General features: G+C 70.9%; 50 protein-coding genes and 1 pseudogene (2 of these 51 only partly in view). 25 read left to right on the plus strand and 26 right to left on the minus strand.

Annotation, left to right across the window (positions count from 1 at the left end; translation table 11 throughout):
- From AC07FY_RS11835 to AC07FY_RS11845, 3 genes are all read right to left on the minus strand, one after another.
- A protein-coding gene (locus tag AC07FY_RS11835) for an alanine racemase (protein ID WP_479004118.1) crosses the window boundary here: on the minus strand, positions 1-797 show its 5' portion. 235 nt of this gene lie to the left of the window's left edge; only the first 797 of its 1,032 coding nucleotides appear in the window; the start codon lies at positions 795-797; its stop codon lies beyond the left edge, outside the window.
- A gap of 61 nt (positions 798-858) precedes the next feature.
- Positions 859-1,977, minus strand: a complete 1,119-nt coding sequence (locus AC07FY_RS11840; RefSeq protein ID WP_479004121.1) for a lipid II:glycine glycyltransferase FemX — start codon at positions 1,975-1,977, stop codon at positions 859-861.
- A gap of 133 nt (positions 1,978-2,110) precedes the next feature.
- On the minus strand, positions 2,111-2,434 hold the full coding sequence (locus tag AC07FY_RS11845; RefSeq protein WP_479004123.1) for a hypothetical protein: 324 nt from the start codon (positions 2,432-2,434) through the stop codon (positions 2,111-2,113).
- Between the two features lie 250 nt (positions 2,435-2,684).
- On the opposite strand from AC07FY_RS11845, the gene rpsF reads away from it, so the two are divergent.
- From rpsF to rplI, 4 genes are all read left to right on the plus strand, one after another.
- The gene (gene rpsF, locus AC07FY_RS11850) at positions 2,685-2,975 is read left to right on the plus strand and encodes a 30S ribosomal protein S6 (RefSeq protein ID WP_004950685.1); all 291 of its coding nucleotides are present in this window, start codon (positions 2,685-2,687) and stop codon (positions 2,973-2,975) included.
- A gap of 73 nt (positions 2,976-3,048) precedes the next feature.
- Positions 3,049-3,645, plus strand: a complete 597-nt coding sequence (locus AC07FY_RS11855; protein WP_479004126.1) for a single-stranded DNA-binding protein — start codon at positions 3,049-3,051, stop codon at positions 3,643-3,645.
- Positions 3,646-3,688: 43 nt separating this feature from the next.
- A complete protein-coding gene (gene rpsR, locus AC07FY_RS11860) occupies positions 3,689-3,925 on the plus strand; it encodes a 30S ribosomal protein S18 (protein WP_005315025.1) in 237 nt (78 codons plus the stop codon).
- Positions 3,926-3,943: 18 nt separating this feature from the next.
- Positions 3,944-4,390 (plus strand): 50S ribosomal protein L9, encoded by a 447-nt coding sequence (gene rplI, locus AC07FY_RS11865; RefSeq protein ID WP_384370696.1) that lies wholly within the window; start codon positions 3,944-3,946, stop codon positions 4,388-4,390.
- A gap of 166 nt (positions 4,391-4,556) precedes the next feature.
- On the opposite strand, the gene AC07FY_RS11870 is transcribed toward rplI, so the two are convergent.
- Positions 4,557-5,894, minus strand: coding sequence for an MATE family efflux transporter (locus tag AC07FY_RS11870; protein ID WP_479004130.1), 1,338 nt, complete (start codon positions 5,892-5,894; stop codon positions 4,557-4,559).
- Between the two features lie 451 nt (positions 5,895-6,345).
- Between AC07FY_RS11870 and dnaB the strand changes: the two genes are divergently transcribed.
- Together dnaB and AC07FY_RS11880 are read left to right on the plus strand one after the other, a co-directional pair.
- A complete protein-coding gene (gene dnaB, locus AC07FY_RS11875; protein ID WP_479004551.1) occupies positions 6,346-7,815 on the plus strand; it encodes a replicative DNA helicase in 1,470 nt (489 codons plus the stop codon).
- A gap of 9 nt (positions 7,816-7,824) precedes the next feature.
- Entirely contained in the window at positions 7,825-9,210 is a 1,386-nt protein-coding gene (locus tag AC07FY_RS11880; RefSeq protein ID WP_479004133.1) for a serine hydrolase domain-containing protein, read from the plus strand.
- Between the two features lie 9 nt (positions 9,211-9,219).
- Here the strand turns inward: AC07FY_RS11880 and AC07FY_RS11885 are convergent, their stop codons facing one another.
- The 3 genes from AC07FY_RS11885 to AC07FY_RS11895 are packed head-to-tail and all read right to left on the minus strand — an operon-like array spanning position 9,220 to position 11,828.
- Positions 9,220-10,395 carry a winged helix DNA-binding domain-containing protein gene (locus tag AC07FY_RS11885; RefSeq protein ID WP_479004136.1) on the minus strand — a complete coding sequence of 392 codons (1,176 nt, stop codon included), beginning with the start codon at positions 10,393-10,395 and terminating at the stop codon, positions 9,220-9,222.
- A gap of 56 nt (positions 10,396-10,451) precedes the next feature.
- Positions 10,452-10,925 (minus strand): N-acetyltransferase family protein, encoded by a 474-nt coding sequence (locus tag AC07FY_RS11890; protein WP_479004138.1) that lies wholly within the window; start codon positions 10,923-10,925, stop codon positions 10,452-10,454.
- 15 nt (positions 10,926-10,940) lie between these two features.
- Positions 10,941-11,828: a GNAT family N-acetyltransferase gene (locus AC07FY_RS11895; protein WP_479004141.1), complete on the minus strand. Its 888-nt coding sequence runs from the start codon at positions 11,826-11,828 to the stop codon at positions 10,941-10,943.
- 178 nt (positions 11,829-12,006) lie between these two features.
- On the opposite strand from AC07FY_RS11895, the gene AC07FY_RS11900 reads away from it, so the two are divergent.
- Entirely contained in the window at positions 12,007-12,657 is a 651-nt protein-coding gene (locus AC07FY_RS11900; protein WP_479004144.1) for an HAD family hydrolase, read from the plus strand.
- Between the two features lie 142 nt (positions 12,658-12,799).
- Positions 12,800-13,987 carry a globin domain-containing protein gene (locus AC07FY_RS11905; protein ID WP_479004146.1) on the plus strand — a complete coding sequence of 396 codons (1,188 nt, stop codon included), beginning with the start codon at positions 12,800-12,802 and terminating at the stop codon, positions 13,985-13,987.
- Positions 13,988-14,023: 36 nt separating this feature from the next.
- On the opposite strand, the gene AC07FY_RS11910 is transcribed toward AC07FY_RS11905, so the two are convergent.
- The 4 genes from AC07FY_RS11910 to AC07FY_RS11925 form a co-directional block, all read right to left on the minus strand.
- Positions 14,024-14,503: an NUDIX domain-containing protein gene (locus AC07FY_RS11910; RefSeq protein ID WP_479004149.1), complete on the minus strand. Its 480-nt coding sequence runs from the start codon at positions 14,501-14,503 to the stop codon at positions 14,024-14,026.
- A gap of 59 nt (positions 14,504-14,562) precedes the next feature.
- Positions 14,563-15,468 carry a LysR family transcriptional regulator gene (locus AC07FY_RS11915; protein ID WP_479004151.1) on the minus strand — a complete coding sequence of 302 codons (906 nt, stop codon included), beginning with the start codon at positions 15,466-15,468 and terminating at the stop codon, positions 14,563-14,565.
- 176 nt (positions 15,469-15,644) lie between these two features.
- Positions 15,645-16,805, minus strand: coding sequence for a cystathionine gamma-lyase (locus tag AC07FY_RS11920; protein ID WP_479004154.1), 1,161 nt, complete (start codon positions 16,803-16,805; stop codon positions 15,645-15,647).
- Between the two features lie 39 nt (positions 16,806-16,844).
- The gene (locus AC07FY_RS11925; protein WP_479004157.1) at positions 16,845-17,225 is read right to left on the minus strand and encodes a phage holin family protein; all 381 of its coding nucleotides are present in this window, start codon (positions 17,223-17,225) and stop codon (positions 16,845-16,847) included.
- Positions 17,226-17,314: 89 nt separating this feature from the next.
- Here AC07FY_RS11925 and AC07FY_RS11930 point away from each other — a divergent pair, with 89 nt between their 5' ends.
- From AC07FY_RS11930 to AC07FY_RS11945, 4 genes are all read left to right on the plus strand, one after another.
- A complete protein-coding gene (locus tag AC07FY_RS11930) occupies positions 17,315-17,632 on the plus strand; it encodes a cupin domain-containing protein (protein ID WP_479004160.1) in 318 nt (105 codons plus the stop codon).
- Between the two features lie 172 nt (positions 17,633-17,804).
- The gene (locus AC07FY_RS11935) at positions 17,805-18,035 is read left to right on the plus strand and encodes a DUF5326 family protein (RefSeq protein WP_479004163.1); all 231 of its coding nucleotides are present in this window, start codon (positions 17,805-17,807) and stop codon (positions 18,033-18,035) included.
- 266 nt (positions 18,036-18,301) lie between these two features.
- Positions 18,302-19,048, plus strand: coding sequence for an IclR family transcriptional regulator (locus tag AC07FY_RS11940; protein WP_479004166.1), 747 nt, complete (start codon positions 18,302-18,304; stop codon positions 19,046-19,048).
- Positions 19,049-19,144: 96 nt separating this feature from the next.
- Positions 19,145-19,594, plus strand: coding sequence for an SsgA family sporulation/cell division regulator (locus tag AC07FY_RS11945; RefSeq protein WP_479004169.1), 450 nt, complete (start codon positions 19,145-19,147; stop codon positions 19,592-19,594).
- 88 nt (positions 19,595-19,682) lie between these two features.
- Here the strand turns inward: AC07FY_RS11945 and AC07FY_RS11950 are convergent, their stop codons facing one another.
- A complete protein-coding gene (locus AC07FY_RS11950; RefSeq protein ID WP_479004172.1) occupies positions 19,683-21,074 on the minus strand; it encodes a YibE/F family protein in 1,392 nt (463 codons plus the stop codon).
- 211 nt (positions 21,075-21,285) lie between these two features.
- Here AC07FY_RS11950 and thiC point away from each other — a divergent pair, with 211 nt between their 5' ends.
- Entirely contained in the window at positions 21,286-23,073 is a 1,788-nt protein-coding gene (gene thiC, locus AC07FY_RS11955; protein WP_479004175.1) for a phosphomethylpyrimidine synthase ThiC, read from the plus strand.
- Positions 23,074-23,217: 144 nt separating this feature from the next.
- Here thiC and AC07FY_RS11960 read toward each other — a convergent pair whose 3' ends face one another.
- The 3 genes from AC07FY_RS11960 to AC07FY_RS11970 form a co-directional block, all read right to left on the minus strand.
- Positions 23,218-24,024 carry a hypothetical protein gene (locus AC07FY_RS11960; protein ID WP_479004177.1) on the minus strand — a complete coding sequence of 269 codons (807 nt, stop codon included), beginning with the start codon at positions 24,022-24,024 and terminating at the stop codon, positions 23,218-23,220.
- 149 nt (positions 24,025-24,173) lie between these two features.
- Positions 24,174-25,442 (minus strand): metallophosphoesterase, encoded by a 1,269-nt coding sequence (locus AC07FY_RS11965; RefSeq protein WP_479004180.1) that lies wholly within the window; start codon positions 25,440-25,442, stop codon positions 24,174-24,176.
- A 231-nt stretch (positions 25,443-25,673) separates the two neighbouring features.
- The gene (locus tag AC07FY_RS11970) at positions 25,674-26,789 is read right to left on the minus strand and encodes a LacI family DNA-binding transcriptional regulator (RefSeq protein ID WP_479004183.1); all 1,116 of its coding nucleotides are present in this window, start codon (positions 26,787-26,789) and stop codon (positions 25,674-25,676) included.
- A 361-nt stretch (positions 26,790-27,150) separates the two neighbouring features.
- On the opposite strand from AC07FY_RS11970, the gene hisC reads away from it, so the two are divergent.
- Positions 27,151-28,230 (plus strand): histidinol-phosphate transaminase, encoded by a 1,080-nt coding sequence (hisC, locus tag AC07FY_RS11975; RefSeq protein WP_479004185.1) that lies wholly within the window; start codon positions 27,151-27,153, stop codon positions 28,228-28,230.
- A gap of 33 nt (positions 28,231-28,263) precedes the next feature.
- On the opposite strand, the gene AC07FY_RS11980 is transcribed toward hisC, so the two are convergent.
- Entirely contained in the window at positions 28,264-28,632 is a 369-nt protein-coding gene (locus tag AC07FY_RS11980) for a cyclophilin-like fold protein (protein ID WP_479004188.1), read from the minus strand.
- A gap of 195 nt (positions 28,633-28,827) precedes the next feature.
- Between AC07FY_RS11980 and AC07FY_RS11985 the strand changes: the two genes are divergently transcribed.
- The 4 genes from AC07FY_RS11985 to AC07FY_RS12000 all read left to right on the plus strand — a co-directional run bounded on the left by AC07FY_RS11985 (position 28,828) and on the right by AC07FY_RS12000 (position 36,752).
- Positions 28,828-30,333: a cytochrome ubiquinol oxidase subunit I gene (locus AC07FY_RS11985; protein ID WP_479004191.1), complete on the plus strand. Its 1,506-nt coding sequence runs from the start codon at positions 28,828-28,830 to the stop codon at positions 30,331-30,333.
- A gap of 18 nt (positions 30,334-30,351) precedes the next feature.
- Entirely contained in the window at positions 30,352-31,353 is a 1,002-nt protein-coding gene (gene cydB, locus AC07FY_RS11990) for a cytochrome d ubiquinol oxidase subunit II (protein WP_479004194.1), read from the plus strand.
- 72 nt (positions 31,354-31,425) lie between these two features.
- Positions 31,426-34,992 (plus strand): thiol reductant ABC exporter subunit CydD, encoded by a 3,567-nt coding sequence (cydD, locus tag AC07FY_RS11995; protein WP_479004197.1) that lies wholly within the window; start codon positions 31,426-31,428, stop codon positions 34,990-34,992.
- A gap of 14 nt (positions 34,993-35,006) precedes the next feature.
- On the plus strand, positions 35,007-36,752 hold the full coding sequence (locus AC07FY_RS12000; RefSeq protein ID WP_479004200.1) for a GAF domain-containing sensor histidine kinase: 1,746 nt from the start codon (positions 35,007-35,009) through the stop codon (positions 36,750-36,752).
- A gap of 79 nt (positions 36,753-36,831) precedes the next feature.
- Here the strand turns inward: AC07FY_RS12000 and AC07FY_RS12005 are convergent, their stop codons facing one another.
- The gene (locus AC07FY_RS12005) at positions 36,832-37,719 is read right to left on the minus strand and encodes a Cof-type HAD-IIB family hydrolase (protein WP_479004203.1); all 888 of its coding nucleotides are present in this window, start codon (positions 37,717-37,719) and stop codon (positions 36,832-36,834) included.
- Between the two features lie 123 nt (positions 37,720-37,842).
- Here AC07FY_RS12005 and AC07FY_RS12010 point away from each other — a divergent pair, with 123 nt between their 5' ends.
- Positions 37,843-38,748: an LLM class flavin-dependent oxidoreductase gene (locus tag AC07FY_RS12010; protein WP_479004206.1), complete on the plus strand. Its 906-nt coding sequence runs from the start codon at positions 37,843-37,845 to the stop codon at positions 38,746-38,748.
- A 108-nt stretch (positions 38,749-38,856) separates the two neighbouring features.
- Here AC07FY_RS12010 and AC07FY_RS12015 read toward each other — a convergent pair whose 3' ends face one another.
- The 3 genes from AC07FY_RS12015 to AC07FY_RS12025 form a co-directional block, all read right to left on the minus strand.
- Entirely contained in the window at positions 38,857-41,856 is a 3,000-nt protein-coding gene (locus AC07FY_RS12015) for a tetratricopeptide repeat protein (RefSeq protein ID WP_479004209.1), read from the minus strand.
- Positions 41,853-43,685 (minus strand): HSP90 family protein, encoded by a 1,833-nt coding sequence (locus AC07FY_RS12020; protein WP_479004211.1) that lies wholly within the window; start codon positions 43,683-43,685, stop codon positions 41,853-41,855. The genes AC07FY_RS12015 and AC07FY_RS12020 overlap by 4 nt, the downstream gene beginning before the upstream one ends.
- A 215-nt stretch (positions 43,686-43,900) precedes the next feature.
- Positions 43,901-44,440: an RNA 2'-phosphotransferase gene (locus AC07FY_RS12025; protein ID WP_479004214.1), complete on the minus strand. Its 540-nt coding sequence runs from the start codon at positions 44,438-44,440 to the stop codon at positions 43,901-43,903.
- 133 nt (positions 44,441-44,573) lie between these two features.
- Here AC07FY_RS12025 and AC07FY_RS12030 point away from each other — a divergent pair, with 133 nt between their 5' ends.
- Positions 44,574-45,350: an aquaporin gene (locus tag AC07FY_RS12030; RefSeq protein WP_479004217.1), complete on the plus strand. Its 777-nt coding sequence runs from the start codon at positions 44,574-44,576 to the stop codon at positions 45,348-45,350.
- Positions 45,351-45,442: 92 nt separating this feature from the next.
- Here AC07FY_RS12030 and AC07FY_RS12035 read toward each other — a convergent pair whose 3' ends face one another.
- The 3 genes from AC07FY_RS12035 to AC07FY_RS12045 all read right to left on the minus strand — a co-directional run bounded on the left by AC07FY_RS12035 (position 45,443) and on the right by AC07FY_RS12045 (position 49,203).
- The gene (locus AC07FY_RS12035) at positions 45,443-46,363 is read right to left on the minus strand and encodes a MerR family transcriptional regulator (protein ID WP_479004220.1); all 921 of its coding nucleotides are present in this window, start codon (positions 46,361-46,363) and stop codon (positions 45,443-45,445) included.
- Positions 46,364-46,579: 216 nt separating this feature from the next.
- On the minus strand, positions 46,580-48,379 hold the full coding sequence (locus AC07FY_RS12040; RefSeq protein ID WP_479004223.1) for an SDR family oxidoreductase: 1,800 nt from the start codon (positions 48,377-48,379) through the stop codon (positions 46,580-46,582).
- A complete protein-coding gene (locus AC07FY_RS12045; RefSeq protein ID WP_479004225.1) occupies positions 48,376-49,203 on the minus strand; it encodes a M24 family metallopeptidase in 828 nt (275 codons plus the stop codon). Before AC07FY_RS12045 ends, AC07FY_RS12040 begins: the two co-directional genes overlap by 4 nt.
- A 216-nt stretch (positions 49,204-49,419) precedes the next feature.
- Here AC07FY_RS12045 and AC07FY_RS12050 point away from each other — a divergent pair, with 216 nt between their 5' ends.
- From AC07FY_RS12050 to AC07FY_RS12070, 5 genes and pseudogenes are all read left to right on the plus strand, one after another.
- Positions 49,420-50,409 (plus strand): ABC transporter ATP-binding protein, encoded by a 990-nt coding sequence (locus AC07FY_RS12050; RefSeq protein WP_479004228.1) that lies wholly within the window; start codon positions 49,420-49,422, stop codon positions 50,407-50,409.
- Complete coding sequence (locus AC07FY_RS12055) at positions 50,399-51,286, plus strand: ABC transporter permease subunit (protein WP_479004231.1); 888 nt, start codon at positions 50,399-50,401, stop codon at positions 51,284-51,286. Before AC07FY_RS12050 ends, AC07FY_RS12055 begins: the two co-directional genes overlap by 11 nt.
- Positions 51,283-52,194, plus strand: coding sequence for an ABC transporter ATP-binding protein (locus AC07FY_RS12060; RefSeq protein ID WP_479004234.1), 912 nt, complete (start codon positions 51,283-51,285; stop codon positions 52,192-52,194). The genes AC07FY_RS12055 and AC07FY_RS12060 overlap by 4 nt, the downstream gene beginning before the upstream one ends.
- A 14-nt stretch (positions 52,195-52,208) precedes the next feature.
- Positions 52,209-52,928 carry an ABC transporter permease subunit gene (locus tag AC07FY_RS12065; RefSeq protein ID WP_479004237.1) on the plus strand — a complete coding sequence of 240 codons (720 nt, stop codon included), beginning with the start codon at positions 52,209-52,211 and terminating at the stop codon, positions 52,926-52,928.
- Between the two features lie 111 nt (positions 52,929-53,039).
- Positions 53,040-53,387, plus strand: a pseudogene (locus AC07FY_RS12070) (rhomboid-like protein); the annotation flags it as partial.
- 211 nt (positions 53,388-53,598) lie between these two features.
- On the opposite strand, the gene AC07FY_RS12075 reads toward AC07FY_RS12070, so the two are convergent.
- The 3 genes from AC07FY_RS12075 to pheA form a co-directional block, all read right to left on the minus strand.
- Positions 53,599-54,411 (minus strand): HAD family hydrolase, encoded by an 813-nt coding sequence (locus tag AC07FY_RS12075; RefSeq protein WP_479004240.1) that lies wholly within the window; start codon positions 54,409-54,411, stop codon positions 53,599-53,601.
- A complete protein-coding gene (gene serS, locus AC07FY_RS12080; protein WP_479004242.1) occupies positions 54,408-55,685 on the minus strand; it encodes a serine--tRNA ligase in 1,278 nt (425 codons plus the stop codon). The genes AC07FY_RS12075 and serS overlap by 4 nt, the downstream gene beginning before the upstream one ends.
- A gap of 526 nt (positions 55,686-56,211) precedes the next feature.
- Positions 56,212-56,669: the end of a prephenate dehydratase gene (gene pheA, locus AC07FY_RS12085; protein WP_479004245.1), read on the minus strand. It continues 478 nt past the right edge of the window; only the last 458 of its 936 coding nucleotides appear in the window; the start codon falls outside the window, past its right edge; the stop codon is at positions 56,212-56,214.

The raw sequence follows: 56,669 nt of genomic DNA on the forward strand, positions 1-56,669 counted from the left end.
AGGGCCTTGGGGGCCTCCAGCCCCACGCCGTGCGAGGTACCGCCAGCCACGACGACCAGCCAGCCGTCGGAGGCGGCCTTCTGCTGGCGGTAGCCGAAGCGGTCGCCCTTGGTGACGCGCGTGACGTCGAGGACGGCGCCGCGGTACTCCGTCGCGTCGTGGTCCCCCAGCCACAGGCGGGTGCCGATCCGCGCCCGGAAGCGGGTCTGCGGGAACTGCTGCTGGAGCCGCGCCAGTTCCTCGGCCCGCAGATGGCTGACGAACATGGTGTGCAGCGGGAGGCGGGCGGCGCGCAGCCGGTCCATCCACCCGATGACCTCCTCGACGGCGTCCGAACCGTCCGGGCGGTCCAGCGGCAGGTGCAGGGCGAAGCCCTCGAGCCGGACGTCCTCGATCGCCGCGTGGAGCTGCCCCAGGTCCTGCTCGGAGATGCCGTGTCGGCGCATCGAGCTCATGCACTCGATGACCACCCGGGCGCCGACCAGACCGCGGACCCCGTCCAGCGAGGCGACCGAGCGGATGACCCGGTCGGGCAGCGGCACCGGCTCCTCGCCCCGACGGAACGGCGTCAGGACGAGCAGGTCACCGCCGAACCAGTCCTTGATGCTGGCGGCCTCGTACGTCGTCCCCACGGCCAGGACGTCGGCGCCCATGCGGGTGGCCTCCTCGCAGAGGCGCTCGTGGCCGAAGCCGTACCCGTTGCCCTTGCAGACCGGCACCATGCCGGGGAACCGGTCCTGGATCTGCTTCTGGTGCGCACGCCAGCGCGCGGTGTCGACGTAGAGCGTGAGCGCCATGCCCGTCCGGAACCTCTCCTGAAAAGCTGCGGGGTGCAGCGGTGCGTGGGTGGGGGTGGGATCAGCGACGCGACATGTAGATGTCGAGCGCCTTGTGCAGCACCTTGTTGAGCGGGAAGTCCCACTCGCCGACGTACTCGACGGCTTCGCCGCCGGTGCCGACCTTGAACTGGATCAGCCCGAACAGGTGGTCGTTCTCGTCCAGCGTGTCAGAGATACCGCGCAGGTCGTAGACGCTCGCACCCAGCGCGTAGGAATCGCGCAGCATGCGCCACTGCATCGCGTTGGACGGGCGGACCTCGCGCTTGTGGTTGGCGGACGCGCCGTAGGAGTACCAGACGTGCTGGCCCACGGTGAGCATCGTGGCGGCGGCCAGGGGTTCCCCCTCGTGCCTGGCGATGTACAGCCGCATCCGGTTGGGGTCCTCGGAGTTGAGGGCGGTCCACTGGCGCTGGAAGTAGCTGAGCGGGCGCGGGCGGAACTTGTCGCGCTCGGCCGTGATCTCGTAGAGGTGCTGCCAGGTCGGCAGGTCGTCGTAGCCGCCCTGGACGACCTCGACGCCGGCCTTCTCGGCCTTCTTGATGTTGCGGCGCCACAGCTGGTTGAAGCCCTTGAGGACGTCGTCCAGCGAGCGGTTGGCCAGCGGGACCTGGAAGACGTACCGGGGCTGGACGTCGCCGAAGCCGGCGCCGCCGTCCTCGGCCTGCTGCCAGCCCATGCGGCGCAGCTTGTCCGACACCTCGAAGGCGCGCGGTTCGATGACCGAGGCCTCCACGTCGCGCAGGCGCTTGACGTCGGGGTCCTGGATACCGGCCTTGATGGCGGCCGAGTTCCAGCGGCGGATGACGACGGGCGGGCCCATCTTCACCGTGAAAGCGCCCTGGTTCTTCAGGTGGGCCAGCATCGGCTGGAGCCATTCCTCCAGGTTCGGGGCGTACCAGTTGATGACGGGGCCCTCGGGAAGGTAGGCGAGGTACCGCTTCACCTTCGGCAGCTGGCGGTACAACACCAGGGCCGCACCGACGAGTTCGCCGGACTTGTCGAACCAGCCGAGGTTCTCCGAACGCCACTCGTTCTTGACGTCGGCCCATGCCGGGACCTGGCAGTGGCTAGCCGAAGGCAGGCTCTGGAGGTAGGCCAGATGCTGCTCGCGGCTGATGGTGCTCAGGGACAGGCTCATGCGGGGTGTCTCCTCCGGCGGCTTCGCTGGCTATGGCGCGAAGCCTACTTTGACAGGGGCGCCACCCATCTGGGGGACGGGCCGGCGGGCCCGCACCCGTGTGGGCGGCGTCCCTGTGGCGGAGGTACCCCGATCAGCCCAGCCAGCCGCCGAACAGGCCGCCGTGCGCCATGCCGAGGAAGAAGCCGATGGCCGACGCGCCAAGGCCGATGATCAGCGCGAAGCGTTCGCGTGTCGTGACGGAGATGAACTGTCCGTACGCGCCGGTGAGGATCCCGATCAGCCCCGCCCACGAGCTGAGCAGGTGCAGCGAGTGGAAGAAGGCCGTGACGAACGCCACGGCGCCGAGGATCAGGGTGGCCGCCATCAGGGTGTCCTGCAGCGGGTGGGGCTTGCCGTCGGTGGAGAACAGCGAGATCGGCGGCGGGGAGGACTGGGGACGCATGGCCTGTGCCATCGGAAGGCACCTCCTGGCTGAGCAGATCGGTGCTGCGGGGCCCACCTCCGGCAGGGGCCGGGGGCATAGCACCGAGCACACCCGATGGATACAGATTGTGTCCCTCTGCCGCCGGATTTCAACCGGAAGGAGTCGAGGAGGTAGTCTGTACAGCTGCGCGGTGTCTGCTCTCGGACACCGTGCGCACGCATCACGACCCTCCTGCCACGGAACGACCGTGGCCGCTGAGTCCAAAGGAGGTGGGTTCCACATGCGTCACTACGAAGTGATGGTCATCCTCGACCCCGATCTCGAGGAGCGCGCTGTCTCCCCGCTGATCGAGAACTTCCTCTCCGTCGTCCGTGAGGGCAACGGAAAGGTCGAGAAGGTCGACACCTGGGGCCGTCGTCGTCTCGCTTACGAGATCAAGAAGAAGCCCGAGGGCATCTACTCGGTCATCGACCTTCAGGCCGAGCCTGCGGTCGTCAAGGAGCTTGACCGACAGATGAACCTGAACGAGTCGGTTCTCCGGACCAAGGTCCTTCGCCCCGAGACCCACTGAACTCCGGTTCAGCGGTAATCGGGAACGAGTAGCACAGCAGCCCAGCAGCACATCCCCGCCGAGAGGTTCATCCATGGCAGGCGAGACCGTCATCACGGTCGTCGGCAATCTCGTCGACGACCCCGAGCTGCGCTTCACCCCCTCGGGTGCGGCGGTCGCGAAGTTCCGTGTCGCGTCCACCCCCCGCACCTTCGACCGTCAGACCAATGAGTGGAAGGACGGCGAGAGCCTGTTCCTCACCTGCTCGGTGTGGCGGCAGGCGGCGGAGAACGTCGCCGAGTCCCTCCAGCGGGGCATGCGCGTCATCGTGCAGGGCCGGCTGAGGCAGCGGTCGTACGAGGACCGTGAGGGTGTCAAGCGCACGGTCTACGAGCTGGACGTCGAGGAAGTCGGCCCCAGCCTGAAGAACGCCACGGCCAAGGTCACCAAGACCACCGGTCGCGGTGGTCAGGGTGGATACGGCGGCGGCGGCCAGCAGCAGGGCGGCGGCGGTGGCAACTGGGGCGGAGCCCCCAGCGGCGCCGCTCCCCAGGCCGGCGGAGCTCCCTCCGACGACCCCTGGGCGTCCAGCGCGCCGGCCGGCGGCCAGCAGCAGGGCGGCGGCGGTGGCGGCTGGGGCGGAAGCTCCGGCGGCTCCGGCGGTGGCTACTCGGACGAGCCGCCCTTCTAGGGCAGCTCGCACCCCCACTTCTTGATTTCACAGGAGAGACACAATGGCGAAGCCGCCTGTGCGCAAGCCTAAGAAGAAGGTCTGCGCTTTCTGCAAGGACAAGACCGCGTACGTGGACTACAAGGACACGAACATGCTGCGGAAGTTCATTTCCGACCGTGGCAAGATCCGTGCCCGCCGCGTCACCGGCAACTGCACGCAGCACCAGCGTGACGTCGCTACGGCCGTGAAGAACAGCCGTGAGATGGCGCTGCTGCCCTACACGTCCACCGCGCGATAAGGAAAGGGTGACCGACTAATGAAGATCATCCTGACCCACGAGGTCTCTGGCCTCGGTGCCGCCGGCGAAGTCGTCGACGTCAAGGACGGTTACGCTCGCAACTACCTGGTCCCGCGTGGTTTCGCGATCCGCTGGACCAAGGGTGGCGAGAAGGACGTGGCGCAGATCCGCCGCGCCCGCAAGATCCACGAGATCGCCACCATCGAGCAGGCCAACGAGGTCAAGGCCAAGCTCGAGGGTGTGAAGGTCCGTCTGGCCACCCGCGCGGGTGACGCCGGTCGTCTCTTCGGTTCCGTGACCCCGGCCGACATCGCCACGGCGATCGAGTCCTCGGGTGGCCCGAAGGTCGACAAGCGCCGCGTGGAGCTGGGCTCCCCGATCAAGACCCTCGGTTCGTACCAGGTCTCCGTGCGTCTGCACGCCGACGTGGCCGCGAACGTGGGCATCGAGGTCGTCGCCGCCTAAGGGCTGCGTACACGAAGGGCCGCACCCCGCTGGGGTGCGGCCCTTCGTCGTCGGATGCCCCGGGTGCGTGTTTCACGTGAAACATGCGCCGGACGCCGGAACCCGCCCGTGGTTCACGTGAAACAGGTGGAAGAGTGCCGCCCGTGTTTCACGTGAAACATCCGGTCTAGCGGGTCGCTCCCGCGACCAGCCACCGGCCGGAGCGGGCCCGCAGCTGGAGGGTGACCATCCGGACCAGCATCATCAGCGTCATGGCCCACCACAGGGTCGTGAGGCCGCCCCCGAGTGCAGGGACCAGAAGGGCCGCCGGGGTGAAGACCGCCAGTGTCAGGAGCATCGCCTTCGCCAGGTAGCGGCCGTCGCCCGCGCCCATCAGGACGCCGTCGAGGACGAAGACGATGCCGGAGACGGGCTGGGAGAGCGCGACGACGAGCAGGGCGGGCAGCATGACGTCCTCGACGGCCGGATCGCTGGTGAACAGCGGGATGAACACCGGCCGGGCCAGGACGACGAGCAGCCCGAGCACGATCCCCGAGACGATGCCCCACTGCACCATGCGGCGGCACACGGTCTTGGCCCCCTCGGTGTCGCCCGCCCCCAGGTAGCGGCCGATGATCGCCTGTCCGGCGATCGCGATGGCGTCCAGGGCGAAGGCGAGCAGGCTCCACAGCGACAGCAGGATCTGGTGGGCGGCGATGTCCGCGTCGCCGAGGCGCGCGGCCACGGCGGTCGCGATCATCAGGACGGCCCGCAGGGACAGGGTGCGGACCAGCAGGGGGGCGCCGGCCTGGGCGCAGGCCCGGATACCGCCGAGGTCGGGGCGCAGGGACGCCTTGTGCCGCCGGGCTCCCCGGACGACCACGACGAGGTAGGCGGCGGCCATGGCGCACTGGGCGATGACCGTGCCCCAGGCGGAACCGGCGATGCCGAAGCCCGCGCCGTAGACGAGCAGGACGTTCAGCCCCGCGTTGAGGGCGAAGCCCGCGACGGCGACGTAGAGCGGCGTGCGGGTGTCCTGGAGGCCCCGTAGGACGCCGGTGGCGGCCAGGACCACGAGCATGGCCGGGATGCCGAGCGCGGAGATCCGCAGATAGGTGATCGCGTAGGGGGCGACCGTGTCGGAGGCGCCGAAGACGGAGACCAGCCAGGGCGCGGCGGGCAGGAACACGACGATGACCGCCGCACCGAGCAGCAGGGCGAGCCAGATGCCGTCCATGCCTTGGCGGATGGCGGCCTGGAGGTCCCCCGCTCCGACCCTGCGGGAGACCGCCGCGGTGGTGGCGTAGGCCAGGAAGACGAAGACGCTCACGGCGGTGGTGAGCAGAGCCGCGGCGATACCGAGACCCGCCAGCTGGGGCGTCCCCAGATGCCCGACGATGGCGCTGTCCGCCATCACGAAGAGGGGCTCGGCGACAAGGGCGCCGAAGGCCGGTACGGCGAGCGTGAAGATCTCCCGGTCGTGCCGGCGCGGTGCAGCCTTCGGAGCGGCGGGGGCCTGTGTCATGCGCTCAATCTAATCTTCCACAGGTAATGGATACAAGTGCCTTTGGATCCTTACCAACGCGCTGACTTGCGGGTTCCCGCACACCCGTTGGAGGCGATCTTGAGACAGTGGCCAAGATTTTTCCGTGCAGGTCGAACCGGTGAGCAAAAGAGCAGGTCAGGCGGGTGTAAGGGTGGGTCGGGTGATTTTGTCCACAGCGTCGTCCCCTGGTCCGTACACAGCTTCCGGGGACTTACCCACAGCATTGGCGCCGTCGTCCACATCTCATCCACACAGCCTGTGGATAACAAGATTGGCTGACGCCGCTGTCGGCCCTACCGTGGGGCGTTGCCCGACTCGGCGAGAGCCGGTTCGGGCGCCCCATGTGTCAGAGCCGTGTCGTAGAAAGAGTGGCACGGCGAGGTCCGCGTTGCGGACGGGAGGAGGCGGCCCGGTGAGCATGCCCGAGCCCTTGGACGACCCCTGGGCCGACAGCGGTCCGGGTGACCGTCTGCCGCCCCGCCCCCGCCGCAACGGCGAGGGCCGGGGACGCGCCGAGGAGCAGCACGACCGGGGCCGCGAGGGCGGATCCTGGGACGGCGGCGGCGCCGGCGGCGGTTTCGAGCGCGTCCCCCCGCAGGACCTCGACGCCGAGCAGTCGGTGCTCGGCGGCATGCTGCTGTCCAAGGACGCGATCGCCGATGTGGTCGAGGTGCTCAAGGGGCACGACTTCTACCGCCCCTCGCACGAGACGATCTACCAGGCCATCCTCGACCTGTACGCCAAGGGAGAGCCGGCCGACCCGATCACGGTCGGCGCCGAGTTGACCCGGCGCGGCGAGATCAGCAAGGTCGGCGGCGCCTCCTACCTGCACACCCTGGTGCAGTCGGTGCCGACGGCGGCCAATGCCGAGTACTACGCGGAGATCGTCCACGAGCGGGCCGTGCTGCGCCGCCTCGTCGCGGCCGGTACGAAGATCACGCAGATGGGATACGCGGCCGACGGGGACGTCGACGAGATCGTCAACAGCGCCCAGGCCGAGATCTACGCGGTCACCGAGCAGCGGACCTCCGAGGACTACCTGCCGCTCGGCGACATCATGGAGGGCGCCCTCGACGAGATCGAGGCGATCGGATCCCGCAGCGGGCAGATGTCGGGTGTGCCGACCGGCTTCACCGACCTGGACTCGCTGACCAACGGACTGCACCCCGGTCAGATGATCGTCATCGCCGCCCGTCCCGCCATGGGAAAGTCGACGCTCGCGCTGGACTTCGCGCGTGCCTGCTCCATCAAGAGCAACCTGCCGAGCGTGATCTTCTCCCTCGAGATGGGGCGCAACGAGATCGCGATGCGCCTGCTCTCGGCGGAGGCCCGGGTGGCCCTGCACCACATGCGCTCGGGCACGATGACGGACGACGACTGGACCCGGCTGGCGCGGCGGATGCCGGACGTGTCCGCCGCCCCGCTCTACATCGACGACTCCCCCAACCTGTCGATGATGGAGATCCGCGCCAAATGCCGCCGGCTCAAGCAGCGCAACGACCTCTCGCTCGTGGTCATCGACTACCTCCAGCTGATGCAGTCGGGCGGATCGCGCCGTCCCGAGAGCCGCCAGCAGGAGGTCTCGGACATGTCCCGAAACCTCAAGCTGCTGGCGAAGGAGCTCGAGGTCCCCGTGATCGCGCTGTCCCAGCTGAACCGTGGTCCCGAGCAGCGCACCGACAAGAAGCCGATGGTCTCCGACCTGCGTGAGTCGGGCTCCATCGAGCAGGACGCGGACATGGTGATCCTGCTGCACCGCGAGGACGCCTACGAGAAGGAGTCCCCGCGCGCGGGCGAGGCGGACCTGATCGTGGCCAAGCACCGCAACGGCCCGACGGCGACGATCACGGTCGCCTTCCAGGGGCATTACTCGCGATTCGTGGACATGGCCAACACGTAGCATCCGATCATGGACGATCTCTCCGAGGACCTGGCACTCCTTCCCGCCACCCGGCGCGCTCTGCGCCACCGGATCGCCGTCGCGCAGAGCGCCGGCCGGGCCCCCTCGGTGGTGGCGGCCGTCGTGCGCGGCGGCGAGGTGGTCTGGGAGGGCTCCCGGACCTCGGTGGAAGGCCACGGCCCGGACGGGAACGTCCAGTACCGGATCGGGTCGATCACCAAGACCTTCACCGCCGTCCTGGTGATGCGGCTGCGGGACGAGGGCCTGCTGGCCCTCACGGATCCGTTGGAGAAGCACCTGCCGGGGACCGGCGCCGGCGAGGTGACCATCGCCCAGCTGCTGGCCCACACCGGTGGCCTGGCGGCGGAGACCCCCGGTGAGTGGTGGGAGCGCACACCCGGCGCGCTGCGTCCCGAGCTGGCCGACGTCCTGGGGGACGCGCCGCGGCGGCACGCGCCCGGAAGCAGGCACCACTACTCCAACCCCGGCTACACGCTGCTGGGCTCGCTGGTCGAGGCGCTGCGCGCAAAGCCGTGGGAGGAGGCGCTGCGCGCCGAGGTGCTGGAGCCGCTGGGCCTGGACCGGACGAGCGGATCGCCGCAGGCACCGCACGCCGGTGGCTGGGCGGTGCACCCGTGGGCGGATCTGATGATGCCCGAGCCGCTGGAGGACCTGGGGTTGATGGCCCCGGCCGGTCAGCTGTGGTCCACCACCGGGGACTTGGCGCGGTTCGCGCGCTTCCTGCTGCGGGGGGACGAGCGGGTGCTCTGCGCGGAGTCCGTACGGGAGATGCGCACGTCGGCGGCGCCGCCGGAGCCGGGCCTGGCCGAGAGCGGATACGGCCTGGGGATGCAACTGCTGGCCCAGGGCGGGCGCCGGCTCGCAGGGCACAGTGGATCGCTGCCGGGCTTCGTCGCCGGACTGTGGCTGAGCGAAGCGGACGACGTGGCGGCGGTGGTGCTGGCCAACTGCACCTCGGGGCTGCCGGCCGCGTCGGTGGCCGCCGACCTCGTGGCGCTCGTCGCCGATGCCGAGCCCCGGTTCCCGGAGCCGTGGCGGCCGTTCACGGCAGCCGAAGAGGTGCCGCTGGAGGTCTGCGGGCCCTGGTACTGGGGGACGTCGGCTCAGGTGGTGCGGCTGAAGGCGGACGGTTCGCTGGAACTCGGCCCGGTGGGCGCGACAGGGCGTTCCGCGCGCTTCCGAGCGGAACCCGACGGCACCTGGACGGGCCTGTCGGGGTACTACGCGGGGGAGACCCTGCGGGTCGTACGCCGCGCCGACGGCTCGGTGAGCCACTTGGACCTGGCGTCCTTCGTGTTCACGCGGGAGCCGTACGACGCCGACGCCCCGGTACCGGGCGGGGTGGACCCGCGGGGCTGGCGGGGCATCGGGTGACGGCCGCTCTCAGCCGGTGAGTTCACGCTCCAACGGGGTGCGGAAGCGCGGGGTGATCCGGGCGTCCCCGACCCATGCCGCGAGCCGGGCGGCCTCGGCGGTGACCGCCTCCGCGGCGGCGCTGCCTCGGTCCGCCAGCAGCCGCCAGACGATCTCGCCGTCGCCGCGCTGCGCCCAGCCTCCGACGACCTCGCCGTTCCACCACACCGTGGGCCCGATGTTGCCGGCGTAGTCGAAGAGAGCGGGCCGCAGGGCGGGGTCGAGGTGGAAGCCGCGGTCGGCCCAGCCCATGCCACTGGGATCAAGGCCGGGGAGCAGGGCCGCCCAGGGCTCCGGGGCCGGTTCGGGAAGGGTGTCGCCAGGGCTGACGAGGGCGGCGGTCCCGTCCTCCAGGAGCACCTGACCGGGTCCCACGGCCGCGAGGGCCTTGCGGACGTCGCCGAGGGACCAGCCGGTCCACCACTTGAGGTCGGCTTCGGTGGCCGGACCGTACGCATGCAGCCAGCGGCGGGCGAGCTCGGCCCGGGCCTCGGCCGCGGGGACGGCCGGCCAGGGCTTGCTGTGGACCCAGCGGAACTGGCTGGAGGTCCACGAACCGCGCGGTCGGTCGCGGCGGATCCGGCCGTCGGCGGCCAGCAGGCGGATGACCCGGGTGGCCACGCCGGTCTCGGCCTCGTACTTCTTGCCCCGACTGATGGTGATCTTCTGGCGCAGGGCCGGTACGGCGGCGGACAGTTGGCTGCCCGTGCAGGGTCCGAGGGCGTCGAGGGCGTCGAGCGCGGCGGCCTCGGACCGGGCCAGCCAGTCGGCGTCCAGCCCCTGTCCGTCCTCCTCGAGGCGCTTGAGGAGGGTGCGCCGCTCCTTGGCGGTGATGGTGCGGGCCGTGGACGCGTCGACGTGCGGGGCGAGGTCGGTGGAGACGGCGAAGAGGGTGTTGCGCATGCTCAGCAGCCGCACCACGCTCACGTCCTCGTAGAGCGCCTGCTCGATGACCGCCGGGTCGCCCGCGGTGAGCCGGGCACGGGCGGAGAGGAACACCGTCGCGGCGTCCGTGGCGTGCAGGGCGACGACGGCGTCGGCGGCCTCGGAAACCGTGGCGGCGCGCGCAGAGGGAGCCAGGCGGTGGCGTCGGCCCAGACGGTGGCGGCGCTCGGCGGTGGTGACGAGGGGCAGGCTGGGTGTCATCTTCCCGATCGTAGGCCGGGCCGCCGACAGGCGGCCCGGCCCGCCATCACGGCCGGTCAGAGGTGCAGCTTGAACCCGACGTGCGAGGCGGTGAAGCCGAGCCGCTCGTAGAAGCGGTGGGCGTCGGTGCGGGTCGCGTCCGAGGTGAGTTGGACGATCTCGCAGTTCTCGGTGCGGGACTTCTCGATCGCCCATTCGACGAAACGGGTGCCCAGTCCGCTGCCGCGCTCGTCGGCGTGGATGCGGACTCCCTCGATGATGGAGCGGGTGGATCCCCTGCGGGACAGCCCAGGGACGATCGTGAGCTGCAGCGTCCCCACGACGCGGTCCGCTCGGGCCGCCACGACGAGGTGCTGGTGGGGGTCCTGGGCCATGCGCTTGAAGGCTGTGAGGTACGGGGTGAGGTCTTCCGGTGATTCCCGGGTCGCGCCGAGGGGGTCGTCGGCGAGCAGGGCGACGATGGCGGGCAGGTCGGCCTCGGTGGCGGGACGGATGGCCGGCTCGGCGGCCTCGGTCAGGGGGTCACTCACGATGGGTTGGTCCTTTCAGCCCGCGGCCACGGTGAGTGGCGCCCAGCGGCGGGTCCAGTCGCCGGGCAGGCTCGGGAGGTCGCGGGTCATGACGGCGTTGAAGGCCACCGAGGCAAGGCCGCGGTCCTTGAGCCAGGACACGAACTCCTCGTGGCGTATGTCGACATCGGTGCGCAGCGGCCGGTCGGTGGTGGCGGCCAGCGCGGTGACGAGGGCCTGCGCCCCGGCGGTGTCGCGGGCGATCAGCGGACCGATGACATGGGTCTCCATGTTCGGCCAGATCGCGGCGTATCCGGTGAGGGAGCCGGCGCGGTCCTCGGCGACGAGCAGCCGGTCGGTGAAGGCGGGCAGGCGGGTGATCATGTGGGTCCGGTCGGTGCCGAACATCTCGGTGTCCAGCTGGAGAATCCGCGGCAGGTCCTCGGCGGTGGCGGACCGGACGGTGCTGTCCCCGAGCGCCGGGGCGGCCGGGTCCGGGCGAAAGTCGCCCTTCAACATCTCTGCGCGGCCGGTGGTCTCGAAGCCGAGCTCCTCGTAGAGGGGGCGCCCGTACGGAGTGGCGTGCAGGGTGAGCGGGATGCCCTTCAGGACGTCGTCGCAGATGTGTGTCATCAGGCGACGGCCCAGGCCCTGGCGGGAGTAGCGGTCGGCGACGAGAACCATCCCGATGGCGGCGAGCTGGGGCTCAGTGCGGGTTCCGCCGTACCCGGTGACGATGCAGACGGCGGCCAGCCCCCGTCCGTCCGGGGCGTCAACGCCGTAGCCCGTTCCGGCCGCGAGGAGCAGCCCCCATTTGTGGTCCTCGCGGGGCCAGCCGCGGTCTTCGGAGAGGTCGGCGCAGTGGCGGAGATCGTCCGCGGTCAGCGCTCGGATCGGCAGCTCGGTGAGGTGTGGAGGTGTCACCGCCTCAGACTGGATCATGGGGTCGGCGGGCGTCCAGAGGATTTGGAAGAGTGATGTTTCACGTGAAACATCGGCTTCCCTTCCCCGGGCGCGGTCGGCGGTCGCCATGGTGAACGGCGCGGTGTTTCACGTGAAACATCTCGCTGGGTGCGAAGCCGACCCTCTAACCTCGGTGACTATGCCCCTTCTACACCTCTTCGATCTCGACGGAACGCTGATGTTCGGCTCCGCGGCGCCGGTCGAGATCTCCCGACAGCTCGGTCTGAGCGTGGAGATCGCCGAGCTGGAGCGGGCGTTCAGCGCAGAGGAGATCGGCCCGCAGGAGTTCTCCGTGGCCGCTCACGCACTCTGGTCGGAGCTGACACCCGCACACGTCCGGGCGGCGTTCGACGGAGCCCCTTGGCTGACCGGTATCCGCGAGGTGTGGCGGGAGATCCATGAGCGCGGGGACTACTGCGCGGTGATCTCCCTGTCACCGTCCTTCTTCGTGGAACTGCTCCTGGAGTGGGGCGCGCACGCCGCACACGGTTCGGTGTACCCCCAGGTGCCGTTCTTGGGGCCCATGGAGGTGTCGGGCATCCTGACGCCCGAGGGCAAGGTCACGGTGGCGGACCAGCTGTGCGAGCGGTTCGGGGTCACCCGAGGCGACTGCGTCGCGTACGGGGACTCGTTGACCGATTCGAGGCTCTTCGAGGTGGTGCCGGTCTCCGTGGCGGTCAACGCGCGGCCGTACCTGGCGAAGCGGGCCACCCACGTCTACGAGGGCCGGGACCTCCGGGAGGCCTACCAGCTCGCAGGGATGCCACGCCCGGGAGTCGCGGCATCTTAGGACGAACGTGGGGGCGAAACGCGGAAATTCTCCATTTCCCGGCAGGCATCCGGGGCGGCTGGCAGGCTGTGAACCCCGGAACCACGGATTCACAGACCGTGGCGCGTGCAGACCGACCGATATGTTCGAAGCGAGGCACCACATGGACGCTCCGCCCACCAGATCGGCCAGAGGGGGGACGGCCCGGATACCCGTCGAGGGGGGTGCGGCCGAGCCCTCGCCGGACGCCGTGCTCATCCGCCGCACCCTCGCGGACGTCGCACCCGTCGCCGACAAGGTGACCTCGTACTTCTACGCCCTGGTGTTCTCGAGCCATCCGGAGATGCGCGGCATGTTCCCCGCCGCCATGGACGTCCAGCGCGACCGGTTGCTGAAGGCCCTGCTGACCGCGGCCGAGCACATCGACAATCCGGAGGTGCTTACGCCCTATCTGCGGCGGCTGGGCACGGGGCACCGGAAGTACGGAACTCTGGCGGGCCACTATCCGGTGGTGGGTGAGGCCCTCATCGGCGCGCTGGCCCGGTACGCGGAGGCGACCTGGGGGCCGGAAGCCGAGGCGGCCTGGGTGCGCGCGTACACCGCGATCTCCCAGATCATGATCGACGCGGCGGCCGAGGACGAGGCCGTGCGCCCCGCGTGGTGGCAGGCCGAGGTGGTCTCCCACGAGCTGCGCACCTCCGACATCGCCGTGCTGACCGTCCGTCCGGATCGGCCCTACGCCTTCCTGGCCGGGCAGTACACCAGCCTGGAGACCCCGTGGTGGCCCCGGGTATGGCGGCACTACTCCTTCGCCTCGGCGCCGCGCGCCGACGGCCTGCTGTCCTTCCACGTCAAGGCCGTGCCCGCGGGCTGGGTGTCCAACGCGCTCGTGCGCCACGCCCGCCCCGGGGACGTGCTGCGCCTGGGGGCGCCCGCCGGGTCGATGGTGGTGGACCACACGACCGACAACGGGATGCTGTGCCTGGGCGGCGGAACCGGGATCGCCCCGATCAAGGCGCTGATCGAGGACGTGGCCGAGCACGGCGAGCGCCGTCCGGTCGAGGTGTTCTTCGGGGCCCGCAGCGATCACGACCTGTACGACAAGGACACGCTGCTGGGCCTGCAGCGCTCGCACCCCTGGCTGTCGGTGCGCCCGGTGGTCGGGGACTGGCTCGCCGGCCAGCTGCCGCAGGCGGTCGGCGAGCACGGGCCGTGGAGGTCCTACGACGCGTTCATATCCGGGCCGGCCGCGATGATCCGCAGCGGGGTCGACGAGCTCAAGCGGATGGGCATCCCAGGCGAGCGGATCCGGCACGACGCGGTGGAGGAGCTGATGGGTGTCGCGGGCTGAGACCGGCGGGCGCTCCCGCCGGCCCCGGCCGGGCGCTCACCCCAGATCAGGGGCGTGCATGGCCCGCAGGCCCTCGATGTTCCCGTCGAGGTAGTGCCGCAGCGACAGCGGTACCAGGTGGACGGCTGCGATGCCCACGCGGCTGAAGGGGACACGGACGATCTCGTACTCGCCCTCGGGGTGGTCGACCTCGGGACCGTGCCGCTGGCTCGGGTCCATCGATTCGAGGTGGCAGACGAAGAAGTGCTGCACCTTCACGCCGGTGACCCCCCCGTCGGCGATGTGCTCGACGGTGTCGACGAAGCAGGGCACCACATCGATGATCTTCGCGCCGAGTTCTTCGTGTACCTCCCGGTGGAGTGCGTCGACCACGGTGGCGTCCGAGGGTTCGACTCCGCCGCCGGGGGTGAGCCAGTACGGGTCGACGCCGGGCTTGGTGCGCTTGATGAGGATCAGGTCGTCACCGTCGAGCAGGATCGCGCGGGCGGTGCGTTTGACCACGGGACGTTCGGTCATGGGAGAAGAGTGGCCCACGGCTCCGCTTCTGAAACGCGCCGGCGGCCGGAAAGCGAGGCTCACCAGCGTGCGGCGGCGTGCAGCAGCCGCTCGTGCGCGCGGGCGAGATGGGCGAGGGAGAGGCTGCCGGTCCGCACCACGAGGAACCACGTGCGCAGCGGGGGCACCGCCGGCTCGCCGAGGGCCGTGATCCGGCCGCTGTCGAGGGCGTCCTGGCACAGGTAGCGGGGCAGTACGGCGAACCCGGCCCCGGCCTGTACGCACTCCAGTACAGCCCGCAGATCGGGCACGACCACGGTGGCGGCGGCGTCGCCGGCAGCGGGCCGGCTGTCGAAGACGGCGGCCCAGTAACGGGTGACGAGCGGCAGGCTCTCGTGGACCTCGACGAACGGGATGCCCGTGAGGTCGGCGGGGCCGGCCCCGCCCGGCTGATCCGTGCCGATGAGGGCGGCCCAGTACGGCGCGGTGACCAGGACGAGCTCCTCGTCCCACAGAGGGGAGGCGGTGAAGAGGCCGCCCCGCGGGTGGGCGGTGGTCACGACCAGGTCGTGGTGGCCGGAGGCGAGCCCGTCGAGGCTCTCCTCGGCACCGGTCCGCAGCGCGGCGCGCAGCGTGTGGCCCTGACCGACCAGGGGGGCGAGTGCGGGTAGCACGCGCAGGCACAGGAACTCGGGGGGCCCGGCGACGTGCAGGGTGCGCGAGCCGCCGGCCGCCTCCCGCTCGGTCTCGGTGATCCGCAGCAGGGCGTCGAGGTGCGGGGCCGCCTTGTGGGCGAGCTCGTCGCCGACGGCGGTCGGAGTGACACCGCGGGCCCGGCGGTGGAACAGGGGGCGGCCCAGCTGGCGTTCGAGGGTGCGGATCTGGGAGGTGACCGCGGGCTGCGAGAGCCCCAGCAGCGCGGCCGCCCGTGTGAAGGAACCCGCCCGGTGCACGGCGACGAAGGTGCGCAGCAGGGTCAGGTCCATCGCGGCACCTCTCGGTGGGGGCCTTCAACTATAAATACGCCGATAGCACCCTGTCGTTACCGTGATTGGACTCTGACGCTGAGTCAACTAGCCTTGTCACGTGGTTCTCCGCCGGCAGAACCCAGGGCGGTCCGAGCCACGAGGGGGGAGGCTCGGACCGCCGTGCCGGAACCCCTTCAGGCTCCGTCGGCCGTGCAAACCGCCTGGTCCAAGGCCCGCAGCACGTCCGCGACGAGGTCCTCGGTGTCCTCGGCGCCGGCCGAGAACCGGATGAACCCCTCCGGCACGGCGTCCCCGCCCCACCGCCCGCGCCGCTCGGCGGTGGACCGTACTCCGCCGAAGCTCGTCGCGTCCTCGACCAGGTGGAGGGCCGCCATGAAGCGTTCGGCGTGCGCGCGGTCGGGGAGCGTGAAGGAGACCACCGATCCGAAGCCCCGCATCTGGCGCGCGGCCGTCTTGTGGGACGGATCCGAGGGCAGACCGGGATAGCGCACCCCGGTGACGTCGGTCCGGTCGGTCAGAGCCTCCGCGACCGCCAGTGCGTTGGCCCACTGCCGCTGGGCGCGCAACTGGATGGTGGCGAGCGAGCGGTGGGCCAGCCAGGCTTCCATCGGGCCCGGGATCGCTCCGACGACCTTGCGCCACTGGCGGATCCGGGCGGCCCGCTCCGGATCGCGGCAGACCACGTAGCCCAGCAGCACGTCGCCGTGCCCGGTCAGGCCCTTGGTGCCGCTGGCGACCGAGAAGTCCGCGCCGAGTTCGAGCGGACGCTGGCCGAGCGGGGTGGCCAGGGTGTTGTCGACGGCGACGAGGGTCCCGCCGGAGTGCGCCGCCTCGACGAGACGGCGTACGTCGCACACGTCGAGCCCGGGGTTGGAAGGGGTTTCGATCCACAGCAGGCAGGCCCCGTCGAGCACCGAGAGCTGGCCGTCGTCCCCAGTCGGGGCGGTGCGTACGTGGATGCCGTAGGCCTCGAGCTGCTCCCGCAGCATGGGCAGCGCCTGGTAGCCGTCGTCGGGCAGGACCACGGTGTCGCCGGTGCGGGCCTGGGAGAGCAGGACCGCGGCGGCCGCGGCCATGCCGGAGGCGAAGACGACGGTGTGGACGTCCTGGCCGGGGGCCTCCAGTTCCCCGATCGCCTGCTCCAGCAGCGTCCAGGTTGGATTGGTGTCCCGGCCGTAGGTGTACGGGCCGTCGACGTCGCCCGGGAGGTGGAAGTGGGCGGCGAAGACCGGCCCGGGCAGGGTCGGCTCGTTCTTGACGGGCTCGGGCAGTCCGGCCCGGACGGCGCGCGTGCCGTCGCCGAACCGGGCGCTGTCGTACGTGTCCTCGTTCATGCGATGGGCTCCTTCACGGCCTCGCGTACGGCGTCCCGCTCAGTCCTTGTCCGGCAGGACCAGGTTCACGGCCCAGGAGACGATGGAGATGATCAGACCGCCGAGGACGGCGGTCCAGAAGCCGTCGACGTGGAAGCTGAGGTCGAACTGCTTGGCCAGCCACGAGGTCAGCAGCAGCATCAGCGCGTTCACGACGAGGGTGAACAGCCCGAGCGTGAGGACGAACAACGGCAGGGAGAACAGCTTCACCACGGGCTTGACGATGAAGTTGACCAGACCGAACACCAGGGCCACCAGCAGCAGGGTGATCGTCCTGCGCCCGAGACTGCTCCCGTCGTCCAGGGTGATGCCGGCGAGCAGCCAGATGGCGACGGCCAGTGCCGCCGCGTTGGCGAGCGTCTTGACTACGAAATTCGTCATGTGTCTGATCGTGGCAGACAAGATCCTGGTGGGACATCCGCAGATCAGCGGAGTGACGAGAACGATCGAGCACAAGGGGCACAACAACGATGAAAGCCTTCCGCCTTGACGACCTCGAAGCGGAGCGGGCCGCCAACGACGGCGCGTACCTGCAGTTCCTGAGGGAGCGGAACATGTCGGTCGGGCTGTACGCCCTCGACGCCGGGCAAAGCGATCCGCAGCAGCCGCACCGCCAGGACGAGGTGTACTTCGTCGTGAGCGGCCGGGCCTCAATCACCGTCGGGGAGGAGACGACGACCGTGGCGCGCGGCAGTGTCGTCTACGTCCCGGCGGGGGTACCGCACAAGTTCCACCACATCAGCGAGGACCTGCGCGTGATGGTGGTGTTCTCCCCGCCCGAGGGCTGAGCCGTCCGGCCGGAGGGCTCAGCCGCCCCCGCCGGAGGAGGGCCGTGGCCCCGGCCCCTAGGGGGCGGATCAGGGGACTCCGGGGGCTCGCGGGCCCCCGGCCCGGTCCGCCCCCTCCTAGCATCGGAAGCAGAAGGTCACGCTCCGGGAAGACGAGGAAGAGGTCGAGGACATGGACGGCATCCGAGAGGTATTCGCAGGCATGCCCTGGTGGGTCAAGTGGGTCGCGGTCCCACTCCTGGCGCTGTTCGTCTTCGGCGGTGTCATCACGAGCATCCTCGGTGCCCTGATCTCGCTCGTCTTCAAGCTGCTCCTCTTCGTCGCCCTCGTCGGCGGTCTGGTCTTCGTGGTGAAGAAGTTCACCGGCCGGGGCGCGAAGTCCTCCGCCTCCGGGGAGTGGTAGCCGGACCCGTCCTGATTGGGCCACTCGGGGGAACGCGGCAGGCTGGACCGCTCACCGCACGGGAATCGGCCGATACAGTCGCGATCTGTGCCGTCCCCTGGGCACCGACCACTCGTACCACTGCTCTCGCTTGCGGCCACGTCAGGTGAGTGCCGAGCACGACCCCCAGGAACCGCGGCACCGCGGGGGCGGCCCCCGCAGGGCGGGCCCCCACAGCCCGCCGCCACGCCTGGGGGTGAGCTTTGTCTTCGGTCCACAACGCCGGTGTGCCGACTCTCATCGGTTCCGTGCAGCGGGCGCTGAGGCTCCTCGAAGCGGTGGGTTCGCACAGCGCGGGAGCCCCGGCGAAACAACTGGCGCGTGAGGCCGGGCTCCCGCTTCCCACCGCCTACCACCTACTGCGCACCCTGACGCACGAGGGCTACCTGCGCAGAGAGGGTGGAGTCTTCGTGCTGGGTGCCGCGGCCGGCCGGCTGGCGGGCGGGGTGATCCAGCAGAAACGTCGCAGCATGATCCTCGACTCGCTCGCGCACTTCCGCGACGCCGTCGGCGCTCCCGTCTACTTCGCGGTGTTCCGCGAGGGTGAGATCGAGGTCGTGGGTGTCTCGGACACCCCGGCCAGCCCCGCGTGCGAGGAGTGGGCCGATTTCCGGGCCACCGGCCACGCGCACGCCATCGGGCAGTGCCTGCTCGGCCAGCTCGACGAGGCGACCCGCAAGGACTATTTCGACCGTCACCCGGTCGAGGCGATCACGCCTTATACCGTGCCGGACCAGAGGTCGCTGGAGAACCGAATCGGCTCCCTGCAGCGGATGCAGCCCGTGACCGAGCGGCAGGAATATGCCTTGGGCACGGTATGTGCGGCCATCCCGATCACTGCGGGTGACACAGCGGCGACCATGGCCATTTCTCTCCCTGTGCACCAGGAAGATCGGTTGCCCTATGTAGTCAATCGACTACGGAGTGAAGTAGGCGCGCTGTTGAGTACCCTCTCGTTCTCTATCAGTATCTGAAAACTCACTCCTTGTGATCTGCTAGCGCTTACACCACCCTTGTCAAGAGGTCCTGGGGGACCATTCCTGGCCACTTCCACAACAGCGGGGTAGGCAATGCGCGAGTCGGTACAGGCAGAGGTCATGATGAGCTTTCTCGTCTCCGAGGAGCTCTCGTTCCGGATTCCGGTGGAACTCCGGTACGAGGCTCGTGATCCCTACGCAATCCGCCTGACGTTCCACCTTCCCGGAGACGCGCCCGTGACCTGGGCGTTCGGCCGGGAGCTCCTCCTCGACGGCATCAACAAGCCGTGCGGCGACGGCGACGTGCACATCGCCCCGACCGACCCCGAGGACCTGTCCGACGTCCACATCCGCCTCCAGGTCGGCGGTGACCGGGCGCTGTTCCGGGCCGGCGCGGCGCCGCTCGTCGCGTTCCTCGACCGGACCGACCGGCTCGTGCCCCTCGGTCAGGAGCGGAACCTGGGTGCCTTCGAGGAGAACCTCGACGAGGCGCTCAGCAGGATCTTGACCGAGGCGAAGCAGAACGAGAAGAACGCGGGCTGACCGGACGTCACCGAACCGGAGGAGTCCGCCACTCTGCTGCCCACACCCCGCACCGCACCCGCATCCGCATTCACCCGCACCCGCGCCCTCAGCGCTTGCGCCGGCGGCCCCGGCCGCCGCGGGCCGGCCCTGCGGCCGCCGCCGTGCCCGGGGTCCCCGGCCGGTCGGCCGAGACGACCAGAGCGGCCAGCGCCGTGGTCACGGGGACGGAGGCCACCAGGCCGATCGAGCCCACCAGGGTCCGTACGATCTCCACCGCGACCAGTTCGCTGTTCGCCACCGACCCCATGCTGCTGTTCGCGATCGAGAACAGCAGGAGCAGGGGGAGGGCGGCGCCCGCGTACGCGAGGACCAGGGTGTTGACCACGGACGCGATGTGGTCGCGCCCGATCCTGATGGCCGCCCGGTACAGTGCACGCGGCCCCATCGAGGAGTCCGCCTGGTGCAGTTCCCAGACCGCTGAGGTCTGGGTGACGGTCACGTCGTCCAACACGCCCAGCGATCCGATGATCACGCCTGCGAGCAGCAAACCGCTCATGTCGATGTCCGGGTAGAGCCCGTGGATCAGACCCGTGTTGTCGTCGGTGTTCCCGCTGAGGAACGCCCAGTCGATGAACAGGGAGCCGAGGAGCCCGATCAGCAGCAGGGAGACGAGGGTCCCGAGGACGGCGACCGAGGTGCGGGCGGTCAGGCCGTGGCACATGTAGAGGCCGATCAGCATGATCGCGCTCGCCCCGATGACCGCGACGAGCAGCGGGTTCGACCCCTGCAGGATGGCGGGGAGGATGAAGAGGGTCAGCACGCCGAAGCTGACGACCAGCGCGATGAGCGCGAACAGCCCGCGCATCCGGCCGACCACCACGACCGCGACGGCGAAGATGCCCGCCAGCAGGGCCATGGGCCACTTGCGGTTGACGTCGATCACCGAGTACTGGAGGTCCCGCGGGGCGTCCGGCGCGTAGGCGACCACCACCTCCTGGCCGTCCGCCAACTGCCGTGGTGCGCCCGGCTGCACGATCTCCACGAAGGTGCGGCCCTGGTCCGGTCCGGTGCCGACCTTCACCGTGGCCTTCTTGCACTCGCCGTTCCGTGCCGCCTGCGCCTCCCGGCCCGAGGGGGTGGACGTGTCGCCGGTGGGCGGAACCTGCGAGGCGTTCACCGATGCGCAGTCGACGGACTCGAGCGAGACGACCGTGCCCTGCTGGGTCTGCCGGTCGAAGCCGACGCCCGAGCGCTCGTGGGCGGGAGCGCCGCCCGGCCAGAGCACCGCCATGCCGATGAAGACGGCCGTGGCGAAGGGGATCAGCACGGCGGCGATGACCTTGCGCAGGTGCTTCGAGACGGGGGCCGCCGGGCCGTGACCGTGACTGTGTCCGTGGCCGTGGGCATGACCGGCGGAGTGCCCGGAATCCGAGTGCGCATGGGCCGAGTGGCCGGAGGGATCCGTGGGCTCGTTGGGGGGCTGCGGCGAGGTGGTCACTGGCAGATCATCGCAAGAGATGAGGGGGCCCACTGTTCAGCACGCCCTAGATGACGCTAGCGTGGGGGCACCTTTGCACAACGCGGGAGCTCGGAGCACCGGGCTGAGAGGGCGCTGATCACCGTACGGGCATCACGGATGCGTACGGGAAGAGGCTGCGTCGACCGCCGAACCTGTTACCGGGTAATGCCGGCGTAGGGAGATAGGTCTCATGACCATTCAGGACGCACGCACGCCTGCCGTCAGCCAGGACACCGACAGCGGGACCGAGCGCCAGCCGGGCTGGCACAAGGGCTACCTCGCGGGCTCCCGCCCGGACATCCGGGTGCCGGTCCGCCAGGTCCACCTCACCAACGGCAAGGACGTGACGCTCTACGACACGTCCGGGCCGTACACCGATCCCCAGATCGAGACCGACGTGCGCCGGGGTCTCGCTCCGCTGCGCGAGAACTGGATCATTGGCCGCGGGGACACCGAGGAGTACGCGGGGCGTCCCGTGCGCCCCGAGGACGACGGGATCAAGCACACCTCGCCGCGGGGCGGGCTCAAGAACCTCGACGCGGTCTTCCCGGGCCGTCCGCGCCAGCCCCGCCGGGGCCGTGGCGGCGCCGCCGTCACGCAGCTCGCGTACGCCCGCCGCGGTGAGATCACCCCGGAGATGGAGTACGTCGCGATCCGGGAGAACGTCTCCGCCGAGGTCGTCCGCGAGGAGATCGCCGCGGGCCGTGCCGTGCTCCCGGCGAACGTGAACCACCCCGAGATCGAGCCGATGATCATCGGCAAGCGGTTCCTGGTGAAGGTCAACGCCAACATCGGAAACTCCGCGGTCACCTCCTCCATCGAGGAGGAGGTCGACAAGATGACCTGGGCGACCAAGTGGGGCGCCGACACGGTCATGGACCTCTCGACGGGCCGCAACATCCACACCACCCGCGAGTGGGTGCTGCGCAACTCTCCCGTCCCGATCGGCACCGTGCCGCTCTACCAGGCGCTGGAGAAGGTCGACGGCCGCGCCGAGGACCTGACCTGGGAGATCTACAAGGACACGGTCATCGAGCAGGCCGAGCAGGGCGTCGACTACATGACGGTCCACGCCGGCGTGCTGCTGCCCTACGTGCCGCTGACCGCCCGCCGCAAGACCGGCATCGTCTCGCGCGGCGGATCGATCATGGCCGCATGGTGCCTGGCGCACCACAAGGAGAACTTCCTCTACACGAACTTCGAGGAACTCTGCGACATCCTCGCGACGTACGACGTCACGTACTCGCTGGGCGACGGCCTGCGCCCGGGTTCCATCGCGGACGCCAACGACGCGGCGCAGTTCGCGGAGTTGAAGACGCTGGGCGAGCTGAACACCATCGCCAAGCGGCACAACGTCCAGACCATGATCGAGGGCCCGGGCCACGTCCCGATGCACAAGATCAAGGAGAACATCGACCTCCAGCAGGAGATCTGCGAGGAGGCGCCGTTCTACACGCTCGGCCCGCTGACCACGGACGTGGCGCCCGCGTACGACCACATCACCTCGGGCATCGGCGCCGCGATGATCGCCTGGTGGGGCACCGCGATGCTCTGCTACGTCACACCCAAGGAGCACCTGGGCCTGCCCAACCGTGACGACGTCAAGACCGGTGTCATCACCTACAAGATCGCCGCGCACGCCGCGGACCTGGCCAAGGGGCACCCCGGGGCGCAGGAGTGGGACGACGCATTGTCGGACGCCCGCTTCGAGTTCCGTTGGGAGGACCAGTTCAACCTGGCCCTCGACCCCGTCACGGCGCGGGAGTTCCACGATGAGACCCTGCCCGCCGAGCCGGCCAAGACCGCGCACTTCTGCTCCATGTGCGGTCCCAAGTTCTGCTCGATGAAGATCTCCCAGGACATCCGCCGTGAGCACGGCGGCGACCTGAAGGCCGAGGAGATCCAGGCGGGAATGGCGGAGAAGTCCGCCGAGTTCGCCGCCTCCGGCAACCGCGTCTACCTGCCGCTGGCCGACTGACGCGCCGCGCCCCGGGCAAGGGCACCGCGCCCCGGGCAAGGGCGCCGCACCCCCGACAAGGGCACCGCTCCACGGCCGGCCAGCCGTGGGCGATGCCCTTGTTTCACGTGAAACATCGCCGAGCGCTTGCGGGGAACCCCGGGGCTACTGGGGCTCGCGCTCCTGACCGCCGAAGGCGGGACCCGAGAAGTCCGGCGCCGTATAACCGGGCCGGGGGCTCTCGGACGGCGATCCCGGACTGGTGAAGTCGGGGGCCGTGTACCCCAGGTGCGGCATCCGGGTGCTGCGTCTGCGCGGGGCCGGGAGGCCGCCTCCCGCGCCGGGATCGGCCAGCGCGTCCCGCAGGAACGGCATGATGCCCCGCTCCAGCAGTGCGGTCCGCCAGGCCTCGCGGGCGCGGGCGACCTCGTCCGGTACCGCCTCGGCCCCGTCCGCGGTCACCTCGGTCGCCCCGTTGCGTACGGCCGTCACCAGCAGGCCGACCCCGGCGCAGACCAGGGAGGCGACGGTGAGCACCCCGAAGAAGGAACCCGCCGTCAGCATGGTGTCGGCGAAAGCCGGTTCGGGTTCGATCAGCTTCAGGAGGTAGCCCACCAGCAGGAAGATCAGCATGGCGGCACCCGCCAGGACCGGTGCCAGGACCGCGATCATGGCGCCGAGACCGGCCCCGTCCTGTCCCTGGGCTTCCTCCCCGGCGGTCCCGGGCCTGGAGAGGACCTCATCACGCCGTTCCTCGCGGACCCTCACGTAGTGGTTGTACTCGTCTGCGGCCGCCGCCGTCAGCAGGGCGGTGGCCCCCAGAGCCATGGTGCGCAGCTGTTCGGCGTTCAGACGTTCACCGAGCGCGGCGAGCTCGGGCCGTTCGCGTGCGGTGCGCAGCGCCTCGTCGAGGAGTCGGTCGAACTCCGGCCGGTCTTCGGTCAGCAGGTGCGGAGCGCTGGTCATGTGCATCCCCCGATGCTCCGTGGAGGCCGGTTTGCCCGCGTAGACCCGGGCGCCGGCACAAACGGAGGAGAGCCTGCTACGGATAGAGCGATGGTAGAGCGCCTACACCGCAGGTTGACAGGGGCTTTGCAGAAATACCCCTTGTATGACAAGCCTCAGTCGCGAAGGGGAAGTTGCACCACGAGCAGCTTGCCCGCCATCGTGACGCCGCCGTCCATCGCGATGGCGAGCCCGTCCGCGTAGACGTGGGGCCCGACCACGGTCTCCGGCCCGCGGGAGTCCGCACCGTCCTCGGTGCCCACCTCGCCGAGCAGGTAGGGGATCGGGCTGTGCCCGTGCACGACGCGGCTGCCGCCGTACGTACCGAGCAGTTCGCGTACGGCTCCGGGCCCGGTCTCCTCGTCGCGGAAGGCGAACCGCTTGGTGAACTTGCGGAACAGATCCCAGGTGATGTCGGCGTCGTTGCGGTTCAGCAGCTCGTGGATGGTGTCGTTGACGTCCTCGATCGAGTCGCCGTAGTCCAGGTACGCGGTGGTGTCGGAGTGCAGGAGCAGGTGCCCCTCCTCCAGGACGGCCGCGTCCAGGCGGGACATCCACTGCAGGTGGACGTCCTGCAGGCGCTCCATGTCGGTGCGCTGTCCGCCGTTGAGCAGCCAGGCGGCCTGGAAGGTGGCGGTGCCGGCGCCGGAGGAGACGGGGGTGTCGCCGAACCTCTTGGCGCCGATGAGCAGCAGCTCGTGGTTGCCCATGAGCGCCTTGCAGTAGCCGCCGGCGGCCGCTGCCTCGGCGGACAGGCGCATCACGAGATCGATCACGCCGATGCCGTCGGGGCCGCGGTCGGTGAAGTCGCCGAGGAACCAGAGCCGGGCGTTGCCGGCGGACCAGCGGCGCTCCGCGTCGATCAGACCCTGGGCGTGCAGTTCGGTGACGAGTTCGTCGAGGTAGCCGTGGACGTCGCCGACCACGTACAGGGGGCCCGGACCGGCGGCGGCCGGGTCCTGGGGAACGAACTGGACCTGCACGGTGTGGCCGGGGCCCTCGGGCGCGCCGCGCCCGATGACGGGCAGGTCGCGTTGGGTGGGGGTGTAGCCCTCGAGGTCGTCGTCCTCGGGTGCCGGCTCCACCGGCCCACCCACCTCGGGCGCCGGCTCCGCGGCCCCGCGTACCTCGTGCGCCGTGTAAGCACCGTGCTGCGGGTGGGGCGGCGCGGAGGCGGGCGGGGTGGCCGGCCGAGGGGCGTGGCCCGGCTGCGGGGGTACGCTGCGCGCGCCCTCCGCGTAGTACGCCGGGTACCCGCCGTAGACCGGGGCCTCCTCGGGCAGCCCGGTGGATACGGCGTACGGAGCGGGTTCGGTGACCGGCACCCGGAAGTCCCGCAGCGTTTCCGTCCGCATCGCGGGTCCCTGACCGGCCCCCTGAGTCATCGACCCCTCCACCACCGTCGCGCTGCCGTACACCTGCGGACCCTCCTGACCTCCAGGGGGGAGGGTCCGTGATGTCGTGCGCCCATCATAGGAATGCGGCTCGCGCTGTGTGACGCACCAGGGGTGGTGAATCCTGTGCGGAGGCGGCCGTTCCTGCCGTTTCATCCCGATATCTGCGTTCCTGAAATCCTGGATGGGGCCAAAGGTCCCCTCCGAGGAGCGTGGTGCGGGTCAGTCCTGCGCCGGGGAGCGCGGCGGACTGACGGTGGTGCGGGCCTGCCTGCGCTGCGAGGAGGTGCGGATGATGAGCTCGGTCGGGACGACCTGTTCGACGGGGCGTCCGGTGTCCACTCCCTCGATCGCGTCGATGAGCAACTGCACCACGGCGGTGCCGATGCGGCGCGGTTTGAGGGAGAGGGTGGTGATGGGCGGTTCGGTGTTCGCGTACACCGTGGACTCGCTGCAGCACACGAGCAGCAGGTCCTCCGGGACGCGCAGGCCGTAGCGGCGGGCGGCGGCGAGCAGGTCGGTGCCGTTGGGGTCGAAGAGTCCGTACACGGCGTCGGGCCGGTCGGGGCGGGCGAGGAGCCGGTCGGCGGCGACGGCGCCCGCGCAGGGGTCGTGGGCGGGGTAGGACTCGTAGACCGGGTCCTGGCCCACGCGCTCGCACCAGTTGAGGTAGGCGGTGGTGGAGAGCCGGGTGTAGGTGTCGGTGGTGGTGCCGGTCAGCAACCCGATCCTGCGGGCACCGGCGGCGGCGAGGTGGTCGAGCAGGCCCAGGACGGCGGCCTCGTGGTCGTTGTCGACCCAGGCGGTGACGGGGAGGGAGCCTGCCGGGCGGCCGTCGGAGACCACGGGCAGGCCCTGGCGGACCAGTTCCGTGACGACGGGATCGTGGTCGGAGGGGTCGATGACGACGGTGCCGTCGAGGGCGACGTTCGACCAGACGTCGTGTCGGGAGGTGGCGGGGAGGATGACGAGGGCGTAGCCGCGGGCGAGCGCGGCGGAGGTGGCGGCCCTGGCCATCTCGGCGAAATAGGCGAATTCGGTGAAGGTGAAAGGTTCATCCCCGTAGGTCGTCACGGTCAGGCCGATGAGGCCCGACTTGCCGGTACGGAGGGTGCGGGCGGCGGCGGACGGGCGGTAGCCCAGCCGGTCGGCCACCTCGCGAACGTGGCGGCGGGTGGCGTCCGGCAGCCGTCCCTTGCCATTGAGCGCGTCGGAGACGGTCGTGATGGAGACGCCCGCCGCGGCGGCCACGTCCCTGATGCCTGCCCTGCCCTGTCGGCCGGCGGTCCGCCGGGTGGTCTCGGTCCGGCTCACCTGATGCTTCCCTGCTGCTGTCATGGCGTGCCGATAGTAGGGCGCGGTGGGGTGGGTGGTCCGGGTGCATATGCACGCGTTGACAGGCACGTTTCTGCACGGTTCGCCACCCCCAATCACCTTGGAAAAGAAGGCGCTTGACCCGCCTGCTCTGGGGTGAAGCTTGTCGGCGGCCACGGGCATGCCAAAACGGTGCGGCTGAGCGCCGTCTTCGACTCACCTGCACGGGGGACGCGCGCCACGGCGCAGGCCACCGGCGCGCGCATATATGCGCGCGCTCCCCCGCAATCCAGGCGCCCCCATTCTCGGGACGGCGGAATCCTCATAAGGTGAGCAGTATTGAGTCGACGGCGACGTCGGACGGGATGGTCGAGGAGGACCTGCGGTGAGCGAGAAGAGCCCGAGGCTGCGCGCCGAGCTGGACGGCATTCCCACGTACAAGCCGGGCAAGCCGGCGGCCGCGGGCGGGCCCGTCGCGTACAAGCTGTCCTCGAACGAGAATCCGTACCCGCCGCTGAACGGGGTCCTGGAGAGTGCCGTCGCGGCGGCCGGGAGCTTCAACCGGTACCCGGACATGGCCTGCACGGGTCTGGTGAACGAGATCGCGGAGCGGTTCGGGGTGCCGGTCGAGCACGTCGCCACCGGCACGGGCTCGGTGGGCGTGGCCCAGTCGCTGATCCAGTCGACGGCCGGCCCGGGCGACGAGGTCATCTACGCCTGGCGCTCCTTCGAGGCGTACCCGATCATCACGCAGATCTCCGGCGCGACCTCGGTCCAGGTGCCGCTCACCGACGGTGACGTGCACGACCTGGAGGCGATGGCCGAGGCGATCACCGAGCGGACCCGGCTGATCTTCGTCTGCAACCCCAACAACCCCACGGGCACCGCCGTCCGCCGTGCCGAGCTGGAGCGATTCCTGGACCGGGTGCCGTCGGACGTCCTGGTGGTGCTGGACGAGGCCTACCGCGAGTTCGTGCGCGACGCCGACGTACCGGACGGCATCGAGCTGTACCGCGACCGCCCGAACGTCGCCGTGCTCCGTACGTTCTCCAAGGCGTACGGGCTCGCCGGCCTGCGCGTCGGCTTCGCGGTGGCGCACGAGCGGGTGGCCGCGGCGCTGCGCAAGACGGCGGTGGCCTTCGGGGTCAGCCAGCTCGCCCAGGACGCGGCGGTGGCCTCGCTGCGCGCCGAGGACGAGCTGATGGGCCGCGTCGGGGCGCTGGTGTGCGAGCGCAAGCGCGTCCACGAGACGCTGATCGCCCAGGGCTGGACCGTGCCGGACACCCAGGCGAACTTCGTGTGGATGCGGCTGGGAGAGCGGACCGCCGACTTCGCGGCGGCCTGCGAGAAGGCCGGTGTGGTGGTCCGGCCCTTCGCGGGCGAGGGCCTGCGGGTCACGATCGGTGAGACCGAGGCGAACGACCTCTTCCTGCACACGGCGGAGGCGTTCTTCAAGGAGCTCTAGGCCGGGTCGGGCTTCAGGGAGCTGTAGGCCCGGTCAGGCCAGTTCCACGCGGACGGGGTCGCCGTCACGGACGGTGGACAGCAGGCGGGGGTCGCCGTCGAAGGAGCCGAGCACGTTGCACGGGCTCGCCAGGCGGCTCTCGCCCCCGCGTGAGAGGGGAGTGGGGCCGTAGGGCAGGGCGAGTGCGTCGCCCTCGGTCCAGAAGGCGACCGTTCCCGGCTCGACGACCTGCCGGGCGTCGTGCTCCAGGGCGACGGAGACGCCGGTGTCGAAGTAGACCTCCTCGCCCCAGGTGTTCGCCGAAGCGGCGATCGGGAGGGCCTCGGCCAGCGCCTTGCTGGTCGGGGTCTCGTCAAGGGTTGCGGTGAGCTGGCCCGCAGGCCAGGAGATGCGAATCTTCATGAGTCGCATTCAACAATCTGTTGAATCTGTTGACTAGGGGACCCCCCCCCGCTCAAAAGATCCATATACCTGTGCGACATAATGCTTGTGAATGTGAACGCGTTCACAAGCGCGCCTGCTTTCGCCTGCTATGTGGGTGGGGCGCGCCAGAACACACTGCGGCTGTGACCACGGCGACCCGAAGGAGCTGACGACGTGGACCTGGCTTTGGCGCCCGAGACACTGGCGCGATGGCAGTTCGGCATTACGACCGTCTACCACTTCCTCTTCGTCCCCCTGACGATCTCGCTCGCCGCGCTCACGGCCGGCCTGCAGACCGCGTGGGTGCGCTCCGGGAAGGAGAAGTACCTCAGGGCCACGAAGTTCTGGGGGAAGCTCTTCCTGATCAATATCGCCATGGGCGTCGTCACCGGCATCGTCCAGGAGTTCCAGTTCGGCATGAACTGGTCCGACTACTCGCGCTTCGTCGGTGACGTCTTCGGTGCCCCGCTGGCCTTCGAGGCGCTGATCGCCTTCTTCTTCGAGTCGACCTTCATCGGGCTGTGGATCTTCGGCTGGGACAAGCTGCCGAAGAGGATCCACCTGGCCTGCATATGGATGGTGTCGATCGGCACCGTCCTGTCCGCCTACTTCATCCTGGCCGCCAATTCCTGGATGCAGCACCCCGTGGGGTACCGGATCAACGAGGAGCGCGGCCGGGCGGAGCTCACCGACTTCTGGCTCGTGCTCACCCAGAACACCGCGCTCACCCAGTTCTTCCACACCATCACGGCGGCGTTCCTGGTCGGCGGCGCGTTCATGGCCGGCATCGCCGCCTTCCACCTGGCCCGCAAGAAGCACGTGCCCGTCATGCGGACCTCGCTTCGCCTGGGCCTGATCACCCTGATCATCGCCGGACTGGGCACCGCGATCAGCGGCGACCTGCTCGGCAAGGTCATGTTCAAGCAGCAGCCGATGAAGATGGCCGCCGCCGAGGCGCTCTGGGACGGGGAGGCGCCGGCGCCGTTCTCGATCTTCGCCTACGGCGATGTGGACCAGGGGCACAACAAGGTCGCCGTGGAGATCCCGGGCCTGCTGTCGTTCCTGGCGAACGACGACTTCACCTCCTTCGTCCCCGGCATCAACGACGTCAACCGGGCCGAGCAGGAGAAGTTCGGGCCCGGCGACTACCGGCCGAACATCCCCGTCGCCTACTGGGGCTTCCGCTGGATGATCGGCTTCGGCATGGCCTCGCTCGGTGTGGGCGTGCTGGGGCTGTGGCTGACCCGCAAGAAGCTCCTGCTGCCACCCGGGCTGCGGACCTCGGAGGACGAGGTGCCGAACCTGGTGCTTTTCAAGCAGGCGCTGAGCCCCACGTGGGGACGGCTCTACTGGATCGTCGCGCTCTGGACCATGGGCTTCCCGCTCATCGCCAGTTCCTGGGGATGGATCTTCACCGAGATGGGCCGCCAGCCCTGGGTGGTCTACGGCGTCCTGCGCACCAGCGACGCCGTCTCGCCCGGCGTCTCCCAGGGCGAGGTCCTCACGTCCATGATCGGGTTCACGGCCCTGTACGCCGTGCTCGCCGTGATCGAGGTCAAGCTGCTCGTGAAGTACGTGAAGCTCGGGCCCCCCGAGCTCACCGAAGCCGACCTCAACCCGCCCACCAGGATCGGCGGGGACGACAAGAACTCCGACCGGCCGATGGCCTTCTCGTACTGAGGCTGAGGAGACCACACGATGCAACTCCACGACGTCTGGTTCGTGCTCATCGCCGTTCTGTGGATCGGCTACTTCTTCCTGGAGGGCTTCGACTTCGGGGTCGGCGTCCTCACCAAGCTGCTCGCCCGGGACCGTACGGAGAAGCGGGTCCTGATCAACACGATCGGGCCCGTCTGGGACGGCAACGAGGTCTGGCTGCTCACGGCGGGCGGTGCGACCTTCGCCGCCTTCCCCGACTGGTACGCCACCCTCTTCTCCGGTTTCTACCTGCCGCTCCTGCTCATCCTGGTCTGCCTGATCATCCGGGGGGTGGCCTTCGAATACCGGCACAAGCGCCCCGAGGACGCGTGGCAGACCAACTGGGAACACGCGATCTTCTGGACCTCGCTGATCCCCGCGTTCCTGTGGGGCGTGGCCTTCGCCAACATCGTCCGCGGTGTGAAGATCGACGGGAACAAGGAGTACGTCGGTACCCTGTTCGACCTGCTCAACGGCTACTCACTGCTCGGCGGCGTGGTCACGTTGACCCTGTTCACCTTCCACGGAGCGGTCTTCACCTCGCTCAAGACGGTCGGCGACATCAGGGAGCGCTCGCGCCGGCTGGCGGCCCGGCTGGGTACGGCCACCGCCGCGCTGGCCCTGGTCTTCCTGACCTGGACCCAGTTCACGCGAGGCGACGCCAAGAGCCTGCTCGCCATGGCGGTCGCGGTGCTCGCGCTGGTCGGCGCCCTCGGCTGCACCCGGGCGGGCCGTGAGGGCTGGGCCTTCGCCCTGTCCGGGGTCACCATCGCGGCGACCGTCGCGATGTTCTTCCTGACACTGTTCCCCAACGTCATGCCGTCCTCGCTGGACGACGCCTGGAGCCTCACGGTCACCAACGCCTCCTCCAGCCCCTACACCCTGAAGATCATGACCTGGTGCGCGGGAGTGGCCACGCCACTGGTCCTGCTCTACCAGGGCTGGACGTACTGGGTGTTCCGCAAGCGGATCGGGACCCAGCACATCGTCGACGCGCACTGAGTTCCGCCGCCGGCGGCCTGCCGTCCAGACCCTCCTGCCTGACCGACTGACCCTGCCTGGGGGATGTTTCACGTGAAACCGATCGACCCGCGCCTGCTGCGGTACGCCCGTTCCACCCGGCTCTTCCTGGCCGCGGTGGTGGCCCTGGGCCTGGCCGGGGCCGGGCTGGTCGTCGGTCAGGCCATGCTGATCGCCGAGATCGTGGTCGGCGCCTTCGAGGAGGGCCTGGGCGCCGCCGCGCTCCGGACGCCGCTGCTGCTCCTCGCGGCGGTGGCGCTGGGCCGCGGTCTCATCGCCTGGCTGACGGAACTGGCCGCGCACCGGGCCGGTGCGGCGGTCAAGTCCGAACTGCGGGGCCGGCTGCTCGACCGGGCCGCGGACCTCGGCCCGGGCTGGCTGACCGGTCAGCGGACCGGGTCCCTGGTCGCCCTGGCCACGCGGGGCGTGGACGCGCTCGACGACTACTTCTCGCGCTACCTGCCACAGCTGGGGCTCGCGGTGGTCGTACCGGTGGCGGTTCTCGCCCGGATCGTCACCGAGGACTGGGTGTCGGCGGCCATCATCGTCGTCACCCTTCCCCTGATCCCGCTGTTCATGGTCCTCATCGGCATGGCCACCCAGTCCCGGATGGACCGCCAGTGGAGGCTCCTGTCCCGCTTGTCGGGGCACTTCCTCGACGTGGTGGCCGGACTTCCCACGCTCAAGGTCTTCGGGCGGGCGAAGGCGCAGGCCGAATCCATCCGCAAGATCACCGAGGAGTACCGGCGCGCGACGATGCGGACCCTGCGCATCGCCTTCCTCTCCTCCTTCGCCCTCGAACTCCTGGCGACCCTCTCCGTGGCGCTGGTGGCGGTCACCATCGGCATGCGGCTGGTCCACGGAGAGCTGGACCTCTACACCGGACTGGTCATCCTGATCCTGGCGCCGGAGGCCTACCTGCCGTTGCGGCAGGTCGGCGCCCAGTACCACGCGGCCGCCGAGGGGCTGGCGGCCGCCGAGGAGATCTTCGCGGTCCTGCAGACCCCGGTCGGGCGCCCGGCCGGCGGCGCCGCCCTGCCGAGCGGCGCGCCCCTGCGCATCGAGATGGACGGGGTCGCCGTCCGGTACGAAGGCCGGGGCCAGGAGTCGCCCGGTCCGGTGTCGCTGACCGTCGAACCCGGGGAGTGCGTGGCGCTCACCGGCCCGAGCGGGGTCGGGAAGTCCACCCTGCTCCACGTGCTGCTGGGCTTCGTGGAACCGACCGCGGGTCAGGTGCGGATCGCCGGAGTGGACCTCGCCCGGTTGTCGCCGGAGCAGTGGCGGGAGCGGGTGGCGTGGGTTCCGCAGCGGCCGCACCTGTTCGCCGGGACCATCGGGGACAACGTACGGCTGGCCCGCCCCGCGGCCTGTGAAGAGGACGTGGTCCGGGCCCTGAAGGACGCGGGCGCCTGGGAGTTCGTGGCCGCGCTGCCGCGCGGGGTGGACACCCCGCTGGGCGAGGGCGGTGTGGGGCTGTCCGCCGGGCAGCGCCAGAGGCTGGCGCTCGCCCGGGCCTTCCTGGCGGACCGGCCCGTGCTCCTGCTGGACGAACCGACCTCGGCGCTGGACGGCGAGACCGAGGCCGGAGTGGTGGACGCGGTCCGGCGGCTGGCCGTGGGCCGGACCGTCCTGCTGGTCGTGCACCGTCCGGCGCTGCTCGCCGTCGCCGACCGCGTGGTGCCGATCGCCGCGCCCGCGGCCGCCACGGGCGGTTCGCTCCCCCGGCCCGCCTCCGTCCGCGGCGGGGCCGTCCGCGGATCTTCGCCCGACGCCGGGGAGTGGATCCTCGGGCCCACGGCCGACCGGGCGCCCGCCGTCGGCGGCGCCGCCGACTCGCGCGGGAGGGATCCGCTGCGCCGGGTACGGGCCGTGGCCCGGGCACGGCAGGGCAGCTTCCGGCTCGGGCTGGTGCTCGGAGCGCTGTCCGTGGGGTGCGGCGTCGGCCTGATGGCCGTGTCCGGCTGGCTGATCTCACGGGCCTCCGAGCAGCCCCCCGTGCTCTACCTGATGGTGGCCGTGACGGCCACCCGGGCCTTCGGAATGGGCCGGGCCGTCCTGCGGTACGCGGAGCGGCTCGTCTCGCACGACGCCGTGCTGCGGATGCTCGCCGATCTGCGGGTCTCGGTCTACCGGAGGCTGGAGCGCATCGCGCCCGCCGGACTGCGCGAGCACCGGCGCGGAGACCTGCTGACCCGGCTGGTGGCCGACGCCGACGCACTCCAGGACTACTGGCTCCGCTGGCTGCTGCCCGTCGGGACGGCGGTGCTCGTCGGCTCCGGGTCGGTCGCCTTCACCACCTGGCTGCTCCCGGAGGCCGGAGCCGCGCTCGCCGCCGGACTGCTCTTCGCCGGTGTCGGAGTCCCGCTCGTCAGCGGGGCCTGTGCGCGGCGTGCGGAACGCCGGCTCGCGCCCGCCCGGGGGGAACTCGCCACCCGGGTGGCCGATCTGCTCACCGGCACCGCGGAACTGACCGTCGCCGGGGCACTGGAGGACCGCAAGGGCCGCGCCCGGGAGGGCGACGGTGTGCTGACGCGGATCGCCGCGCGCGGAGCGGCGGCCGCCGGGCTCGGGGCGGGGCTGTCCGCCCTCGTCTGCGGACTGACCGTCGTGGCCGCCGCCGCCGCGGCCGCGAACGCGGTGCTCGACGGACGGCTGTCCGGGGTGGCGATGGCCGTCGCCGTACTGACCCCCCTCGCCGCCTTCGAAGCGGTCAACGGCCTTCCGCTGGCGGTGCAGTACCGCCAGCGGGTGCGGCGCAGCGCCGAGCGGGTCTACGAGGTCATCGACGCGCCGGCTCCGGTCGCCGAGCCGCAGCGGGCCGCGACCGCTCCCGGCTCGCCCTTCCCCCTGCGGCTGACCGGGCTCGCCGCCCGGCACCCCGGACAGGAGCGTGACGCGCTGCGCGGGGTGGACCTGACCCTGGAGGCGGGCCGGCGCATCGCCGTCGTCGGCCCCTCGGGCTCCGGCAAGACCACCCTGGCGCAGGTCCTGCTGCGTTTCCTGGACCCGCGCGACGGCACCTACACCCTGGGCGGGACCGATGTCTGCATGCTCGACGGCGACGACGTGCGCGCACGCGTGGGGCTCTGCGCCCAGGACGCCCACCTCTTCGACAGCTCGGTCCGGGAGAACCTGCGGCTGGCCCGGACCGGAGCGGGTGAGGGGGAGCTGAGGGAGGCGCTCGCCGCGGCCCGGCTCCTGGAGTGGGCCGACGGCCTCCCCGAGGGCCTGGACACCCTGATCGGTGAGCACGGCGAGCGGATCTCCGGCGGCCAGCGCCAGCGCCTGGCCCTGGCCCGGGCACTGCTCGCGGACTTCCCCGTACTGGTGCTGGACGAGCCGGCGGAGCACCTGGACCTGGCCACGGCGGACGCCCTGACAGCGGACCTGCTGGCGGCGACCGAGGGCCGCGCCACCGTACTGATCACGCACCGGCTGGCCGGGCTGGAGGCCGTCGACGAGGTGCTCGTGCTCGACGGCGGGGAGGTCGTACAGCGCGGTGGTTATGCGGAGCTGGCCGCTGTCGAGGGGCCGCTGCGGAGACTGCTCGAACGGGAGGAGCAGGCTGACGGAGCGGCGACTGCCCGCTCCCTGCCGACTTTCCCCGCCAATCGGGACTAACTAGGCTCAAGGGCATGTCAGTGCAGGAGTCGCAGGAACCGTCCGAACCGCCGGGACCATCACCGCGCACGCCGGACCCGCTGGAGGCCGCCACCCGGGCCACCCGCAGTCTGCAAGGTCTGTCCACCGAGCTCACGGCGCGGGTGCCGCAGCTGCTGGAGGCCATGAGGTCGGTCGGTACCGGGCTCGAACTGCACTCCACACTGGACCGGATCTGCGAGACCGCGGCCGAGCTCGCGGACGCCCGTTACGCGGCCATCGGCGTCGTCGACATCGAGGGCCGGGGACTGTCTGACTTCGTCACGTTCGGTATCAGCTCCGAGCTGGCCCGGAAGATCGGACACCGTCCGGACGGCAAACGCGGCCTGCTCGGAGCGCTGATCTCGCATTCCGACACGGTGCGGCTCGAGGACCTCACGAAGGATCCGCGTTCGGCGGGCTTCCCGGCGCACCACCCACCCATGAAGACGTTCCTCGGTGTCCCGATCCGGGTCCAGGGCGAGATCTTCGGCAACCTCTACCTCGCCGAGAAGAACGGCGGCGGCCCCTTCAACGACTACGACGTCCACATGGTCCGGGTGCTGGCCACCGAGGCCGGCATCGCGATCGGCAACGCCCGGCTGTACGAGGCGGCGACCCAGCGGGAGCGCTGGATCGACGGCTCGGTTGCGGTCACCACCGCCCTGCTCTCCGGCGGGGACGCGGACGACGCCCTCTCGGTCGTGGCGGAGCAGGCCCGGCGGCTGGCCGACTCCTCCGCGGGGATCGTCATGCTGCCGGCCGAGGAGGGCGGGATGGAGATCGTCGCCGTCTCCGCCGACAACCCGGCCACCTCCCTCGGCGTGGTGATCCCGGCCGAGAGCCCGGTCGTGCACACCCTGCTCCAGGGCGAGCCGGTCTTCGTCGACGACGCGGCCACCGACCCCCGCATGCTCAGCGAACTGACCAGCCCGTACGGTCCCTGCATGATGCTGCCGCTGCACAGCGGCGGCCGGGTGCTCGGCGCCCTGGTCACACCCCGGGTCCGCGGAAAACGGCCGTTCAGCGAGGCCGAGCGGACTTTGGCCACGCAGTTCGCCTCGCAGGCGGCGCTCGCCCTGATGATGGCCGAGGCGCAGCGCGACCGGGAACGGCTCGCCGTGTTCGAGGATCGCGACCGGATCGCCCGGGACCTGCACGACCTGGTCATCCAGCGGCTGTTCGCGACCGGGATGATGCTGGAGGGCGCCCAGCGCCGGTCGATCGTCCCGGAGGTCCGCGACGGCGTCGGCAAGGCCGTCGACGAGCTGGACGTGACGATCCAGGAGATCCGTACGGCGATCTTCGCACTCCAGCAAGGGCCGGCGGAGGCCCCTTCGGGACTGCGCACGCGGGTGCTCCGGGAGATCAACATGGCGGCCGTACCGCTCGGCTTCAAGCCCGCCCACCGCTTCCTCGGCCCGGTGGACACGGTCGTCGGCGAACTGGTGGGCAAGAACCTGATCGCCGCGCTCCGCGAGGCCCTGTCCAACGCCTTCCGGCACGCCGACGCCTCCCGGATCGAGGTGGTCGTGGATTCCACCGTCACGCTGGCGGACGGACGTCCCGGCGTCCGGCTGGAGGTGGCCGACGACGGGGTGGGCATTCCCGAGGGCGGGCGGCGCAGCGGACTGCGGAACCTGCGTCGGCGGGCGGAGTCGCTGGGCGGCTCGAGCTCGTACGGTCCCGGCCTGGGAGAGAACGGCGGCGGTACCACCCTGGTGTGGGAAGCCCCGCTCTGAGGTCGGTTGCGGCGGGTCCGACCGGTGTCCGGTCCCGGGATGGCCTGCCCCGCGGCCACCGGGCGGCTGCCGGATGCCCTTACAACCGGCGGTCGGCGATCCGGTCGGCCACGATGCGCTCGATGACGACGGCGACTCCGTCCTCGTTGTTGGCCGTCGTGAGGCCGGACGCGGCCGCGATCACATCCGGATGGGCGTTGCCCATCGCGTAGGAGGTGCCGGCCCAGCTGAGCATTTCCACGTCGTTCGGCATGTCGCCGAAGGCGACCACCTCGGCGGGGGAAATGCCCCGCTCGGCACAGCACAGGGCCAGGGTGCTCGCCTTGGAGACGCCCTGGCCGCTGATCTCCAGCAGAGCGGTCGGGCTGGAGCGGGTGATCGACGCGTATGCACCCGCGGCCTCCCTGGCGAGGGCGAGGAACTCGTCCGGGGCCAGTTCGGCGTGGTGCGCGAGCAGCTTGAGCACGGGCGCGGCGCTCTCGTCCGTGCCCTCGGCGAGCAGCTTCTCGGCGACGGCGACATGGGCGCCGGGATCCTTGAAGAACGGCGGGTAGGCCGGCTCGTAATTGATGCCGGTGGTCAGCTCCACCGCGAAGGAGGTGCCCGGCACGGCATCGCGCAGGGCCTTGACGACGGCCAGGGCCGCCGCCCGGGGAAGCGCTCTGACCAGGACGAACTCTCGCCCGGCGTGCAGATCGACGACGGCGGCGCCGTTCGCGCAGATCGCCAGGCCGTGACCGTGCACGTGGTCGCTGACCACGTCCATCCAGCGGGCGGGTCGTCCGGTGACGAAGAAGACCTCGATCCCGGCCTCCTCGGCGGCGGCGAGTGCGGAGACGGTGCGGAGCGAGACGGACTTGTCGTCACGCAGCAGGGTGCCGTCGAGGTCGGTGGCGATGAGCCGGGGAGCGGGCGCTGGCCCGTCCGGGCACTGGGAAGCCGAGGTCACCGACCCATCTTCGCCCATCACCGGGGACCGACCGGACCCCGGGAGGACCACACCGTCCGGGAGGCCGGTGTTTCACGTGAAACATCTGGTCCGGCTGCCGTGTTTCACGTGAAACATCGCGACGGTCGTACTCTCGAGCGCATGAGTCTGCGTCTGAGTACGGTGATCCTTCCGGTACGGCGATGGCATGAAGGCGGACGGGACCAGTGGGTCCGAGCGGACCAGCTCGGGTTCCACACCGCCTACACCTATGACCACCTGTCCTGGCGGTCCTTTCGCGAAGGTCCCTGGTTCGGAGCGGTTCCCACGCTGACCGCGGCGGCCGGAGCCACTGAGCGGCTGCGCCTGGGAACGCTGGTCACCTCGCCGAATTTCCGTCACCCGGTGACGCTCGCCAAGGAGCTCATCACCCTGGACGACATCTCCGGCGGCCGTATCACCCTCGGAATCGGCGCGGGGGGCAACGGCTTCGACGCGACCGCCCTGGGACAGGAGCCCTGGAGCCCTCGTGAGCGGGCCGACCGGTTCGGCGAGTTCGTGCCGCTGCTGGACGCCCTGCTCACCGAGGGCGCGGTGAACTCGGAGGGCACCTTCTACTCCGCGGTGGAGGCACGCAACATCCCCGGCTGCGTCCAGCGCCCGCGCGTGCCGTTCGCGGTCGCCGCCACGGGCCCGCGCGGTCTGCGGCTCGCCGCGCGGCACGGGCAGGCCTGGGTGACCACGGGGGACCCGAAGCTCTTCGCGGAGGGCACGCCGGAGCAGTCGCTCGACGCGATGCGCGGCCAGGTGGGGCGCCTGGCGGCGGCCTGCGAGGAGATCGGGCGGGACGCGGCGCAGGTGGAGAAGATCCTTCTGACCGGCTTCACACCCGAGCGGAACACGGTGTTGGAGTCCGTGGACGCGTTCGTCGACTTCGCGGGCCGTCACCTGGAACTGGGCTTCACCGAGCTGGTGATCCACGCGCCGATCCCCGACTCCGACTTCGCCGCGGACGAGTCGGTCTTCGAGAAGATCGCCCTGGAGGCGACGGCCCAGCTGCAGGGCTGACCCCCGGTCCACACGGTCGTCGCCGATACCCGCAGGGAGGCGGCGACGACCGCGGCGGCGGCTTCGGACCGGGCGAGCGCGGCTATGCCGACTGCGCGGGCTGCCGGATCAGCCGGTCAGCTGAGCGTGCAGATGCTCGGCGGCCGGCAGGAGCCATTCGGGTACCGCGTCGTCGGGCAGCGTCTTGAACTCGGAGATCAGCGCGGCGACCCGGGCGGCTCCGGCATCCGCCCGGCCCCGCTCGTGTTCCGTCCAGGCGGCGTTGTTCAGGCACTGGAACCGGTCTCTCAGATGGTCCGGGCCGAGTCCGGCGTAGGCCGAGGCGGCCCGGTCCCAGAGGAAGATCTCCTCCCGACGCAGAGCATCGATCTGCGCCTCGCTCAGCGATCCGAGTTCGAGCCCGTCCTCTCGCTCCCCTTCGCCCGGCTCCTCGTCCTCGCCGCCGTCCTCCTCGTAGCGGTCCGTCTGCGCGCTCACCCGCCGGTCGAGGACCTGCGCCAGTTGGTGCCAGGTCTGGGCCAGTTCGGCCCGCAGGTCCGCGGCTGCGGGCTCGGTTGCCAGGGCGGCCTCCAGCAGCCCGGCCGCCTCGTCCATCAACGCCCGGGCCCGGGATACGGCCGTTTCGGTGACCGCTTCGCGCAGCCCCAGCCAGGCCAGCGAGCGCAGGACCCGTGCTTCGGCGACCGGGGCGTCGCCGGTCAGACGGTGCAGTTCCCGAGCCTGCTCGTAGGCGGCGGCCGCCTCCGTGGCCAGCCCCGCGTCGGACAGGGCGTCGGCCGCCGACTGGGCGAGGCTCGCCTGCGGCCGGGGATCCTCCCACCCCTTGGCCGTCTCCGCGGCCAGCAGGAACTGCTCCGCCGCCGCCCGCGGCTCACCCAGCCGCCGCAGCAGCTCCCCGAGGAACTCCCGGGCGGAAACGGCCTGTTCCTCGCCGTGCTCCAGCAGATCCGCCAGCGCCGACTGCAGCACCTCCGCCGCCTCGGCCGCCCGCCCGTCCTGCGCGTACGCCCGGGCCAGGACCAGCCGGGCCTGCGCCCCGCCGTCGGCGGTGAGACCGGCCTGGTCGAACCAGTGGGCACCGGTCAGCGCGTGCTCCGCGGCCTCCGCCGCCTCTTCCCGGCCGAGCAGGATGTCGGCGAGGGTCAGCCGCAGAACACCCTGCACCTCGGCATCGGTCACCTCGGCGGCGTGCTCCAGCGCGGAGCGCGCCGCCTCCTCCGCCTCCCCGGGCCGGTCCAGCCGTATCAGAACCCCTGCCCGCAGCACCAAGGCGTCCACCGCCTGCCAGGGCCGGCCCGCGGCGACCGCCCGTGCCGCGGCCGTCGCCAGCAGAACCACGGCCTGTTCCGGCTCGCCCTGCGACAGTGCGAGGCGGCCCAGCATCTCCTCGGCCTCCGCCACCAGGTCCGGCAGCGTGGCCTCGTAGGCGGCGGCGAAAGCGGTCAGCTCGGCCGCCAGTCGCCCGTGGCCGTGCCCGTGCTCCTCCTCCCCGGTGGGCTCGGCCGAGCGGAGGAAGGACTCCACGCGGATCGCTGCCAGTTCCGCGAGCGCGATCCGCCTGTTCCGCAGCGGCTCCCCGGCATCCAGCGACTCCGCGGCCCGCAAGGCCACGGCGAGAAGCTTCCTGGTCTCCGCGGGCGTGGCCCCGGATTGCGCGGCCGTACTCGCGAGGCGCAGGTCCGCCAGCGCCGCGCGGTCCGCCCGGCCCAGTTCCCGGTAGCGGTCGCGCACGGCCGTCAGGAGCCCCTGCGCCTGCGCGGCACCCCGCTTGGCCGCGGTCAGCGCCTGGTGGTCGGACAGGTCGGCAAGGACCAGCGGGTCGGGCTCCGGCTCCCCGTCGACCCGTACGGCCACTTCGGCCCACAGCGCGTCGGCGCCGGGATGTCCCGTGTCACGCGCCTGCCGGGCACGCTCCACCAGCTCGGCGAACCCCGTGGGCGCCGGTCCCGGTGCGGGCGCGGCGGCGGGCACCGCGATGGCCGCGGGCCGGCCGAGCGCCGCACTGCGCACTCCGAGCGGCAGCTGCGGGACCAGCGGCCGCGCCGCGACCCGGGCGAGGAACCGGTCCGAGGTGCGGGTGGTTCCGTTGCGGGCGTCGAACTGCCGGGCGACGGCGAGCGCGCCCGCGTGCAGCACCTCGTACAGCTCGGCGACGGTGTGCGGCCTGCCTCCGTACGGGACGGTCGCGCTCTGCCCGTGGCCCAGCTCCCCCAGCCGGCGCAGCAGCACGAGGACGCCACCGTGGAAGGCCAGCTGGTCGTCGGCGTTGGCGAGCGGGCCGAGGTGGGAGGCGTGCTCGGCGAGGATCTCCAGGCCGCGCGGCTCGTTCCCGGTCAACGCGCAGAACTCGATGTGCTTGGCGACCGACGGCAGCAGGCTCTCGTTGCCGCGTGCCATCCGGTAGCCCCGCACGTGGTGCGAGCGGGCCTCCTCGGTCCGGCCGAGTCGCAGCAGCGGCAGCAGGGAGGCGGCCAGCACCCGGTGCGGTTCCTCGGCGCAGGTCTTCTGCCCCGCCAGGACGGGGGCCCAGATCTCCAGCGCCCGGCCGTCGTCCCCGTGCAGGGCCTCGAACTCGCCCTGCCCGTTGAGTTCGCAGGCACGGCAGTCGCTCATATCGTCGCGCTCGGCCGCCAGCCAGCGCTCGAAGGCCTGCCGCGCCCGTGCGTCGTCGCCCGTCGCGTCGGCCAGCCAGAGTTCGGCCTCCCGCACCGGCCGCTCGCTGTAGCCCGCGATCCGGTACCGGCGCTCCATCTCGTCCAGCCAGCCCGTGGCTGACTCCAGGGGCACCCCGGGGGAGTCGGCGATGGCCGAGGCCACCCACTTGAACTGCCAGAACAGCGAGTGCGCGTCCCATTCGGAGAAGGCGCCCGGGTCCCTGTCGTACTCCTGGAGCAGCCGAGCGAAGGGCACCAGCAGCTTCGAGGACTCCGCGCTCCACAGGTAGGCGTTGATCAGGTTGTCCAGGGTCTCCCGGAACAACGCCCGGTCCCCGCTCGCCTCGGCGGCGGCGACGAGGATTTCGGCGTGCGCGTTGCGCGCGGCGCCGCCCGGGGATTGGCGGTTCTCCGCCAGCCCCTGCTCGATCTCCTGGCGCGTCAGGCGCGTCACGTCCGGTCCTCCTTCGGTTCGGCGGAGTGGGTCGCCCATTCCAGGAGCCCGAGGAAGGCCCGGTTGAGCAGGGTGGAGTCGGCGGGGCGCAGCGGCCGCTGGGACATCAGCAGGGCCTGTCCGTAGAGCGACTCGACGGCGGTGCCGGTCAGTGCCTCCTGGGGAAGTGCGGAGATCCGGCGGATGAGCGGGTTGTTGTGGTTGAGGACCAGGCGGGCGCGGGGCGCGGAGCCGCGCAGCGCGCCGAGGATGCCGCTCCACAACGAGTCGGCGCCCTCCAGTGCGGCGGTCCGGTCCCGTTCCTGCCGGGCCTGCCGGTCGTCCAGGTAGAGCGCGGGCACGGAGACGGGCTGGAAGGCGCGCAGCACCACGTCGCAGCCCTGCGGCTGCAGCCGGGTGCGCGCGGCGGCGAGGAACGGCGCGAGGGCCAGTTCGGCGGCGGCGGGCACCGGGTCGAGACGCTCGGTGACGGCTCCGGCGTCCAGTTCGGTGACCTTCAGCTCGGGCCGTACGGAGGGCAGCAGGGCCAGCAGGTCCGCGTCGTAGGTGTACCCGGCGTTGATGACACCCAGGCCGTGGGCCGCCGCGATCGGTGCGATCTGGCGGAACTCCTCGACGGTGCGCGTGAAGTGGACGTCGGTGTGGACGGCCGCGAACTGCTCCAGGCTCATCGGCCCGTCGCTGGTCTCGAACGGCAGCCAGGGCAGCATCAGGCCGAGCAGCTCGGGGTCGTGCCGGGCCATGGACTTCACCCCCAGGTGGTGGACGCCCAGGAAGACGGCCAGCCGCTCCGGATCGCTCGCGGCGAGTTCGGCGAGCCAGCCGCGGACGCGGGTGCCGAGGGCGTCCCGTACGGCGGCGAGGGTCTCGTCGTCGTACAGGTTCTCGCGAGAGGCGGTGGGTCGCAGCGTGTCCGTGTCGAGGACGGCCCGCACGAAGAACGCCCAGTCGGGCAGCAGGTTGTCGGCGCGGTCGGTCAGCAGCATGCCCTTGAGGTGCACGCGGTGGCCGGCCCGGTGGGCGGGGCTGGTCGGCTCGGGCAGCACGTAGGCCACGCCGCGTACTCCGGCGACCGGCAGGTCGAGGTCGATGCTGTCGAGCGGGGTGAAGCCGAAGAGCTCTGCGCAGTGCCCGGCCAGGGCGACGCGCCGGGCGGCGGGCGTGGGGAAGGGCCGGTCCCAGACGGCGGGACGGTCGGTGACGGGGCGCGGCTCGCCGCCCTCGCCGTCGTCGAAGGTGACGTCGTAGGGCAGCAGGGAGCCGTAGTCGCGTGCGAGCTGCTCGACCTTGGCCGGCACCGTCCACTCCTCGGCGCCCGGCCGGCCCTCGAGCACGACGGTGGTGCCGGGCTCCGTGCGCGCGTCGTGGGGCAGTTCGCGCACGGTGTACGAACCGTCGTCGGTGGCCAGCCATTCGACCGGCGGGGCCTGGGGGTCGCGGGCGGAGCGGGTGACGACCCGGATTTGGCGGGCCACGACGAAGCACGCGAGCAGTCCGATGCCGAACTGGCCGAGGAACTCCCGCCGGGCCGCCTCCAGGCCGTGCTCGCCACCGCGCTTGGAACTGCGGCCGATGGTGGCGAGGAGGGAGTGGGCCTCGGCCGCGGTCAGGCCGACACCGCTGTCCTCGATGGTCACCCGGCCGCCGGAGGCGGTCAGCCGGATGTGGACGCGGGCCTGCGGGTCGAGGGCCCGACGGGCGGTGACGGCGTCCACGGCGTTCTGCAGCAGCTCGCGGACGTAGACGCGCGGGCTGGAGTAGAGGTGGTGGGAGAGCAGGTCGACCAGGCCGCGCAGGTCGACTTGGAAGGAATGGGGTGTGGACGTCATGGGGCGTCACCTCGCGTGCGTGCAGGATGGTTCGGCGATCGCGAGGTCCCCCCCTCACTGATCCCGGAAGTGGGCAACAGATTAGGGGGATGGTCCGACAATCTCCGATCGAATTCCGACCGGTCGCGCTCCGTTCCGCTCGCCCCCTCCGGTGCCGCCCCGGATGGCTTCCGCCTGCCGTCCTTGGCGCCGTCCGGGGAGCCGCCCGGCCCGTGTTACTGGAAGCGCAGGAACCGCGGCGGCACGGCGTCCACCAGCCACACCCCGTTGGCGCTGATCCGGAAGACGTGCCCCGCCGCGCGCATCGCCCCCGCGTCCACGGCCAGCACCACGGGCCGGCCCCGCCGCGCGCCGACCCGGGTCGCGGTCTCCCGGTCCGGGGACAGGTGCACGTGGTGGCGGGCCATCGGGCGCAGGCCCTCGGCGCGGATCGCGTCCAGCGCGGCGGCGACGGTGCCGTGGTAGAGGAACGCCGGCGGTTCGGCTTCCGCAAGGCCGAGGTCCACGGGCACCGTGTGGCCCTGGCTGGCCCGGATGCGGGTGCCGTCGACGGCGAAGCGCTGCTTGTCGTTGGCGGCCACCACGTGGTCGAGCTCGGCGCGGCTGAAGGGGAATCCGTGCGCGGCGGCCGCGTGCAGCAGGTCGTCGATGTCCACCCAACCGGCCGGGTCGAGCACCAGTCCGATCTGTTCCGGCTGGTGCCGCAGGTGTTTCGAGACGTATCGGGACACCTTCACGGTGCGTCTGTCGTCCATGTCCCCAGCCTGCCGGGTCGCGAGCTCTCCTGGGAGGGATTTTCGGGGTGGTGCGGGACGTGGACACCCTCTATCGCCATTCCAAGATACGGAATACATTTTCCGCTGCCACTTCTGCCCAGGGGGAGAAACCATGACAGCCCATACCTCTCTGCCACGCCGTGCGGCTGCCGAACTGATCGGAACCGGGGGCCTCCTCGTGGTGGTGATCGGTTCCGGAATCCAGGCCGCCGCGCTCAGCCGCGACACCGGAGTCGCCCTGCTCGCCAACTCGGCCGCCTCCGCCATCGGCCTCGGGCTGATCATCACGCTCTTCGGGCCGCTCTCCGGAGCCCACCTCAACCCGGTCGTCACCCTCACCGCCTGGTGGTCCCGGCGTACCGGCGGGGAGGGGATCATCGGCCGGGAGGCGCTGGCCTACGTCGTCGCCCAGACCGCCGGGGCGATCGGCGGGGCCCTCCTGGCGGAAGCCATGTTCGGCCGGACTCCCGGCGCCTTCGCCACCCAGGTCCGCGACGGCGGCCACCTGCTCGTCGGCGAGGTCGTCGCCACGGCCGGGCTCGTCCTCGTGATCCAGGGCCTCGGCCGCATCGGGCGCGAGAAGCTGATACCGGCGGCCGTCGCCGCCTACATCGCCGCGGCGATCTGGTTCACCTCCTCCGGCTCCTTTGCCAACCCGGCCGGCACCGTCGGACGCAGCTTCAGCGACTCCTTCACCGGTATCGCCCCGCAGTCGCTCCCCGGGTTCGTCGCCGCCCAGCTGGTCGGCGGAATCGTCGGCCTGGCATTGGCGGGCCTGCTGTACGGAGGCTCCCGGTCCGTGGAGCCCCTGCCGGTGGAGACCCTGGCCGAGCCCGGCCCGGTGGACGGGGCGGCACCCACCAAGGCGGCGTACGAGACCGTCGGCTGACCTCGAAGCCCCCCGTTGCCCACAGGAAAGCGGGACTTGTCCACAGCCGTTTGGGTGGGTTTTGACGGCAAACGCGTGATCCGCCCTGTGGACTACTGCCCGGGCTCCGCCCGTCTCGCCAGATCGTTCATCGTCCGGGCCTGGAGCTCCCGCTCCGTCGCGGCCCGGACGAACTCCGCGACGTGATCGGCGCCGACGAGATCCTGCACCGCACGCACCGTTCCCGCCGGGAGCGCCACCGGCGCGGGACCCAAGGTCTGGGGCGGGCCGCCCGCCCCCAGATGCTGCTGCAGGTGCCGGGTCGCGAAGAGCCGCATCGCCCGCGCCAGCTCCGCGTCCACGGTCTGCTGCGCCAGTGGCCGCAGCCGCCGCACCATCGTCGCCGCCTCCGCCGCGTCCGTGTCGGTCGGCGGCACCTGCCCGAGGTAGCGGGCGAAGACGTGCTCGGTGGTGAACTCCAGGAAGCGCGAGGCGATGTGCTCCACCTGTCCGCGCAGCTCCCGCAGGTGCCCGGTGATCGCCGACAGCGGCACTCCGGCCGCGTACAGCTCGGCGGCCACCGCGAGCTCCTGCGGTGAGGGGACCAGGAACTCGTCCGAGCGTCCCGGGATCCGCTCCAGCACCCCCAGTTCGCAGGCCTCGTCGACGGCGCCGTCGTCCGGCTTGCCGCCGAAGCGCTCGTTCAGCTCCTCCCGGCTGATGCGGGCGGCCTCCTCGTCCGTCCACGGCCCGTGCACCTCGGCGACCAGCCCGAGTACGCCGCCCAGCCCGCGCCCGGCGTCCCACGCCTCCAGCAGCTCCTTGATGGAGGCCAGGGTGTAGCCGCGGTCGAGCAGGTCGGCGATCTGCCGCAGCCGGGCCAGATGGGTGTCGCCGTAGACGTTGGAGCGCCCCCGGCGCTCCGGCCTCGGCAGCAGACCCCGGTCCTGGTACGCGCGGATCGTGCGCACCGTCGCTCCGCTGTGGTGCGCCAGATCCTCGATCCGGTACTCGGCTACCGCCTGATCGGACAATCCCGGCTCCCTACGACATCGCGGCTCTACCGACCGCGCACGCCGCGGCCCCGGCGGCGGGTGACGCCGCGAGGTGCTCGGCCACCCGGCGCGGCGAGCCCTCCTGCGAGGGATGGTACGACCGCCGGAAGGAGCGGGATACGGCCGTGCCCGGCTCTCTGCCCGCCGGCCCCGGGCACCAGGCCGTCGCCCGGGGCGCCCGCACGGCGGACGCGGTCACAGCCGGGGCTCCAGCTTCGCGATGCGGCGCAGGGTGCGGGGGGCGAAGCGGGACATCCACAGGGCGCCCTTGGACTCGGGAGTCACCGGGACCACGGCCTCGTTGCGCACCACGGCCCGCAGGATCGCGTCGGCCACCTTCTCCGGCGGGAAGTTGCGCAGACCGTACAGCCGGGAGGAGCGCTCCTGCCGGCGCTTCTCCTCGGCCTCGTCCACCCCGGCGAAGCGCGAGGTCGCGGTGATGTTGGTGTTGACGATGCCGGGGCAGATGGCGGAGACGCCGATCGACTTCGACGCCAGTTCCGCGCGGAGGCACTCCGACAGCATCAGCACCGCGGCCTTGGACGTGCTGTAGGCGGGAAGGGTCCTGGAGGGGAGGTAGGCGGCGGCCGAGGCGGTGTTGACGATGTGCCCGCCCTGACCGCGCTCGGCCATCTGCCTGCCGAAGATCCGGCACCCGTGGATGACGCCCCACAAGTTGACGTCGAGGACCTTCTTCCAGTCCTCCGCGCTGGTGTCGAGGAACGCCCCGGACAGACCGATCCCGGCGTTGTTGACCAGGACGTCCACGATTCCGTACTCGGCGGCCACCTTCGCCGCGAGCTTCTCCATGGCCTGCTCGTCACTGACGTCCGCGCACTCGCCCCAGGCCGCGGGTGCACCGACCAGCCGCGCCATGTCCGCCGTGCGCACCGCCCCCTCGGCGTCCCGGTCCACGGCCACCACCCGGGCACCGGCCTCGGCGAACGCGAAGGCGGTGGCCCGGCCGATGCCGCTGGCCGCGCCGGTGACCAGGACCAGCTGACCGCCGAAGCGGTCGGCGTACTTCCCCGGTGCGCGCTGCTCCGGCGCCCGCGCGGCGGGCTCCTCCCGTGTCGTGACGAACTCGGTGATCCACGCGGCCAGCTGGTCGGGCCGGGTCCGGGGCACCCAGTGCTTGGCGGGCAGGGTGCGTCGCACCAGATCCGGCGCCCACCCCTCCAGGTCGTCGTAGAGCCGCGGCGAGAGGAAGGCGTCCCCGGTCGGGGTGATCAGCTGCACGGGCACGTGGGCGTACGCGTCCGGGCGGGGCCGGCGCAGCCGCGGGCGCACGTTGTCGCGGTAGAGCCAGGCGCCGTGCGCCGCGTCCGTGGGCAGCGAGGCCGTCGGATAGTCGCCTGCCGGTACCTTCTCCAGCCGCTCGAGCACCGCAGGCCAGCGCTTTCCGAGCGGCCCGCGCCAGGCGAGCTCCGGCAGCACGGGCGTGTGCAGCATGTACACGTACCAGGACTTGACGCCCTGCCCCAGCAACTGCGCCGCCCGGCGCGGGGTGGGCCGGCTCATCCGCTTCTTGATCCAGTGCCCGAAGTGGTCGAGGGAGGGCCCCGACACCGACGTGAAGGAGGCGATCCGGCCCTCGGTGCGGGCGACGGTGGCGAACTCCCAGCCCTGTACGGATCCCCAGTCGTGGCCGACGAGATGGACCGGCCGGTCCGGGCTGACCGCGTCGGCCACCGCCAGGAAGTCGTCGGTCAGCTTCTCCAGGGTGAAGCCGCCGCGCAGCGGCTGCGGCGCGGTCGAGCGCCCATGGCCGCGCACGTCGTACAACACCACGTGGAAGCGGTCGGCCAGCCGCTCGGCCACCTCCGCCCAGACCTCCTTGCTGTCCGGGTAGCCGTGGACCAGGACCACCGTGGGCTGCCCGGCCTCGCCGAGTTCGGCCACGCACAGCTCCACCCCGCCCGTGCTCACCCATCGCTCGCGCGCCCCCGCCGGCCCTGCCGTACCCGTCGGGTTCATGCCGCTCATGCCGCTCATGCCGCCTTCTCCTCAGCCCAGCGCCGCACGTGCGGCAGATCGTCGTCCAGCCAGAACGCGCTCTCCTCGGGGTCCCGGGAGTCGGTCACGACCAGGATCTCCTCGAACTTCGCCCCCGTGCCCCGGAAGCCGAGGTGCGGCTCCACGGCCCACAGGCCGGGCTGCGGGGGGTGGTCGGAGAAGCGGTAGGGGCTCCACAGGGGGGACCACCCCTCACGGTGCCCGTGCAGGGCGTCGGAGGCCAGCCCCTTCAGGGACCGGGCGCCGAAACCGAACGCAGTCGGGGCCCAGCGCCGCTCCGACACGCGGTCGATCTTGTGCGCGATCACCCCGAAGGGATAGGCGCGGTGCCGGTTGGCGTAGCCCTGCCGGGTCATGAGCCGCTCGACGTTCTCGTATATCCCGCGCAGGGAACGGCGCTCGCGCACCTGCTCCAGGATCAGGGTGCGGTGCGCGCGCAGGTCGGACATGAGCCGGTCCTGCACCGGGTTGAGTCCGAGGCTGCCCGAATAGCCGATGTCCGCCGCATAGCCCTTGTGCACCGGTGCCATGTCCAGGATGAAGGGCATCCCCGGCTCCAGCTTCCGGTTCGTCGGGAAGAACTGCAGCGGGATCCGGAAGCCCGAGAAGGCGGTCCGGTCGCCGAACCAGGCGAAGGGCAGGTGGAACCAGTCGCGCACGCCCCGCTCACGCAGCCACTCCCGCTGCATGCGCGCCGCCTCCCGCTCGGTGATCCCGGGGCGCAGCTGCGCGGCGACGGCCTCCGCGCACGCGTAGGCGAGGCGCTGCACTTCCCTGAACCCGCGAAAATCGTCCCCTGCCATGGTCAGCACCCGTCTCGGTCGCCGTACGTGCCCGTAAGTTGACACTGATGAATGTGACAATGACCGGAGGTCACGTCAAGGGCCGTGCACAGACCTGTGGACAAAGTTGTCCGGTCCGCATCAGCCTTGCGTCAGGGTGCATACGCCGGAAGGCGGAGACGGGAGCCAGCTCAAGGTCTGACGTTTCGCGGAGGCCGCGCCGCTAACGTCGGTGCCGTGACTGTCATCGCGACCGAAAGCCTGAGCAAGCGGTACCCCCGAGTGACCGCCCTCGACCGGCTCTCCCTGGACATCGGGCCTGGTGTGACCGGCCTCGTGGGTGCCAATGGAGCCGGCAAGTCCACGCTGATCAAGATTCTGCTGGGACTGTCCCCCGCCACCGAGGGCAGCGCCGCCGTGCTCGGCCTCGACGTCACCACGCATGGCAGTGCCATCCGTGAACGCGTCGGCTACATGCCCGAGCACGACTGCCTGCCACCCGACGTCTCGGCCACCGAGTTCGTCGTCCACATGGCCAGGATGTCCGGCCTGCCGCCCGCCGCGGCCCGGGAGCGCACTGCCGACACCCTGCGCCACGTGGGCCTGTACGAGGAGCGCTACCGCCCCATCGGCGGCTACTCCACGGGCATGAAGCAGCGCGTCAAGCTGGCCCAGGCGCTCGTCCACGACCCCCAGCTGGTCCTCCTCGACGAGCCGACCAACGGTCTCGACCCGGTCGGCCGCGACGAGATGCTCGGCCTGATCCGCCGCGTCTACACCGACTTCGGCATCTCCGTCCTGGTCACCTCGCACCTCCTGGGCGAGCTGGAGCGGACCTGCGACCACGTGGTGGTCGTCGACGGCGGCAAGCTGCTGCGCTCCAGCTCCACCAGCGACTTCACCCAGATCACCACGACCCTCGCGGTCGAGGTCACCGACTCCGACGCGCATCCGGACGGCACCGCCGCCCTGCGCAAGGCACTCACCGAGGCGGGCATCGTCCTGCACGCGGGCGAGGAGCAGGGCCTGCCCGGCGCCGGCCACATCCTGCTGGTGGAGGCCACGGGCGAGGAAACGTACGACACGGTCCGCGACACCGTCGCCGACCTCGGCATCGGCCTGGTCCGCATGGAGCAGCGCCGCCACCACATCGCGGAGGTCTTCCGCGACAACGACCAGTCCGCGCGGTCCGTCCAGCGGAAGGGAGCCGGTTCCGATGGCGCCTGACACCTCCACCCAGATCCACAACATCGGCTACCGGACCTACGCCGGCCCCCGCCTCGGCCGCGCCTACGCCCGTAAGTCGCTGTTCTCGCAGTCCCTGCGCGGCGCCTACGGACTCGGCCGCTCCGCCAAGTCCAAGGTGCTGCCGATGATCCTCTTCGCGGTGATGTGCGTTCCCGCGCTGATCATCGTCGCGGTGGCCATCGCCGTCCCCGGCTCCACCGACCTGCCGATCAAGTACACGACGTACGCCCTGACCACGCAGGTGGTCATCGGTCTCTACCTCGCGTCGCAGGCACCCCAGTCGGTCTCCCGGGACCTGCGCTTCAAGACCGTGCCGCTCTACTTCTCGCGGCCCATCGAGCGCGTCGACTACGTCGTGGCCAAATTCGCGGCCATGGCCTCGGCCCTCTTCATCCTCACCGCCATCCCGCTGCTGATCATGTGGATCGGCTCGCTGCTGGCGAAGTTCGACTTCGGTGACCAGACCAAGGGATTCGGGCAGGGATTGGTGTCGGTACTGCTGCTGTCACTGCTCTTCGCGGGCCTCGGCCTCGTCATGGCCGCGCTCACTCCCCGCCGCGGGTTCGGCGTCGCGGCGATCATCGCCGTGCTCCTGATCCCCTACGGTGCGGTGACCGCCGTCCAGGGCATCGCCTACAGCACCGGGAACACCGGGGCCATCGAGTGGATGGGCCTGTTCTCCCCGATCACCCTCATCGACGGGGTCCAGACGGCCTTCCTCGGAGCGACCTCCGCCTTCCCCGGTGGTGAAGGCCCCTCGGCCGCCACCGGCGTCGTCTATCTGCTCGTCGTCCTCGGCCTCATCGCCGGCTCCTACGCCGCTCTGATGGCCCGCTACCGGAAGGCCGGGCTGTGACCATCATCGACATCGACCACACCTCCCGCTGGTTCGGAAACGTCGTCGCCGTCAACGACGTGACCATGCGCATCGGTCCCGGCGTCACCGGCCTCCTCGGCCCGAACGGTGCGGGCAAGTCCACCCTCATCAACATGATGGGCGGATTCCTGGCGCCCTCCACCGGCACGGTCACCCTCGACGGCACGCAGATCTGGCGCAACGAACAGGTCTACCGGCAGATCGGCGTCGTGCCCGAACGCGAGGCCATGTACGACTTCCTGACCGGCCGGGAGTTCGTCGTCGCCAACGCCGAACTGCACGGGCTCGGCGACGCCGACGCACAGCGGGCGCTCGCCACGGTGGAGATGGAGTACGCCCAGGACCGCAAGATCTCCACGTACTCCAAGGGCATGCGCCAGCGCGTGAAGATGGCCTCGGCCCTGGTCCACGACCCGTCCGTACTGCTCCTCGACGAGCCGTTCAACGGCATGGACCCGCGCCAGCGCATGCAGCTCATGGACCTGCTGCGGCGGATGGGGGCCGAAGGCCGCACCGTCCTGTTCTCCTCCCACATCCTGGAGGAGGTCGAGCAGCTGGCCTCCCACATCGAGGTGGTCGTCGCCGGCCGGCACGCCGCCTCCGGGGACTTCCGCAAGATCCGCCGCCTGATGACGGACCGCCCCCACCGCTACCTCGTCCGCTCCTCCGACGACCGGGCCCTCGCCGCGGCCCTGATCGCCGACCCGTCCACGGCCGGTATCGAGGTCGACCTCAAGGAAGGCGCCCTGCGCATCCAGGCCGTCGACTTCGGGCGCTTCACCGAGCTGCTGCCGCGGGTCGCCCGCGCGCACGGCATCCGGCTGCTGACGGTCTCGCCTTCCGACGAGTCCCTCGAGTCGGTCTTCTCCTACCTCGTCGCGGCCTGAAGGAGCTGGCATACATGTATGACCCCACCGTTGCCCGGCTCACCTACCGGGCCCTGCTCGGCCGCCGCCGGGCGCTGATCCTCTTCCTGCTGCCCGCCCTGCTGATCCTGATCGCGATCGCCGTCCGCGTCCTCACGGGGGTGGACGACAAGGTCGCCACCGAACTGCTCGGCGGTTTCGCCCTCGCGACGATGGTGCCGCTGATCGGCGTCATCGCCGGCACGGGCGCCATCGGCCCCGAGATCGACGACGGCTCGATCGTCTACCTGCTGTCCAAGCCGGTGAAGCGACCGAAGATCATCATGACCAAGCTGATCGTGGCGATCGCCGTCACCATGGCCTTCTCCGCGATCCCGACCCTCATCGCCGGGTTCATCCTCAACGGCAACGGTCAGCAGATCGCCGTCGCCTACACGATCGCCGCCCTCGTGGCATCGATCGCCTACAGCGCCCTGTTCCTGCTGCTGGGCACCGTCAGCCGGCATGCGGTGGTCTTCGGCCTGGTCTACGCGCTGATCTGGGAGTCGCTCTTCGGCAGCCTGGTCTCCGGCGCGAAGACCCTGAGCGTCCAGCAGTGGGCCCTCACCCTGGCCGAGAAGGTCGCCGGCGAGGGGTACGTCGATGCCACCGTCGGCCTGCCCACCGCCGTGGCCCTGCTCACCGCGGTCACCGTCGGTGCCACCGTCTACGCGGGCCAGCGGCTGCGACGCCTCACCCTGGCCGGCGAGGAGTAGGCCCCGCCGTCCACCGTCCGAAGCTGTGCCCCGCCCGGCCGACCGGCCAGGCGGGGCACAGCTCCACGCGTCATCAGCTCGAGCACATCCTGCTCCACCGCAACAGCAGCAAAGCGCTGGCTCAACACCCTGCGCTGGATGGCGATCATCGCGACCGCCCATATCGTCGCCACGCTGGTCAGCCAGAAGGTCCTGCTGATGGCCATCGATGCCCAGCGCGCCCCGCGCAGCATGACGCACGTCGTGGACATCGGCGTCAGCTACGGGATCGCGGCCGCGGCCGGCGTCCTCACCTACCGGCTCCCCAGTCCCTGGCGGTGGCTCTACCTCGCGAGCATCGTGGCCTTTTTCGGAGTTCCGCTCCTCACCGGCGGCACCTTCACGGACCTCGGCCACGCCGTCGCGCTCTCCGTCGGTCTGCTCGCCTGGCCACTCACCCGCCGGCGTTGTTTCACGTGAAACACGACCTCTGTTTCACGTGAAACAGGATGACCCGCTCTCGGCTCGGCGTCCCGCGCGGCAGCAGCCGAATATTCGCTGGTACGGGGCTCCCCGCGGGGGCAGAGTGAAGGGTGCGGGGAGCAACAAAAGGTCCGGGGCAGCCACTTCGAGCGCGCCTCCGGCGCGGGCTGTCCCGGACCTCTCGTCGTCACGCAGGCCGTGACCAGTGCTAGGCGGCGCCCAGCAGTCGCTCCAGGACCACGGCAATGCCGTCCTCGTCGTTGGAGGTCGTCACCTCGTCGGCCACCGCTTTGAGTTCCGCGTGCGCGTTGGCCATGGCGACTCCGTGCGCCGCCCAGCCGAACATCGGGATGTCGTTCGGCATGTCGCCGAAGGCGATCGTCTCCGCAGCCTTCACCCCGAGCCGACGCGCGGCCAGGGACAGGCCGGTGGCCTTGGTCAGCCCCAGCGGCAGGATCTCCACTATGCCGGGGCCGGCCATCACGATGTCGACCAGGTTGCCGACGATCTCCCGCGCCACCTTGACGAGTGCGTCGTCGTCCAGACCCGGGTGCTGGATGTACAGCTTGTTCAGCGGCGCCGTCCACACCGCGGCGGTGTCCTCCAGGTAGAGGGCCGGCAGGCCCTCCTGCACCTGGTAGCCGGGTCCGAACAGGACCTCGCCGTCGACCCCGTCCCGGCTGGCCGCCAGGGCCAGCGGACCGATCTCGGCCTCGATCTTCGACAGCGCCAGACCGGCGAGCTGCCGGTCCAGGGTTACCGACGTCAGCAGCCGGTGGGCGCCCGCGTCGTAGACCTGGGCCCCCTGTCCGCACACGGCGATCCCCCGGTAGCCGAGGTCGTCCAGTACGTGCCGGGTCCAGGGCACCGCACGGCCGGTGACGACGATGTGCGCCGCGCCTGCCGCGGTGGCCGCGACCAGTGCCGCACGGGTGCGTTCCGAGACGGTGTCGTCGCCACGCAGCAGCGTGCCGTCGAGATCGGTCGCGACGAGCTTGTACGGGAACGGGGCCGGGGTCACTTGGCGATCGGCTCCAGGAACTCGCGGCCGCCGAGGTACGGGCGGAGGGCCTGGGGCACGCGCACCGAACCGTCGGCCTGCTGGTGGTTCTCCAGGATTGCGACGATCGTGCGCGGTACGGCGCACAGCGTGCCGTTCAGCGTGGACAGCGGCTGGGTCTTCTTGCCGTCGCGGTAGCGGATCGACAGGCGCCGGGCCTGGAAGCTGTCGCAGTTCGACGCGGAGGTCAGCTCGCGGTACTTGCCCTGGGTGGGGATCCACGCCTCGCAGTCGAACTTGCGCGAGGCGGAGGCGCCCAGGTCGCCGGTGGCGACGTCGATCACCTGGAACGGCAGCTCCAGGCTGGTCAGCCACTGCTTCTCCCACTCCAGGAGACGCTGGTGCTCGGCCTCTGCCTCCTCCGGTGCGACGTACGAGAACATCTCGACCTTGTCGAACTGGTGGACGCGGAAGATGCCCCGGGTGTCCTTGCCGTAGGTGCCGGCCTCGCGGCGGAAGCACGGCGAGAAGCCGGCGTAGCGCAGCGGGAGCTTGTCGGCGTCGATGATCTCGTCCATGTGGTACGCGGCGAGCGGGACCTCGGAGGTGCCGACCAGGTAGTAGTCGTCCTTCTCGAGGTGGTACACGTTCTCCGCGGCCTGACCGAGGAAGCCGGTGCCCTCCATGGCGCGCGGACGGACCAGTGCCGGGGTGAGCATCGGGATGAAACCGGCCTCGGTGGCCTGGGCGATGGCCGCGTTGACCAGCGCCAGTTCCAGCAGTGCGCCGACACCGGTCAGGTAGTAGAAGCGCGAGCCCGACACCTTGGCGCCGCGCTCGACGTCGATGGCGCCGAGCGCCTCGCCGAGCTCGAGGTGGTCCCTGGGCTCGAAGCCCTCCGCGGCGAAGTCACGGATGGTGCCGTGCGTCTCCAGGACGGTGAAGTCCTCCTCGCCGCCGACCGGGACGTCCTCGTGGACGATGTTGCCGAGCTGGAGCAGGAGCCGCTTGGCGGCTTCGTCCGCCTCGTTCTGCTCGCTCTCGGCTGCCTTGACGTCCTGCTTGAGCTGTTCGGCCTTCTTCAGGAGCTCCGCCCGCTCCTCCGGGGAGGCTTTCGGAATGAGCTTGCCGAGCGACTTCTGCTCATTGCGCAGTTCGTCGAAGCGCATGCCGGAGGACCTGCGGCGCTCATCCGCGGAGAGCAGTGCGTCGACGAGGTCGACGTCCTCTCCACGAGCGCGCTGCGAGGCGCGGACACGGTCAGGGTCTTCACGGAGCAGCCGGAGGTCAATCACCCCTCCAGGCTACCGGGCTGGGGTTCCGCGGATCACACCGATATCACGCTGCGTGTCGCTATGTCCTAATTGCCGCTAATGCATAACTGTTGGTCGCCGACTGGAAGGGGTTGGGCCGGGACGGTCGATAAAAGCGGGCCCATTCCCTGAAAAGGGACGCATCGGCAACCGGTGCGCAGCGCCTGAGCAGGCCCGGAGGTGTTCCTTTGTCCACAGGAATTCTCCTGGAGCGGACTTTATCCACAGGCTGTGTGCCGCATCTGTGGACACGTGAATAGATCATTGGCGATGGGTGGCAGCTCGGGGTGCGCCAGGGTTCAAACCACCCTCACCCACTCATTCGGGTGGGAATGACTCGCCCCAAAGAGTTGATCTGCGATACAGGGGTGACGCCGTTCACCTGTCGCTCCCCAGCGCGAAACCTGCGCCCTGCGACCGATTTGTCGACCTTGCCATACCGCTCTGTCGACTTGTCCCCAGGTTGCCAACATGGCCTGTGGATAACTCTGTGGACAGTGGACGAACCTCAGGCCCGGCCGTCCAGGCACCGCGTCAGCCAGTCGGCGGCGTCCGTGAAGTCACCGTCGGAGGTGCCGGGCCGCGGCGCCCGGACGTCACCCTGAGCGACACCCGCCCGCGGATAGGAGCCCAGGAAGCGCACCTGCGGGCACACGCGCTTGAGGCCCATGAGGGCCTCGCTGACGCGCCGGTCGGAGATGTGGCCCTCGGCGTCGACCGCGAAGCAGTAGTTGCCGATGCCCTCACCCGTGGGCCGGGACTGAATCAGCATCAGGTTGACCCCGCGCACGGCGAATTCCTGGAGGAGCTCCAGCAGTGCACCGGGGTGGTCGTCGCCGAGCCACAGCACGACGGAGGTCTTGTCGGCGCCCGTGGGGGCGGCGGGCCGGGCGGGACGTCCGACGAGGACGAACCGGGTCTCCGCGTTCTCGGCGTCGTGGATCTCGGTGACCAGCGGCACGAGCC

The sequence above is a fragment of the Streptomyces sp. NPDC045967 genome, from assembly GCF_056430495.1.

What these genes read in the sequence shown, in the direction of transcription:
- AC07FY_RS11840 (WP_479004121.1), bottom strand. Translation starts at nt 1,977, where the DNA reads ATGAGCCTGTCCCTGAGCACCATCAGCCGCGAGCAGCATCTGGCCTAC.
- AC07FY_RS11845 (WP_479004123.1), bottom strand. Translation starts at nt 2,434, where the DNA reads ATGGCACAGGCCATGCGTCCCCAGTCCTCCCCGCCGCCGATCTCGCTG.
- rpsF (WP_004950685.1), top strand. Translation starts at nt 2,685, where the DNA reads ATGCGTCACTACGAAGTGATGGTCATCCTCGACCCCGATCTCGAGGAG.
- AC07FY_RS11855 (WP_479004126.1), top strand. Translation starts at nt 3,049, where the DNA reads ATGGCAGGCGAGACCGTCATCACGGTCGTCGGCAATCTCGTCGACGAC.
- rpsR (WP_005315025.1), top strand. Translation starts at nt 3,689, where the DNA reads ATGGCGAAGCCGCCTGTGCGCAAGCCTAAGAAGAAGGTCTGCGCTTTC.
- rplI (WP_384370696.1), top strand. Translation starts at nt 3,944, where the DNA reads ATGAAGATCATCCTGACCCACGAGGTCTCTGGCCTCGGTGCCGCCGGC.
- AC07FY_RS11870 (WP_479004130.1), bottom strand. Translation starts at nt 5,894, where the DNA reads ATGACACAGGCCCCCGCCGCTCCGAAGGCTGCACCGCGCCGGCACGAC.
- AC07FY_RS11880 (WP_479004133.1), top strand. Translation starts at nt 7,825, where the DNA reads ATGGACGATCTCTCCGAGGACCTGGCACTCCTTCCCGCCACCCGGCGC.
- AC07FY_RS11885 (WP_479004136.1), bottom strand. Translation starts at nt 10,395, where the DNA reads ATGACACCCAGCCTGCCCCTCGTCACCACCGCCGAGCGCCGCCACCGT.
- AC07FY_RS11900 (WP_479004144.1), top strand. Translation starts at nt 12,007, where the DNA reads ATGCCCCTTCTACACCTCTTCGATCTCGACGGAACGCTGATGTTCGGC.
- AC07FY_RS11905 (WP_479004146.1), top strand. Translation starts at nt 12,800, where the DNA reads ATGGACGCTCCGCCCACCAGATCGGCCAGAGGGGGGACGGCCCGGATA.
- AC07FY_RS11910 (WP_479004149.1), bottom strand. Translation starts at nt 14,503, where the DNA reads ATGACCGAACGTCCCGTGGTCAAACGCACCGCCCGCGCGATCCTGCTC.
- AC07FY_RS11915 (WP_479004151.1), bottom strand. Translation starts at nt 15,468, where the DNA reads ATGGACCTGACCCTGCTGCGCACCTTCGTCGCCGTGCACCGGGCGGGT.
- AC07FY_RS11920 (WP_479004154.1), bottom strand. Translation starts at nt 16,805, where the DNA reads ATGAACGAGGACACGTACGACAGCGCCCGGTTCGGCGACGGCACGCGC.
- AC07FY_RS11925 (WP_479004157.1), bottom strand. Translation starts at nt 17,225, where the DNA reads ATGACGAATTTCGTAGTCAAGACGCTCGCCAACGCGGCGGCACTGGCC.
- AC07FY_RS11930 (WP_479004160.1), top strand. Translation starts at nt 17,315, where the DNA reads ATGAAAGCCTTCCGCCTTGACGACCTCGAAGCGGAGCGGGCCGCCAAC.
- AC07FY_RS11935 (WP_479004163.1), top strand. Translation starts at nt 17,805, where the DNA reads ATGGACGGCATCCGAGAGGTATTCGCAGGCATGCCCTGGTGGGTCAAG.
- AC07FY_RS11945 (WP_479004169.1), top strand. Translation starts at nt 19,145, where the DNA reads ATGCGCGAGTCGGTACAGGCAGAGGTCATGATGAGCTTTCTCGTCTCC.
- thiC (WP_479004175.1), top strand. Translation starts at nt 21,286, where the DNA reads ATGACCATTCAGGACGCACGCACGCCTGCCGTCAGCCAGGACACCGAC.
- AC07FY_RS11960 (WP_479004177.1), bottom strand. Translation starts at nt 24,024, where the DNA reads ATGCACATGACCAGCGCTCCGCACCTGCTGACCGAAGACCGGCCGGAG.
- AC07FY_RS11965 (WP_479004180.1), bottom strand. Translation starts at nt 25,442, where the DNA reads ATGACTCAGGGGGCCGGTCAGGGACCCGCGATGCGGACGGAAACGCTG.
- AC07FY_RS11970 (WP_479004183.1), bottom strand. Translation starts at nt 26,789, where the DNA reads ATGACAGCAGCAGGGAAGCATCAGGTGAGCCGGACCGAGACCACCCGG.
- AC07FY_RS11980 (WP_479004188.1), bottom strand. Translation starts at nt 28,632, where the DNA reads ATGAAGATTCGCATCTCCTGGCCTGCGGGCCAGCTCACCGCAACCCTT.
- cydB (WP_479004194.1), top strand. Translation starts at nt 30,352, where the DNA reads ATGCAACTCCACGACGTCTGGTTCGTGCTCATCGCCGTTCTGTGGATC.
- AC07FY_RS12000 (WP_479004200.1), top strand. Translation starts at nt 35,007, where the DNA reads ATGTCAGTGCAGGAGTCGCAGGAACCGTCCGAACCGCCGGGACCATCA.
- AC07FY_RS12005 (WP_479004203.1), bottom strand. Translation starts at nt 37,719, where the DNA reads ATGGGCGAAGATGGGTCGGTGACCTCGGCTTCCCAGTGCCCGGACGGG.
- AC07FY_RS12010 (WP_479004206.1), top strand. Translation starts at nt 37,843, where the DNA reads ATGAGTCTGCGTCTGAGTACGGTGATCCTTCCGGTACGGCGATGGCAT.
- AC07FY_RS12020 (WP_479004211.1), bottom strand. Translation starts at nt 43,685, where the DNA reads ATGACGTCCACACCCCATTCCTTCCAAGTCGACCTGCGCGGCCTGGTC.
- AC07FY_RS12025 (WP_479004214.1), bottom strand. Translation starts at nt 44,440, where the DNA reads ATGGACGACAGACGCACCGTGAAGGTGTCCCGATACGTCTCGAAACAC.
- AC07FY_RS12030 (WP_479004217.1), top strand. Translation starts at nt 44,574, where the DNA reads ATGACAGCCCATACCTCTCTGCCACGCCGTGCGGCTGCCGAACTGATC.
- AC07FY_RS12040 (WP_479004223.1), bottom strand. Translation starts at nt 48,379, where the DNA reads ATGAGCGGCATGAGCGGCATGAACCCGACGGGTACGGCAGGGCCGGCG.
- AC07FY_RS12045 (WP_479004225.1), bottom strand. Translation starts at nt 49,203, where the DNA reads ATGGCAGGGGACGATTTTCGCGGGTTCAGGGAAGTGCAGCGCCTCGCC.
- AC07FY_RS12055 (WP_479004231.1), top strand. Translation starts at nt 50,399, where the DNA reads ATGGCGCCTGACACCTCCACCCAGATCCACAACATCGGCTACCGGACC.
- AC07FY_RS12065 (WP_479004237.1), top strand. Translation starts at nt 52,209, where the DNA reads ATGTATGACCCCACCGTTGCCCGGCTCACCTACCGGGCCCTGCTCGGC.